The 57,056-nt window shown below is 60.8% G+C and carries 50 protein-coding genes and 3 pseudogenes (2 of these 53 only partly in view); 29 read left to right on the top strand and 24 right to left on the bottom strand.

The window, feature by feature from the left end:
* Together J2Y86_RS21175 and J2Y86_RS21170 are read right to left on the bottom strand one after the other, a co-directional pair.
* Window positions 1-967, bottom strand: the 5' portion of a protein-coding gene (locus J2Y86_RS21175) for an MFS transporter (RefSeq protein WP_253435886.1). It extends 251 nt beyond the left edge of the window; only the first 967 of its 1,218 coding nucleotides appear in the window; its start codon is at window positions 965-967; its stop codon lies off the left edge, out of view.
* Window positions 968-1,097: 130 nt separating this feature from the next.
* Window positions 1,098-1,991: a PA4780 family RIO1-like protein kinase gene (locus tag J2Y86_RS21170; RefSeq protein ID WP_253435883.1), complete on the bottom strand. Its 894-nt coding sequence runs from the start codon at window positions 1,989-1,991 to the stop codon at window positions 1,098-1,100.
* Window positions 1,992-2,437: 446 nt separating this feature from the next.
* On the opposite strand from J2Y86_RS21170, the pseudogene J2Y86_RS30525 reads away from it, so the two are divergent.
* A pseudogene (locus J2Y86_RS30525) lies at window positions 2,438-3,526 on the top strand (cache domain-containing protein); the annotation flags it as partial.
* Window positions 3,527-3,616: 90 nt separating this feature from the next.
* Window positions 3,617-4,384 carry a methyl-accepting chemotaxis protein gene (locus tag J2Y86_RS30520; RefSeq protein ID WP_390959830.1) on the top strand — a complete coding sequence of 256 codons (768 nt, stop codon included), beginning with the start codon at window positions 3,617-3,619 and terminating at the stop codon, window positions 4,382-4,384.
* Between the two features lie 102 nt (window positions 4,385-4,486).
* On the opposite strand, the gene J2Y86_RS21160 is transcribed toward J2Y86_RS30520, so the two are convergent.
* Together J2Y86_RS21160 and J2Y86_RS21155 are read right to left on the bottom strand one after the other, a co-directional pair.
* On the bottom strand, window positions 4,487-5,278 hold the full coding sequence (locus tag J2Y86_RS21160) for an AraC family transcriptional regulator (RefSeq protein WP_253435877.1): 792 nt from the start codon (window positions 5,276-5,278) through the stop codon (window positions 4,487-4,489).
* Between the two features lie 193 nt (window positions 5,279-5,471).
* On the bottom strand, window positions 5,472-6,749 hold the full coding sequence (locus J2Y86_RS21155; RefSeq protein WP_253435874.1) for an acetyl-CoA C-acetyltransferase: 1,278 nt from the start codon (window positions 6,747-6,749) through the stop codon (window positions 5,472-5,474).
* 251 nt (window positions 6,750-7,000) lie between these two features.
* Between J2Y86_RS21155 and J2Y86_RS21150 the strand changes: the two genes are divergently transcribed.
* From J2Y86_RS21150 to J2Y86_RS21140, 3 genes are all read left to right on the top strand, one after another.
* Window positions 7,001-8,353, top strand: a complete 1,353-nt coding sequence (locus tag J2Y86_RS21150; RefSeq protein WP_253435872.1) for a 3-oxoacyl-ACP reductase — start codon at window positions 7,001-7,003, stop codon at window positions 8,351-8,353.
* Window positions 8,354-8,355: 2 nt separating this feature from the next.
* Entirely contained in the window at window positions 8,356-9,210 is an 855-nt protein-coding gene (locus J2Y86_RS21145; protein WP_253435869.1) for a MaoC family dehydratase, read from the top strand.
* A gap of 246 nt (window positions 9,211-9,456) precedes the next feature.
* Window positions 9,457-11,445 carry a PAS domain-containing sensor histidine kinase gene (locus J2Y86_RS21140; RefSeq protein WP_253435866.1) on the top strand — a complete coding sequence of 663 codons (1,989 nt, stop codon included), beginning with the start codon at window positions 9,457-9,459 and terminating at the stop codon, window positions 11,443-11,445.
* Window positions 11,446-11,605: 160 nt separating this feature from the next.
* On the opposite strand, the gene J2Y86_RS21135 is transcribed toward J2Y86_RS21140, so the two are convergent.
* The 4 genes from J2Y86_RS21135 to J2Y86_RS21120 are packed head-to-tail and all read right to left on the bottom strand — an operon-like array spanning window position 11,606 to window position 13,896.
* Entirely contained in the window at window positions 11,606-12,163 is a 558-nt protein-coding gene (locus J2Y86_RS21135) for a DUF4136 domain-containing protein (RefSeq protein WP_253435863.1), read from the bottom strand.
* 54 nt (window positions 12,164-12,217) lie between these two features.
* Window positions 12,218-12,832: a DUF4136 domain-containing protein gene (locus J2Y86_RS21130; protein WP_253435860.1), complete on the bottom strand. Its 615-nt coding sequence runs from the start codon at window positions 12,830-12,832 to the stop codon at window positions 12,218-12,220.
* Between the two features lie 12 nt (window positions 12,833-12,844).
* Window positions 12,845-13,594: a methyltransferase domain-containing protein gene (locus J2Y86_RS21125; RefSeq protein WP_253435857.1), complete on the bottom strand. Its 750-nt coding sequence runs from the start codon at window positions 13,592-13,594 to the stop codon at window positions 12,845-12,847.
* The gene (locus J2Y86_RS21120; protein WP_253435852.1) at window positions 13,594-13,896 is read right to left on the bottom strand and encodes a MazG-like family protein; all 303 of its coding nucleotides are present in this window, start codon (window positions 13,894-13,896) and stop codon (window positions 13,594-13,596) included. Before J2Y86_RS21120 ends, J2Y86_RS21125 begins: the two co-directional genes overlap by 1 nt.
* Before the next feature lie 218 nt (window positions 13,897-14,114).
* On the opposite strand from J2Y86_RS21120, the gene J2Y86_RS21115 reads away from it, so the two are divergent.
* Together J2Y86_RS21115 and J2Y86_RS21110 are read left to right on the top strand one after the other, a co-directional pair.
* Window positions 14,115-14,408, top strand: coding sequence for a hypothetical protein (locus J2Y86_RS21115; protein ID WP_253435850.1), 294 nt, complete (start codon window positions 14,115-14,117; stop codon window positions 14,406-14,408).
* Between the two features lie 175 nt (window positions 14,409-14,583).
* A complete protein-coding gene (locus J2Y86_RS21110; RefSeq protein ID WP_253435847.1) occupies window positions 14,584-15,933 on the top strand; it encodes an MATE family efflux transporter in 1,350 nt (449 codons plus the stop codon).
* Here J2Y86_RS21110 and J2Y86_RS21105 read toward each other — a convergent pair.
* The 10 genes and pseudogenes from J2Y86_RS21105 to J2Y86_RS21060 all read right to left on the bottom strand — a co-directional run bounded on the left by J2Y86_RS21105 (window position 15,927) and on the right by J2Y86_RS21060 (window position 25,665).
* Window positions 15,927-16,712, bottom strand: a complete 786-nt coding sequence (locus tag J2Y86_RS21105; protein WP_253435843.1) for a DUF4123 domain-containing protein — start codon at window positions 16,710-16,712, stop codon at window positions 15,927-15,929. The two genes, J2Y86_RS21110 and J2Y86_RS21105, sit on opposite strands and share 7 nt — an antisense overlap.
* A pseudogene (locus J2Y86_RS21100) lies at window positions 16,709-18,025 on the bottom strand (type VI secretion system Vgr family protein). The gene J2Y86_RS21105 and the pseudogene J2Y86_RS21100 overlap by 4 nt, the downstream one beginning before the upstream one ends.
* 233 nt (window positions 18,026-18,258) lie before the next feature.
* Complete coding sequence (speA, locus tag J2Y86_RS21095; RefSeq protein WP_253435840.1) at window positions 18,259-20,172, bottom strand: arginine decarboxylase; 1,914 nt, start codon at window positions 20,170-20,172, stop codon at window positions 18,259-18,261.
* A gap of 218 nt (window positions 20,173-20,390) precedes the next feature.
* Window positions 20,391-20,762 (bottom strand): translation initiation factor Sui1, encoded by a 372-nt coding sequence (locus tag J2Y86_RS21090; protein WP_007947660.1) that lies wholly within the window; start codon window positions 20,760-20,762, stop codon window positions 20,391-20,393.
* Between the two features lie 276 nt (window positions 20,763-21,038).
* On the bottom strand, window positions 21,039-21,596 hold the full coding sequence (locus J2Y86_RS21085; protein ID WP_253435837.1) for an NUDIX hydrolase: 558 nt from the start codon (window positions 21,594-21,596) through the stop codon (window positions 21,039-21,041).
* A gap of 3 nt (window positions 21,597-21,599) precedes the next feature.
* On the bottom strand, window positions 21,600-22,667 hold the full coding sequence (locus tag J2Y86_RS21080) for a DUF2333 family protein (protein ID WP_253435833.1): 1,068 nt from the start codon (window positions 22,665-22,667) through the stop codon (window positions 21,600-21,602).
* A 154-nt stretch (window positions 22,668-22,821) separates the two neighbouring features.
* Window positions 22,822-23,298, bottom strand: coding sequence for a hypothetical protein (locus J2Y86_RS21075; RefSeq protein WP_253435830.1), 477 nt, complete (start codon window positions 23,296-23,298; stop codon window positions 22,822-22,824).
* On the bottom strand, window positions 23,295-23,801 hold the full coding sequence (locus J2Y86_RS21070; protein WP_253435826.1) for an Hcp family type VI secretion system effector: 507 nt from the start codon (window positions 23,799-23,801) through the stop codon (window positions 23,295-23,297). Before J2Y86_RS21070 ends, J2Y86_RS21075 begins: the two co-directional genes overlap by 4 nt.
* On the bottom strand, window positions 23,780-24,517 hold the full coding sequence (locus J2Y86_RS21065; protein ID WP_253435823.1) for a hypothetical protein: 738 nt from the start codon (window positions 24,515-24,517) through the stop codon (window positions 23,780-23,782). The genes J2Y86_RS21070 and J2Y86_RS21065 overlap by 22 nt, the downstream gene beginning before the upstream one ends.
* Window positions 24,514-25,665, bottom strand: coding sequence for a DUF2515 family protein (locus J2Y86_RS21060; RefSeq protein ID WP_253435820.1), 1,152 nt, complete (start codon window positions 25,663-25,665; stop codon window positions 24,514-24,516). The genes J2Y86_RS21065 and J2Y86_RS21060 overlap by 4 nt, the downstream gene beginning before the upstream one ends.
* Window positions 25,666-25,991: 326 nt before the next feature.
* Here J2Y86_RS21060 and gcbA point away from each other — a divergent pair, with 326 nt between their 5' ends.
* The 14 genes from gcbA to J2Y86_RS20990 all read left to right on the top strand — a co-directional run bounded on the left by gcbA (window position 25,992) and on the right by J2Y86_RS20990 (window position 44,700).
* Entirely contained in the window at window positions 25,992-27,662 is a 1,671-nt protein-coding gene (gcbA, locus tag J2Y86_RS21055; RefSeq protein WP_253435816.1) for a diguanylate cyclase GcbA, read from the top strand.
* A 1,448-nt stretch (window positions 27,663-29,110) separates the two neighbouring features.
* Window positions 29,111-29,659: a methyl-accepting chemotaxis protein gene (locus tag J2Y86_RS30515; RefSeq protein WP_437180692.1), complete on the top strand. Its 549-nt coding sequence runs from the start codon at window positions 29,111-29,113 to the stop codon at window positions 29,657-29,659.
* A gap of 169 nt (window positions 29,660-29,828) precedes the next feature.
* On the top strand, window positions 29,829-31,568 hold the full coding sequence (locus J2Y86_RS21045; RefSeq protein WP_253435810.1) for a protein-disulfide reductase DsbD: 1,740 nt from the start codon (window positions 29,829-29,831) through the stop codon (window positions 31,566-31,568).
* A 131-nt stretch (window positions 31,569-31,699) separates the two neighbouring features.
* On the top strand, window positions 31,700-32,152 hold the full coding sequence (gene aroQ, locus J2Y86_RS21040) for a type II 3-dehydroquinate dehydratase (RefSeq protein WP_253435807.1): 453 nt from the start codon (window positions 31,700-31,702) through the stop codon (window positions 32,150-32,152).
* A gap of 48 nt (window positions 32,153-32,200) precedes the next feature.
* Window positions 32,201-32,665 (top strand): acetyl-CoA carboxylase biotin carboxyl carrier protein, encoded by a 465-nt coding sequence (gene accB, locus J2Y86_RS21035; protein ID WP_253435803.1) that lies wholly within the window; start codon window positions 32,201-32,203, stop codon window positions 32,663-32,665.
* A 17-nt stretch (window positions 32,666-32,682) separates the two neighbouring features.
* Window positions 32,683-34,041 (top strand): acetyl-CoA carboxylase biotin carboxylase subunit, encoded by a 1,359-nt coding sequence (accC, locus tag J2Y86_RS21030; protein WP_017336341.1) that lies wholly within the window; start codon window positions 32,683-32,685, stop codon window positions 34,039-34,041.
* 326 nt (window positions 34,042-34,367) lie between these two features.
* Window positions 34,368-35,246, top strand: a complete 879-nt coding sequence (prmA, locus tag J2Y86_RS21025) for a 50S ribosomal protein L11 methyltransferase (RefSeq protein ID WP_253435800.1) — start codon at window positions 34,368-34,370, stop codon at window positions 35,244-35,246.
* 30 nt (window positions 35,247-35,276) lie between these two features.
* Window positions 35,277-36,506 (top strand): DUF3426 domain-containing protein, encoded by a 1,230-nt coding sequence (locus J2Y86_RS21020; protein WP_253435797.1) that lies wholly within the window; start codon window positions 35,277-35,279, stop codon window positions 36,504-36,506.
* 185 nt (window positions 36,507-36,691) lie between these two features.
* Complete coding sequence (gene dusB, locus J2Y86_RS21015) at window positions 36,692-37,702, top strand: tRNA dihydrouridine synthase DusB (RefSeq protein WP_017336338.1); 1,011 nt, start codon at window positions 36,692-36,694, stop codon at window positions 37,700-37,702.
* Window positions 37,699-38,019, top strand: coding sequence for a DNA-binding transcriptional regulator Fis (gene fis, locus J2Y86_RS21010; protein ID WP_007945216.1), 321 nt, complete (start codon window positions 37,699-37,701; stop codon window positions 38,017-38,019). Before dusB ends, fis begins: the two co-directional genes overlap by 4 nt.
* 81 nt (window positions 38,020-38,100) lie before the next feature.
* On the top strand, window positions 38,101-39,708 hold the full coding sequence (gene purH / locus J2Y86_RS21005; protein WP_253435794.1) for a bifunctional phosphoribosylaminoimidazolecarboxamide formyltransferase/IMP cyclohydrolase: 1,608 nt from the start codon (window positions 38,101-38,103) through the stop codon (window positions 39,706-39,708).
* 155 nt (window positions 39,709-39,863) lie between these two features.
* Complete coding sequence (gene purD, locus J2Y86_RS21000; protein WP_253435791.1) at window positions 39,864-41,159, top strand: phosphoribosylamine--glycine ligase; 1,296 nt, start codon at window positions 39,864-39,866, stop codon at window positions 41,157-41,159.
* Between the two features lie 99 nt (window positions 41,160-41,258).
* Complete coding sequence (locus J2Y86_RS20995; protein WP_253435787.1) at window positions 41,259-44,039, top strand: hybrid sensor histidine kinase/response regulator; 2,781 nt, start codon at window positions 41,259-41,261, stop codon at window positions 44,037-44,039.
* Window positions 44,040-44,103: 64 nt separating this feature from the next.
* Window positions 44,104-44,700, top strand: coding sequence for a MarC family protein (locus J2Y86_RS20990; protein WP_017336334.1), 597 nt, complete (start codon window positions 44,104-44,106; stop codon window positions 44,698-44,700).
* A 50-nt stretch (window positions 44,701-44,750) separates the two neighbouring features.
* Here the strand turns inward: J2Y86_RS20990 and J2Y86_RS20985 are convergent, their stop codons facing one another.
* The 6 genes from J2Y86_RS20985 to J2Y86_RS20960 all read right to left on the bottom strand — a co-directional run bounded on the left by J2Y86_RS20985 (window position 44,751) and on the right by J2Y86_RS20960 (window position 51,106).
* Window positions 44,751-45,533: a hypothetical protein gene (locus tag J2Y86_RS20985; RefSeq protein WP_253435784.1), complete on the bottom strand. Its 783-nt coding sequence runs from the start codon at window positions 45,531-45,533 to the stop codon at window positions 44,751-44,753.
* A 315-nt stretch (window positions 45,534-45,848) separates the two neighbouring features.
* On the bottom strand, window positions 45,849-47,552 hold the full coding sequence (cobJ, locus tag J2Y86_RS20980; protein ID WP_253435781.1) for a precorrin-3B C(17)-methyltransferase: 1,704 nt from the start codon (window positions 47,550-47,552) through the stop codon (window positions 45,849-45,851).
* Window positions 47,552-48,283, bottom strand: a complete 732-nt coding sequence (locus tag J2Y86_RS20975; RefSeq protein ID WP_017336332.1) for a precorrin-2 C(20)-methyltransferase — start codon at window positions 48,281-48,283, stop codon at window positions 47,552-47,554. Before J2Y86_RS20975 ends, cobJ begins: the two co-directional genes overlap by 1 nt.
* Window positions 48,283-48,909, bottom strand: coding sequence for a precorrin-8X methylmutase (locus tag J2Y86_RS20970; protein ID WP_253435778.1), 627 nt, complete (start codon window positions 48,907-48,909; stop codon window positions 48,283-48,285). The genes J2Y86_RS20975 and J2Y86_RS20970 overlap by 1 nt, the downstream gene beginning before the upstream one ends.
* A complete protein-coding gene (gene cobG, locus J2Y86_RS20965) occupies window positions 48,902-50,224 on the bottom strand; it encodes a precorrin-3B synthase (RefSeq protein WP_253435776.1) in 1,323 nt (440 codons plus the stop codon). Before cobG ends, J2Y86_RS20970 begins: the two co-directional genes overlap by 8 nt.
* A gap of 129 nt (window positions 50,225-50,353) precedes the next feature.
* Window positions 50,354-51,106 (bottom strand): hypothetical protein, encoded by a 753-nt coding sequence (locus tag J2Y86_RS20960; RefSeq protein WP_253435773.1) that lies wholly within the window; start codon window positions 51,104-51,106, stop codon window positions 50,354-50,356.
* Window positions 51,107-51,273: 167 nt separating this feature from the next.
* Between J2Y86_RS20960 and cbiE the strand changes: the two genes are divergently transcribed.
* The 8 genes and pseudogenes from cbiE to J2Y86_RS20920 all read left to right on the top strand — a co-directional run.
* Complete coding sequence (gene cbiE / locus J2Y86_RS20955) at window positions 51,274-52,485, top strand: precorrin-6y C5,15-methyltransferase (decarboxylating) subunit CbiE (protein ID WP_253435769.1); 1,212 nt, start codon at window positions 51,274-51,276, stop codon at window positions 52,483-52,485.
* Window positions 52,478-53,575, top strand: a complete 1,098-nt coding sequence (locus tag J2Y86_RS20950) for a cobalt-precorrin-5B (C(1))-methyltransferase (protein WP_253435766.1) — start codon at window positions 52,478-52,480, stop codon at window positions 53,573-53,575. The genes cbiE and J2Y86_RS20950 overlap by 8 nt, the downstream gene beginning before the upstream one ends.
* On the top strand, window positions 53,572-54,300 hold the full coding sequence (locus J2Y86_RS20945; RefSeq protein ID WP_253435763.1) for a cobalt-precorrin-6A reductase: 729 nt from the start codon (window positions 53,572-53,574) through the stop codon (window positions 54,298-54,300). Before J2Y86_RS20950 ends, J2Y86_RS20945 begins: the two co-directional genes overlap by 4 nt.
* 126 nt (window positions 54,301-54,426) lie before the next feature.
* A pseudogene (locus J2Y86_RS20940) lies at window positions 54,427-54,716 on the top strand (addiction module antidote protein).
* Between the two features lie 100 nt (window positions 54,717-54,816).
* Window positions 54,817-55,215, top strand: a complete 399-nt coding sequence (locus tag J2Y86_RS20935) for a DUF2946 domain-containing protein (protein WP_253435759.1) — start codon at window positions 54,817-54,819, stop codon at window positions 55,213-55,215.
* Window positions 55,216-55,263: 48 nt separating this feature from the next.
* A complete protein-coding gene (locus J2Y86_RS20930; protein ID WP_253435756.1) occupies window positions 55,264-55,743 on the top strand; it encodes a copper chaperone PCu(A)C in 480 nt (159 codons plus the stop codon).
* 21 nt (window positions 55,744-55,764) lie between these two features.
* Entirely contained in the window at window positions 55,765-56,223 is a 459-nt protein-coding gene (locus J2Y86_RS20925) for a DUF2946 domain-containing protein (protein WP_253435752.1), read from the top strand.
* Window positions 56,224-56,488: 265 nt separating this feature from the next.
* Window positions 56,489-57,056, top strand: partial view of a TonB-dependent copper receptor gene (locus J2Y86_RS20920; RefSeq protein WP_253435749.1) — the 5' end (the start) only. Its footprint extends 1,550 nt past the window's final position; 568 of the gene's 2,118 nt are visible here — the first part of the coding sequence; it begins with the start codon at window positions 56,489-56,491; its stop codon lies beyond the right edge, outside the window.

The raw sequence follows: 57,056 nt of genomic DNA, 5'->3' as shown, positions 1-57,056 counted from the left end.
CTTCAGAGAAGCCGTCGCCCAGCCCTGCCGGCAATGAGAACAGCAGCAAACCGTAGAGGGTCTGCTGCTGGAACATCAGGATGAAGCCGCAGGACATCAACAGCACGCCGAAGAAAAACCGGCGCTCCAGGTTGACGTTGTCCGAGCCTTTCAGGCGGCTGGCGATCCGCGCGCCGATGAGCTTTCCGCAGGCCCAGACAGCCAGCATCAGGCCCAGTGTGGTGCTGGCGGATTCGGGTGTCAGCAGTTTTGAAATGATCGGCATACCTACGTTGTGGGCGGCGCTGCCCAGGGTATCGGCCATCGCGACCGCGAGCATCGCCGCCACCACCGGCGTCGTGCGCAGCCCCTGGCGCAGGGCTGACCAGTCGCCTCGTTCGTGATCGGGCTCGGAGCCCGGAGACGGTCCGGTGAACCGCAGCGGCAGGATGAACAACGCGGCCAGCAGATAGGTGACCACGTTCAGCGCGAAGACCGTTTCAAAGCCAAACGCTGCCACCAACAACCCCGCGACCAGACTTCCGCCGACCATGGCTGCCGACGATGCCGAGGTGATCCAGGCGTTGGTCTTGAGCAGTTGATCGCCCTCGATCAAGTGCGGCAGCTGACTGTTGAGACCGATGGCGAACATTGAGTTGCCCAAGCCAAGACCGAAGGCAATGACCGGCAGCAGCAACGCTTGTTCGGTAACCGGCAACACCAGCAGCAGGCCCAGCAATCCGGCGCGCAGCAAGTCGAAGGCAATCAGCGGCAGGCGCCCGGCCCAGCGACGATAGAAACGGGTGCCGATCAGGCTGGCAAAAATCCCTCCGCCCACACGGCTGGCGAGGAAGATGCCGACACTCATGGCGCTGTTGCTGAGCAGGTAGACGTAGGTGGCCAGGGCGACCATGTTGAGGAACGCGCCGAAGTCCGAGATCAGACGGGCGGCGATGATCAGCTGGGCGTTGCGGGTGGAGGTGTTCACATTCAATCCTTGAGTGTGGGGTGTATGGGCGTTTTGGATTGTCTGGTCTGACGCTATCGCGGGCAAGTCGGTCTCAACCTGATCCTCATCTACAAAAAACCCGGCCGAAGCCGGGTTTTTCGTCAACCGATCACTGCATCCAGGGCGGAGGCGGTTCTTCGGATTTGTTCGGTGGCGCGTCATCTGCCGCGCGGACCGCTTGCTTGCGCTCTTCATCCAGGCGTGCAGCCTCGATTTCGCGCATGATCCCGCCAACGTCGGCCAACTCTTCCGGCTCATCGAACTCGCCGGTCAAGACACTGGCCGGGTGCAAGGTGCCGGCTTCATACAACGCCCACATTTCCTTGGCGTATTTGGTCTTTTTCAACTCCGGGGCAAACCGCCCGAAGTAGGACGCCATGTTGCCCACGTCACGCTCCAGCATGCTGAACGCGTGGTTGTTGCCCGCCGCGTCTACCGCTTGAGGCAAGTCGATGATGACCGGGCCGGTCGGGGTCAACAGTACGTTGAACTCGGACAGGTCACCGTGCACCAGACCGGTACACAACATCAGCACGATTTGCGAAATCAGGAACGCGTGGTATTCGCGCGCCTGGTCCGGCTCCAGCACCACGTCGTTCAGACGCGGCGCGGCGTCGCCGTACTCGTCGGCCACCAGTTCCATCAACAGCACGCCTTCAAGGAAGTCGTAAGGCTGAGGAACCCGGACACCGGCGCCGGCCAGGCGAAACAACGCCGCCACTTCGGCGTTTTGCCAGGCATCTTCGGTTTCTTTCTTGCCGAACTTCGAGCCTTTGGCCATCGCCCGGGCCTGACGGCTGTTGCGCACCTTGCGGCCTTCCTGATACTCGGCCGCCTGACGGAAACTGCGTTTATTCGCCTCCTTGTAGACTTTCGCGCAACGTAACTGGTTGCCGCAGCGCACCACATAAACAGCTGCTTCTTTACCACTCATGAGTGGGCGCAGCACCTCGTCGACCAGACCGTCCTCGATCAGGGGTTCAATGCGTTTTGGAGTCTTCATCAGCTTTTATTGTGGGTCCTTTATTACCAAACACGCGAAAGTCATTCGTTATACGGCAATCCACTCGTTCGGGGGAGGGGTTGCCGACCTATGAACGTTGCGGATGCACACAATGTGCCGAAAAAAACCCGGCAAACCCACCGATGTTCATCGACCGCCAAGGATCATAGCCGAGCTGGCAGCACTTGTTGGAGAAGGGATGCGAGGGGATTTGCGACAGAATCCGACATACCGCTCCCTATCCGTCGCAGGATTTTTTCCAACAGCCCTAAATTTCCTCCTCCCGCAGCCGAAGTCATCAGTAACAAAGTGAATTGTCCGACGATCGTTCCGATAGAAAACGATGGCGCACCCAAGGGATCGGGTTCAACGAATACGTTTACGGCTGCCAATAATTCCGCGAGTCATCTGCACTGCGTGGGCCTACAAGAAAATCTGGAGCGCGGATGAACATCAAACAGAAGTTGACGTGGGCGTTTGCAATCATCGCCTGCTTGCCCGTGGTGCTGGTCGCCACCCTCGTGGTGCTGAACCTGCGCAGTGATGCCAAGGACGAATTCGTCGACAACAGCGGTCGTGAAATCCGTCAGGTCAGCAATGCCATGCAATTGTTCTTCGACGGCATCAGCCAGAACGTCGAATACCTGGCCAGGCAACCGTTGATCACGAACTCCGACGACAGCCTCAAGACCTACATGAGTGCCAACGCCGCCAGCATTCCCCAGGGCGAGGCGGACAAGAAAGTCTTCGGCTTCCTGCAGGACCTGGGCAACGCCCATCCGTCCTACGCCTACGCCATCCTCGGCACGGCGGCCGGCGGCTACGTGTCGTGGCCGGACGATGCCAAGCTGGCCAACTACGATCCGCGCCAGCGTCCGTGGTACAAGGCGGCCCAGGCCAAGCCGGGCAAGCCGTTCCGTACCGAGGCCTATTACTGGGCCGAAAACGATACGTCCTACGTCAGCACCGTGCGCACCATCGACAACAAGCTGGGCACCAACGGTGGCGTGGTCAGCATCGACGTGTCGCTCAAGCAGCTCACCGAGCTGGTCAAGCAGATCAAGCTCGGCGAAACCGGCTACCTGATGCTGCTGGAAAACTCCGGCACCGTACTGGTCGACCCGAAACAACCGGAACACAACTTCAAGGCCCTGGGCAGCCTCGGCGAGGGTTATGCGCAACTGGCCAAGGCCGGTAAAGGCCTGGTCGAAGTCGAACTCAATGGCGAGCGCTACATGGCCAACGTCTGGCCGTCCGAGCAACTGGGCTGGACCTTCATCGGCCTGATCAAGCAAAGCGACGTGATGAGCACCGCGACCCAACTGACCTGGTTGATCGCAATCATCGCCGCCGTGCTGGCAGTGGTCTTCGCCATCGTCGGCGCCAGTTTCGCCAGCGTCATCGTGCGTCCGATCCGCAGCGTGGCCGATGGCCTGGAAGGCATTGCCCAGGGTGAAGGCGACCTGACCAAAAACCTGCAAATCCGTGGCAGCGACGAAACGGCGCAACTGGCCAACTGGTTCAACCAGTTCCTGGCGGCGATTCGCAACCTGATCCAAAGCATCGGCGGCGCCGCGACCAAAATCCTCGCCACTTCCAAGAGCTCGACCCAGGTTTCCAGCGACATGGCCGAAGCCGCCGGGCGTCAGCGTGAAGCCGTGGACATGGTCTCCACCGCGTTCCACGAAATGGTCGCCACCGCCAACGAAGTCGCGCGCTCCTGCAGCCAGGCCGCCGAGTCGGCCGACAGTGGCCAGCGTCAGGCGCGAGAAGGTCAGCAGCAGATTGATGCGGCGGTGACCAGCGTCGATCGACTGAGCCAGGAAATCGAACAGTCGGCCCAGTCGATGCAACAACTGGAACGCGACAGCAATGACATTCAATCGATTCTCGGGACGATCCGTTCAATCGCCGAACAGACCAACCTGCTGGCACTGAACGCGGCCATCGAGGCGGCACGGGCCGGTGAACAAGGTCGCGGTTTTGCGGTGGTGGCGGACGAAGTGCGGGCGCTGGCCAAACGCACGGCCGATTCCACGGCGGAAATCGACGGCCTGCTCGGCAACCTCGCCAAGCGCACCAGCCAGGTGACTCAGCAGATGCATGCGAGCCTGGAAGTGTCCCAGCAGTCGGTGACCCGCATCGGTGAGGCGCGCAGCAGTTTCGGGCAGATTCGTGAATCGGTGGACGTGATCCGCGACATGAACACCCAGATCGCCACGGCGGCGGAACAACAGCACCAGGTGGCGGAAGACATCAACCGGCACATCAGCCAGATTCATGGCGATGCGCAGTTGGTGGCAGAACTGGCGAACTCGGCGCGACTGGATTCCCAGAGCCTGGCCGGGTTGTCGAATGAGCTGGACGGGTTGGTTCGTCGGTTCAGAACCTGATCCGAAATCCCGGTGGCCGCTTCGCGGCCATTCGCGGGCAAGCCTCGCTCCTACAGATTTGCGATAGACCTGTAGGAGCGAGGCTTGCCCGCGAAGGCGTCATCACTGCCGAAACAATTCTCCGGGCGTAAACCCGAACAACCCCTTGAACGCCGCAATAAACGCCGACGTAGAGTCATACCCACAAGACAACGCCGCATTCGTCACACTGTCCCCCTCCTCCAGCAAACTCAACGACGACAGCAGTCGCATCCGCTGACGCCAGCCGCGAAAACTCAAGCCGGTTTCACGCTGGAACAGGCGCATCAGGGTTTTCTCCGACGTGCCCAGTCGCACCGCCCATTCCTGCAGCGTCACACTGCGCTCCGGGTTTTCGATCAGCTCGTTGCACAGGCCCAGCAAACGTTCATGGCGCGGCAACGGCAGCGAGAAACCGACTTCGGGCAGATTCGCCAACTGGTCCAGCAACACACTCACCAGCCGCGCTTCCGGACTGTCGCCCTGTGGATATTCCACGGGCAGCAGGCAAAAGCTCTTGATCAGCTCACGCGCCAGCGGCGTCACCTCCAGCACCCGACACCGGTCGTCCGCCCATGGGCAATCCTCACGACGCACATAGAGACTGCGCATCTCGGCGCGCATCGAGGTCACGACCTGATGTTCGAAATCCGCAGGAATCCAGATCCCCCACTGCGGCGGCGCAAAGAAACTGCCTTCGGCGGTGTGCACGCCAAGAACGCCGCTGATCGCGTAGGAAAATTGCACCCAGTCGTGGCGATGAGACGGCGTCCACGAACCGGCGTTGAGGCTTTCCGCCCGCGCATACAATGGACGCGGCAGCACGGTCAGCGCGGGGATTGTCCGTTCGAGGGATTGTTGTCCGTTAGTCGGCATTGATGAGCCTTGTGTCGCAAGTTGGCTTCTGGGGCGACGTTAGGGCATGTCACAGATCTATTCAATATCGCTAAATCTGTGGGAGCGGGCTTGCCCGCGATAGCGGTGCATCAGGCAACAAAGATGTTGAATGTGCCGCCCCCATCGCGGGCAAGCCCGCTCCCACAGGTTCCCGGTTCCACCCACGGAAATATCAGCGTTCGATAATCGCTGTCACACCCTGCCCGCCCGCCGCACAAATCGAGATCAGCCCCCGCCCCTTGCCGGCCGCATCGAGCAGCTTGGCCAGGCTCGCCACAATACGCCCGCCAGTAGCCGCAAACGGATGCCCCGCCGCCAGTGAACTGCCTTTGACGTTGAGCCGGCTGCGGTCGATGGAGCCCAGTGGCGCGTCGAGGCCGAGGCGGGTTTTGCAGTATTCCGGGTCCTCCCAGGCCTTCAAGGTGCAGAGCACTTGTGCGGCGAACGCTTCGTGGATTTCGTAGTAATCGAAGTCCTGCAACGTCAGGCCATTGCGCGCCAGCAGACGGGGCACCGCATATGCCGGCGCCATCAACAACCCTTCGGCACCGTTGACGAAATCCACCGCCGCCGCCTCGCCATCGCGTAAATACGCAAGGATCGGCAACCCGCGTTCCTTCGCCCATTCTTCACTGCCCAACAGCACCAGCGACGCGCCGTCGGTGAGCGGCGTCGAATTGCCTGCGGTCAGGGTGCCTTTGGCGCTTTTCTCGAAGGCGGGTTTGAGCGTCGCGAGTTTTTCCAGGGTCAGGTCCGGGCGCAGATTGTTGTCACGGGTCAGGCCGAGGAATGGCGTCATCAGGTCGTTGTGCCAGCCTTCGGTATACGACGCCGCCATTTTCTGATGACTCTCCAGCGCCAGTTGGTCCTGATCCGCGCGCGGGATGTTCCAGGTCTGCGCCATCAACTCGCAATGTTCGCCCATCGACAGGCCGGTGCGCGGCTCGCCGTTGCGGGGAAATTCCGGGATGAGGTGACCGGGGCGAAGTTGCAAGAACGTTTTCAGTTTATCGGCGGTGGTCTTGGCGCGATTGGCTTGCAGCAGGATTTTGCGCAGGCCTTCGTTGATGCCGATCGGCGCGTCGGAGGTAGTGTCGACGCCGCCAGCGATGCCGCACTCGATCTGGCCCAGGGCAATTTTATTGGCCACCAGCAACGCGGCTTCCAGACCGGTGCCGCAGGCCTGCTGAATGTCATACGCCGGGGTGGTCGGCGACAGCCGCGAGCCGAGCACGCATTCGCGGGTCAGGTTGAAGTCCCGGGAATGCTTGAGCACCGCGCCCGCCGCCACTTCGCCCATGCGCAAACCGTGCAGGTTGAAACGCTCGATCAGGCCTTCGAGCGCGGCGGTGAGCATCGCCTGGTTACTCGCCGTGGCGTACGGCCCGTTGGAGCGGGCGAAGGGAATCCGGTTACCGCCGATAATCGCGACGCGGCGCAGTTGAGTCATAAAAAGCTCCTGATGAACAATTTAAAGAACAATGCGATTCCCTGTGGGAGCGGGCTTGCCCGCAAAGAGGCCGGAAAATCCAACATCAATGTTGACTGTGCCGACGCTTTCGCGGGCAAGCCCGCTCCCACAGGGTCTGCGTGTTCCTGAAAACCTCCGCAATGTCCAAGCGTAGGCCTTATCTCGCGAATCGAACGACTGATTGCCATTCGTGGTCCACACTTTGAACCCCAGCTGCTGGAGCGCGTTCCATGTCTGACCGCTATATCGACTTCGCCAATTCGTCCATCGGCCATCGTCTGGTCGGGGCCCTGGGTCTGCCGTTGCCGGTGCGGCTGGAGCGCTGGCAAGCGGGCCGGCTGCGTCCGGTTGAAGGCGCGCTGCTGATCGGCGGCGGGCCGCTGGCGGAAAAAGTCAGCGCCTTCGCCAATCGCCTGACCGATGCGATCTACAGCTATGGCAGCGAACCTTCGATCGCCACCGCATGGATTCCCGGTCACGGCCCCAAACTGAAAGCCGTGGTGTTCGACGCCAGCGACCTGGTGCAAACCGATCAGCTCAAACAGCTGCGCGAGTTCTTTCAGCCACTGATAAAAAACCTCGATCACTGTGCGCACCTGGTGATTCTCGGGCGCGCGCCGCAGACCTTGAGCGATCCGGTCGCCGCCAGCGCCCAACGAGCCATTGAAGGGTTCAGCCGTTCGCTGGCCAAGGAACTGCGCAGCGGCGGCACGTTGCAGCTGATCCATGTCGGCGAAGGTGCCGAGGATCAGCTGGAAGGTCCGCTGCGATTTTTCCTTTCGCCAAAAAGCGCCTTCGTGTCCGGGCAAGTGATCCGCCTGGACGCCTGTGACACCCCAGTAACCGACTGGACCCGTCCGCTGGCAGGGCGCAAGGCGCTGGTCACCGGCGCGGCGCGCGGCATCGGTGCATCGATCGCCGAAACCCTGGCCCGGGACGGCGCCGAGGTGATCCTGCTCGATGTGGCACCGGCCAAAACCGATCTTGAAGCCCTTGCCGCGCGCCTCGGTGGGCGCAGCATTACCCTGGATATTTGCGCGGAAGATGCCGCCGCGCAGTTGATCGAACAGCTGCCTGACGGAATCGACATCGTCGTGCACAACGCCGGCATCACGCGGGATAAAACCCTGGCCAACATGACCCCGGAATTCTGGGACGCGGTTCTCGCAGTCAATCTCAATGCTCCGCAAGTGCTGACCAAGGCGCTGCTCGACAGCGGCACCTTGCAGGACAACGGCCGGGTGATTCTGCTGGCGTCCATCAGCGGCATCGCCGGCAATCGCGGGCAAACCAATTACGCGGCGAGCAAGGCCGGATTGATCGGCCTCGCCCAGGCCTGGGCTCCCTTGCTCAATGAGCGCGGCATCAGCATCAACGCGGTGGCGCCGGGATTCATCGAGACGCAAATGACGGCGCACCTGCCGTTCGGCCTGCGGGAAGCGGGCCGGCGCATGAGCTCGCTGGGTCAGGGTGGCTTGCCGCAGGACGTCGCCGAAGCGGTGGCCTGGCTGGCACAACCGGGCACTGGCGCGTTCACCGGGCAAGCGCTGCGGGTCTGTGGACAAAGTGTTTTGGGGGCTTAGTGATGATCACCGATTGGCACACACTCAACCGCGAACCGAGCCTGCCAGGGTTGTATGTGCGGGCCGCGACGCGCCGCAAGATCACCGGCACCACGTTGCCCGATTCGGGATTGCGTTGCTGGGTCGATGTCGATCCGAAACGTTTGGCAGCCTACCGTGAGGTCTGCGGGTTTGCCGACAACGGTTTGTTGCCGCCGACTTATCCACACATCCTGGCGTTTGCGTTGCAGATGCAATTACTCACGGTCAAAGACTTTCCGTTTCCCCTGCTGGGGCTGATTCACCTGAGCAACCGCATTCGCGTCTTCAGGCCCATGGGCGGGGTGAATCGCGTGCGGGTCAGCGTGCAGGTGCAGAACCTGCAGCCCCACGCCAAGGGTGCGACGTTCGATCTGGTGACGACCCTCGACGATCAGTTGGGGCCGCTGTGGGAAGCGGAAAGCCAGATGCTGTGTCGTGGCGTGAAGCTCGAGGGCGAGCCGGTGGAGGAAGTACTGGCTTCGACGATGGCACTGACTGAAGTCACCCGCTGGAAAGCGCCGGCAGACATTGGCCGGCAGTACGCCAAGGTTTCCGGCGACTACAACCCGATCCACCTCAGTGCCGCGAGCGCCAAGCTGTTTGGCTTCCCGACTGCCATTGCCCATGGGTTGTGGAACAAGGCGCGGACACTCGCGGCGCTAAGCGATCATTTACCCGCCGCCAACGTCGAGATTGCCGTGCAGTTTCGCAAGCCGGTGCGGTTGCCCGGAGAGGTAACGTTGCTCGCCAGTGCGGCGGGTTCCAGTGGCGATTTTCAGCTGGTGGGCGCCGGGGATCTGGAGCATATGGTTGGGCATTGGCGGCCGGTTGCCTGACCCTCGTCAGCGAGATCCGTAGGACAAAGCCCTGCATCCGGTAAAAAACGTCCGTTTTTGCTGAATGATTCTATGCTGACATTACATAGTGATAGTCAGGGTAGACGCACTCATGAAAACGAACCTCCCCCGCAAGCGAAAAAGTGCCGTGGCCTCCACGAAGCGGAGCCGCCAACTGGCCTGGATTCCCGCCGTTCTGAATTCCGATGTCGCCACCGACACACCTCCCCGTTCGAGCGTGCAATTTTGAGTTCCGGGGACAAGTTGTTCGGGCGCCTGCTCAACCGCCATCCTCCACCGCCACCGGAACCCTCCAGCGCCAGGAGCGTGCCGGGTGTCGGCCTGCAGATGCGCCTGGACGCCGAAGGACGGGTGATTCATCTGACCGGCCCTCTGCGCCATGGGCTGGCCCAGCAGCAACCCGCCGCGCAGGCGCCGCTTCTGGTCGATTTCCTCATGCCGCATAGCTGCCTCGCCATCGCAGGCACGCCGGCCGACTGGCAAGGACAAAGTCTGGATCTGGATTTCTGCAGCCTCAGCGGGCAACCCCTGCACTTGCGTGGCTGGGTGCAGCCTTTGGCCGATACCTGGCTGTTGCAGTTGCTGGACATCGGCGACTTGTTGCACGAACGCCGGCAAGCGCGCAAACGCGAACACTGCCAATTGCTCGCAACGCAGATCGGCGAACAGTTGCGCCTGTGCAGCCTGTCGCGCCTGCCCGAAGTACTGGTGGAGCAACTGCAACAGTTGGCGCAGCAATTTCAGATCCCGTGTCTGGCCGTGACGTTGCTGGATGATCAGGAAGAGGGCTGGCAGATCCACCAACATTACGCGGCCTCCGATGCCCCCCAACTGTGGCAAAACGGTCAGCGCCTGGGCACCGGGCTCGACAGTTTGAACGGCTCCGCCCCTCAGCATTTGACCCACGGCGAGCATCCGCGCCTGCACAGCATCTTTGGTAATACCGAAGGGTTTGCAGTGCCCTATCACGATGCGCAAGGCGTGGTCGCGTGGTTGCTCTGTGGTTTTTACCCGGTGCAGCAACGTGCACCCGACGTCGGTGAGCGCGATTGGCTGCTGCTCGCCGCCGCGTTCGCCGGGCCGCTGCTGGAGCGCTTGCGCGAGCATCAGCACCATCTGCAACTCGAGCAACTGGAATCATTGCAAGCCCTGCTCGGCACCGGTTGGCTGGAAATTTTCAGCGACAGTGCCGAGGTGCAGTTGGCGTCGTCGCTGGCCAACGCCCTGAACCTGACCAGCCCACGCATACCCCTGCACGACTGGCTTGAGCAATTCCACCCCGCCGACCGCGAGGCGCTGCGCAGTCGCCTGCAAGACTTGCAGGATGACGGCACGCCTTTATCGCTCTGCATGCGCCTGCATCATCCCGAAACGCCGACCTGGTATCGCCTGCAAGGCCAAGCCATGGGCGTTGGCAAAGACCGGCGGCTGGTGGGTTTCATGCTCGACATCAGCGACATCAAAAACCAGCAACAGGGCGCCGCAGCAGCCCAGAGCGCGAAAATGGCCACCCTCGGCGAAATGGCCACGGGCCTGGCACATGAAATCAACCAGCCGCTGAACGTGATGCACATAGCCATCGTCAGTGTGCTCCAGCGCTTGAGCAACGGAGAGGTGCAGGTCGACGACCTGACCGACAAACTCAACCGCATCGATGCCCAGGTCCAGCGTGCGGCGCGGGTGGTGGATCACATGCGGGTGTTCGGCCGCCGCTCGGAGATCGAGCTGCATCCGTTCAATCCGGTTGACGCCATCGAGGGCACGCTGTCGCTGCTGACCGAAGGCATGCAGGGCAAAGGCGTCGAGCTCAGGGTCAGCGAAACCGGGTTCGAGGTGCAGGTGCGTGGTTGCGTCGATCAACTGGAACAGGTGCTGATCAACCTGATGGTCAACGCCCGTGACGCAGTGCTGAGCAAACGCGAAGCGGATCCGGATTTCAAGCCGTGGATCTCGGTGCACACCGAGCGTGACGAACACTTTGTGCGACTGTGTGTCGAGGACAACGGTGGCGGTATCGACCCGCAATTGCTGGAGCGCATCTTCGAACCGTTTTTCACCACCAAACCGGTGGGCGTGGGCACCGGGCTGGGGTTGTCGGTGAGCTACGGCATCGTCGAGAACATGGGCGGAACACTGCGCGCGAGCAACTCGGCCGAGGGCGCGCGGTTCTGTATCGAGTTGCCGATTGTCGTGGAGGCCGGGATCACTCGATAGGCTTGGCCGCCAGCTCAGACAACAAAATCCCCTGTAGGAGCGCATTTGTGGCGAGGGGATTTATCCCCGTTGGACTGCGAAGCAGGCCCAGGTTTTTTGGGGCGGCTGCGCCACCCAACGGGGATAAATCCCCTCGCCACAAAAGGCGCTCCCCCGGTGTTTATTTGGGTGGGTAATTGGCGAGGATGCGCCCGACCGTTTCGCGTATCGCCGTGCTGCGATCCGACGGGTTCGGTGAGCGGCTGAGGATTTGCTCGTCACTGCCGCGCCACACCAGTTTGCCGTCCTTGCCGTCGAGCATGTCGATCTGGATGATCGCCACTTTGTAACTGATGTTGCGGGTTTCGTTGTACATCGGCCCGCCCCAGTAGCCATTCCACGGGTTACCCCAACCGCCGCCGTAGTTGGTGGTCACTTGTTGCTGACGGTCTTCGACGATCATGTAGGTTTGCACCAACACATTGCCCTTGCTGCCCGCAGCGGCCGGACGCAAGCCACGTTGATCCAGCTGATCGGACACCGATTGGCGGATGCGCTGTTCGGTCAGGTCGCTCTTTATCCGTGGGTCATCGGGGCGATATTGCAGGGCGGGGTCTTTCCAGCTCCAGCTGCGATAGGCGGCGAAGTCGCGGCTGGCGTCGAAGTCATGATTGACCTGGTTGGCGGCGCAGGCTGTCAGGAGCGCGGCCACTGCCAGTAAAGCGAGACGGCGGAACATGATGATTCTCCGGTTGAAGACATGAACCTGCGGAACGCTTCCTGATTGCAGAAGCTAACTGGGAGGATACGCCGACATGGCTTTTTCCACAGCCTCCCGAATCGCATCGGCGCGCGCACTTTGGGTGCCCTTGTTGCTGGTTTCGGCGCTCGAACTCCACACGGGTTGACCGGTTTGAGCATCGAACAGGTCCACCCGCACCACGACCACCTGTTCCGAATACGTCCGGACGATCGGCACCGTGTTGTACACGCCATAACCGCTGCCGTAACGGTTGTACCCGCCATAGCCACCGCCGTAATAACCGTAGTCGTCCTGAACCTGACGCAAACGGGTTTCCAGATGCAGATTGGCGCTGACGAACAGGTCCGCCGGGCGATTGTCATGCAGCGGCCGCAAACCGCGCTGATCAAGGGCATTGCTCACGGCCTCGGCGACTTGCGCCGAGTCGGCCCAGGCCGACCCCGCAGGCAGACTGCCGTTGAGCCAGGCCCAGCTGCGGTAGCGACCGTAATCACGCGGCGGCGTCGGGTAGGCGCTGCGATCGAAGGTGTTGGCCGCTTCAGGCGGCGCCGGCGGCAACGGTTTGGAACTTGCCACATACGGATTGCTGCCCTGACAGGCTGCCAACCCGAGACAGATCACCAGTAACCCTGAACGACGTTTCATTTCGCGCTCCGATCAGACCGGCCGACAGATCCAGTGCAGGTAGCGCCCAAGCCCGGCAAAACTTGGGTGACGCCGGTGGGCCAGCTCCATTTCCAGCAAGTCCACCAATTCGGCGCGGGCCTGGAATTCCACCGGCATGTAGTCGTGAAAAACACGTACCCCGCTCTGGGTTTCGACCTGCCACAGGCCTTCAAGTTGCGCCGCCAGTTCACGCGGATCAAGCGGCTGTTGCGGGGTCAGGCTCTGCTTTTCGCCCGCCATGTCGTTCTTGCGCATCTTGCGGAAGTGACCCTTGAGCAGGTTGCGGTAGATCAGCGCATCGCGGTTGTAGAAGGCCAGGGATAACCAGCCATCCTGCTTGGTCAGCTGATGCAGCACCGGCAGGATCGCATGGGGTTCCGCCAGCCATTCCAGCACGGCGTGGCACAGCACCAGATCGTAGGGTTCGGTGAGCTGGCCGAGCAGATCCTGCCACGGTGCCTGAATGAAAGTGGCCGTCTGGCCGGCCTCGGCGAAGCGTTGACGGGCACCTTCAAGCATTGGCTCGGCAGGTTCGGCCAGCGTCACGTCATGACCGCGCTGGGCCAGCCACAATGACATGTGGCCCAGGCCCGCGCCGATGTCGAGGACACGCAACGGACGGTCCGGCAGGGTTTCGGCCAGGTCGGCCTGAAGCACCGCCAGGCGGATCGCGCCTTTGGCGCCACCGTAGATCTTTTCGGCAAAACGGGTCGCCAGTTGATCGAAATGACGGTCGCTCATCAGCTGAACCTCCGTTCACTGTCGGCGAGTTTGCTGCACACCACTTCATTCATGTCCAGCCCCAACTCGCTGCACAGCAGCAGTAGATAGAGCACGATGTCGCCGATTTCCTGCCCGGCATGGGCCAGTTTGTCCGCCGGAAGCTGACGCGACTGGTCTTCGGTCAGCCACTGGAAGATCTCCACCAGCTCGGACATTTCCACGCTCGCGGCCATGGCCAGGTTTTTCGGGCTGTGAAATTGCCGCCAGTCATTGCGGTCTCGGATGGCGTGCAGGCGTTCGGTCAGTTCAACAAGGTTCATCGGGCTCTCCTGAAGGGGTATAGCTTCGGGGGGATGGTCGGAGATGGCAAGGGCGTTAGCCGCTGTCAGGCTGAACTTGCTCGAGATGGCGATGTAAAAAATGCGATATTAATAGTGGAAGTACTACCGTTTTCGCGAGCAAGCTCGGCTCCTACAAGGAACTCGCCACCGCGTTCAATGGCCCAAGGCTCAATCACTTACATCAGGACGTTAACGACATGCAGGTAGAAAGTTTTTTCGAATGGCTCGGCCAGGCAATCGGTTCAGTCATCCGCTTTATCGTTGACGCCCTCAGCGGCCTGTTCAACCTGTTGAGCCACGCCGGCAGCAATTTTGTCGAAGGCTTGTCCCGCGCGCTGGGCATGGACACGTCGATCATAAGCATCATTGCGTTGATCCTGGGGCTGATGCTGCTGTGGTCGGCGATCCGGGCGTTCATGAATGCGTCGATCATCATGGGGATCATCTGGCTGCTGCTGGGGCTGTGGTTGCTGAGCTGGATCATCCACTGACACCACCAATCCCTGTGGGAGCGGGCTTGCCCGCGAAGGCGGTAGCACATCCAGCATCAATGTGTCAGACAGACCGTCTTCGCGAGCAAGTCGAATCGTCGCACCGCCGCTCCCACAATGGGGCCGCGCAGGCCTCGAATGAATCGCTACAATGCCGGCTCTCCAAGGAGCCTGCATGTCCAACCTGATTGCCGACTGGCGCGACCGCCCGACCCATCGCCGGGTCTGGGCGCTCGCCGCGCCCATGATCCTCTCGAACATTTCCGTGCCGCTGGTGGCGCTGGTCGACAGCACGGTCATCGGCCACTTGCCACACGCCCATCAACTGGGCGCCGTCGCGGTCGGGGCCAGCCTGTATACCTTTCTCGCCTGGGCCATGGGCTTTCTGCGCATGGGCTCCACCGGTTTTGCCGCCCAGGCCGCCGGGCGCGGGGATGGCGCGGCACTGCGGCAGATATTGTTACAGGGGCTGTTGCTGGCCATGGGGCTGGCCATTGCCTTGGGCGCGCTGGGCATCCCGTTGAGCGGCGTCGCGCTGCACTTCATGCAACCCTCGGCAGAACTGGATCAACTGACCCGCGATTTTTTCCACACGCGGCTGTTCGGCCTGCCGGCCGCGCTGGCCAGTTATGCGCTGGTCGGCTGGTTCCTCGGCACTCAAAACGCCCGGGCGCCACTGGCGATTCTACTGAGCACCAATCTGGTCAACATTGCGCTGAACCTGTGGTTTGTCCTCGGTCTGGAATGGGGCGTGGTCGGCGCAGCCCGGGCCTCGGTGATCGCCGAATGGACCGGCGCGCTGATCGGCCTGCTGATGACCCGCAAAGCCCTGCGCGCCTATCCCGGCCACATCGCCTGGGCCGCACTGGCGCTGTGGCAGAGTTGGCGACCGTTGCTGGCCGTCAATCGCGACATCTTCATCCGCAGCCTGTTGCTGCAATCGGTGTTTTTCCTGATCACCGTACAGGGCGCACGCCTGGGCGACGCCACCGTCGCGGCCAACGCCTTGTTGCTCAACGGGCTGCTGCTGACCGCCCATGCACTCGACGGCCTGGCCCACGCGGTGGAGGCGTTGTGCGGACATGCGATTGGCGCTCGCGACCGTGATGCCCTGCGCCGCTCACTGGTCGTTGCCTGTGGCTGGTCATTGTTGGCGAGCCTTGGATTTGCCGTGCTGTTTCTGTTCGCCGGGCACTTGTTCATCGAAATGCAGACCGACATTCAGAGCGTGCGCGATACGGCGTTCATCTACCTGCCCTACCTCGCCGCCCTGCCCTTGATCGCGGTCTGGAGCTACTTGCTCGACGGGTTGTTCATCGGCGCCACCCGCGCCCGTGAAATGCGCAACGGCATGCTGTTGACCGTGATTCTGTTGCTGCCGTTTGGCTGGGCGTTGCAAGGCTTGGGCAACCACGGACTGTGGATAACTTTCCTGTTGTTCATGGTACTGCGCAGTCTGACCCTCGGCGCAATCGCCTGGGCGCTGCGCCGTAACGATGGCTGGTTCGCGGGCCGGGCTCATTGAGGCGGGTTGTTCTGCCAGCGTTTGCGCAGGCTGTCCAGACGCTCCTGCTGCGTGAGCCCCGACAACGGCGGCACCAGCGAGGCCCGGGGATTCTGCAAGCGAAGCCATAACCAGCCGTCGAGTACCGACCGCTCGCTGAAGCCCAGCACCAGCCCCTCCTGCACATGAGCCCATAAGCGGTGGTAATCGGTTCCAGTGGATTGGCTCCAGTGCCAGGCATGCTGCTCCAGCAGGCAGGTTTGCAGTTTTTCCCGCTGACGAACGCTGAGGCTTTCTTCGATCGCCAACGGGCTGACGACGAGTTCCGGATTGAGCAACTGCTGCCAGCCCTGACTGCCGATGGCGCGGTCGGCCCAAGTCCCGCCGAACCAGTGCAATTGACTGATGGGGCCGAGCCAGCGACTCAGTTCCAAGGCATCGCAGGCATCGAAAAAGTAACTGGCCGTGTTGGGGTTGTAGTAACTCAACAAGGCCCGGTGATGCAGTCCGAAGGTGACCGTGAGCATGCGCCGCAAATGCTCCAGCAACTGCGACGAAGACGCCTCGCTGACCACCAGCAAACCACGCCAGACCTCTGTCTGGCTGTAGCACGATTCCGCCAGCGCCGGGCAGGTCCGAAGGTCGATCAGGACCGGGCCGTCCTGGCGCAACGCATGCAATTCCGTGTCCTCGAACAACCGGAACCATCGGGCCTGCGCGAATGCCTGTTGCAGCAATGCCCTCGCCTGCGGCGCACTGGGTACGTCCAGCAACAGCCATTGCGGGGTAGCGCCGATCATGCCGCACCGCTCTGGTCAAACCCCGTCACCACCCGACAGGTGCAAAGCGCCTGCGCGCAGTGGCTGAAACTGCCACCGCCGGGCAACAGGCACAACAGCACCAAAGGCTCGCCCGAACGCACGAGTTCCAGCAACCCTTCCTCGGGCGAGCTGTTTTCTGTCAGCGCGGCAACCTTGGCCTCTTCAACGGTCGACGACGAGGGCAGAAACCCGCAAATCAACGGCTGATCCGGATCGCCCTCGATGAAGCTCACTACGACCTCAGTGCCCTCGCTCAGCGGTGAGACGCTCGGATCTTCCAGCTCAGCAGCCAACGGTAGCCAACAATGACTGGGGCTCGCGCCTTCGCCCTGAAAGAGCCAGTCGAACTGCACGGGCACCGGTCGGGAGGGATCCGGCCGAAGCTCATCGACATCGACCACCCAGGCGCGTTGCAGGCTGTGCATTCGCGGTTTCGCCATGCATGGGGACGGGACGAAGGAGGCCTCCCCATGAATCGCCCGAATCTGGTTGCTGTAGGGAACCAGCGGATCCTGGCTGCCGTGATGCTAGACATGGGTCAGCAGCCACAGCTGATTCCAGTCGGCGACCGGGTGACCGGACAACGCCATGACCTGACCGCTGCGCAACGTCGGCAGGTCTGTATGACCTTCGGCACCAGGCGCAGTGCGCTGCGCCGCCTGCAGCTGAAACTGACGCACCGCCGGTTGCTCGCCATCGACCTGGAACCGCGCGTTCGCGCCGAGACGGAAATGGCCGCGCCCCTCACCAAAGACCACGCAGTGCCCTTGCGCATGGTGCTCGAAGTGATAATGCAGGCGCTCCTGGGCGCACAGGCGCTGGAGGAACTGCAAATCCGATTCTCGATACTGCGTGCAGAAATCACGGGGCGGGTAATCGCCACTCAGTTCGAACCGTCGATCCTTGCCCGTGATGCCATGTTCCTTGAGCACCTGGCTGAGAATTTCGGGCACCGAAACGTCGCTGAAAATTCGTCGGCTGAAACGTTGGGAAAGGCAAGACAACCTGGGCCCCAGACGCACATGGCAAAGTCTGACCGTCGGGCCATGGTCACGCTGGACGAGTTCGTGCAACAGGCCATGCATCAGGCTGCCCTCGGGTCCGAAATGTAAAACGGCCGGGCGGTACAACAAACTCGCAAGGTCGAGCGTCGGGTCAGCAATCAACAGGTCCACGTCGAACACGAATGGCTCGCTGATCGCTTCTCTTCCGGTAAAGGCCAGGACTTCAAAAGGGTCGGGCAGACCGGCTACGTCCAGACGAAATGAAGGCTCGTTGACTGGATCGAACATCGGCGATTCTCTACAGGAGGGGCGGCCGGGGATTCTCGCCGAGAGCCAAGGCTGAGTAGAGTGCCGAAGTACAACTTAGGAAATGGCCTACGCGAAAAGAAGACCAAATGACTTTGATAGCCAGGAGTGTGGGCAATTTCGCGGAGAAATAGAGAACCGCCGCACCAGGTCATCTGAAATTTCCGCAGGGCGCGGAACATTTTCAGACAACCTGATGAGCGCGGCGACTTACCTCAAGAAGACAGGTAAGACGAACGGGTCAGGCCCAGGCGCAATGCGTCGAGGAACTGGGTCCGTTCGGCGGCAGTGATGCGCGCACTGGCGCACTTGTCGCGGTAGTGGGTCATCAGCTCTTCCGGCGACAAATGCACGTAACGCAGCATGTCTTCGATGGTGTCGTGGGTTTCGATACCCGCGTGGTACACGCTGCCGTCGGCATTCTGATAGATGTTCACCGAGTCGGTGTCACCGAACAGGTTGTGCATGTCGCCCAGAATTTCCTGGTAGGCGCCGACCAGGAAGATCCCCAGCAGGTAGTCTTCCCCTTCGTTCAACGCGTGCACCGGCAAGCTGGTTTCGATGCTCTGCTCGTCGACGTATTGCTTGATCTTGCCGTCGGAGTCGCAGGTCAGATCCTGCAGGACGGCGCGACGCAGCGGTTCTTCGTCGAGACGGTGCAACGGCAGGATCGGCAGCACCTGGCCGATGGCCCAGGTGTCCGGCAGGCTCTGGAACACCGAGAAGTTGCAGATGTACTTGTCGGCCAGCTTGTCGTTGAGTTCGTCGAGCACCTGGCGGTGGGAACGCTGACGCGCCTTCAACGAGTTGTGCAGACGACGGCACACGGCGAAGTAGCATTGCTCGGCCAGGGCTTTTTGCGCCAGGGTCAGCTTGCCATCGGCGTATTGAGTCGCCACGTCGCTCATGTAGTGTGTGGCGCGCCAGTAAGTCTCGGTGACCATTTCGATGTCGGTCGGGCCTAGCAGGTCAACCAGCCACTGCACGGTTTCCGGCAGCTCTTCCTTGTTATCGATCTTCGGCACGTCGTCGTTGTGTTTCTCGACGTCGGTGACCTGCACCACCAGCATGGCGTGGTGAGCGGTCAGGGAACGGCCGCTTTCGGAGAAAATGTTCGGGTGCGGCAGGCTCTGCGCGTCGCAGAACTCCTTGAGCATCCCGACCACGACACCGGCGTAATCGTCCATGTCGTAGTTGATCGAGCTGGCGTTGCGCGAGTGCGTGCCGTCGTAGTCGACGCCCAGACCGCCACCGACGTCGATGTGATCCACCGGCAGGCCGAGGTTGCGCAGTTCGCCGTAGTAACGAATCGCTTCCTTGAAGCCGTGCTGGTAGTCCGCCAGGTTGGCGATCTGCGAACCCATGTGGAAGTGCAGCAGGCGAATGCCCTGGTCCAGGCCCGCCGCGCGGAAACGCTCGACCACCGACAGCAGTTGCGCCGCCGACAGACCGAACTTGGATTTCTCACCGCCGGTGTCTGCCCACTTGCTCGAGGCCAGGGACGACAGACGCACGCGCAGGCCGACCTGAGGCTTGACCTTCAGCGAGGCGGCTTCTTCGATCACCAGCTCCACTTCGGATTCTTTCTCGATCACGATGAACACGTTGTGGCCCAGCTTCTGGCCCATCAGCGCCAGGCGGATGAACTCGCGGTCCTTGTAACCGTTGCAGACGATGGTGCCGCCCTTCGGCGCCAGCGCCAGTACCGCCAGCAACTCAGGCTTGGAACCGGCTTCCAGGCCGATCGACACGTTCTGCGTGGCGATGATGTTTTCGATCACCGCTTCTTGCTGGTTGACCTTGATCGGGTACAGCGCGGTGTACTTGCTCTGGTATTCCAGGCGCTCGATGTTGGCGTCGAACGCACCGGTCAGCTGACGCACGCGGTCTTGAAGAATGTCCGGAAAACGTACCAGCAACGGCAAGGACAGGCCGCTTTTGCGCAGCTGGTCGACTTGTTCGAACAGGTCGATAGGCGAACTGGCCGGACCGTTCGGACGAACCTCGACGCGACCGGCGTCATTGATCGCGAAATACCCGGCCCCCCAATGGCGAATCCCGTAAACACTGCGGCTGTCCGCAACTGTCCATTGGCTGCCATCGTCTTTGCGTGTGCGTCGTACGGACATTGAAGTCCCCTATAAAGAAGTCATAGAGCGTCGCCTGGGTTCAGGCCGGCGCAGTCTAAAGGATGAAAATGACGGTTCGTCAACGAGGGGATAGACCTCGCTGACCGCAGTGAGTTTAGAAACCGGTCAGAACAGGCTCTGTGAAAACCATGTAGGCGATGCCGGACCAGACAGCAATCAGGACCGGATCAAGCCGAGGGTGGTTTTCACAGAGGCTGCTAGCCGCCGGACTTCTTTGCCTTGAAACCGAGTTTGATCAGCTCGCCCAACAGCAGCTCGACATGATCGCCCTGGATTTCAATGATTCCGTCTTTCAACGCTCCACCGGTGCCACAGCGTTTCTTCAACGTAGTGGCCAGGTCCTTGAGCGCGTCTTCGGCCAACGGCACGCCGGTGATGGTGGTCACCGTCTTGCCGCCACGGCCCTTGCTTTCGCGACGCACGCGAGCGATGCCGTCGCCGGCCGGGATAACGGTCTGTTTGCAGATGCAGGCGTCCACCGGTTTACTGCATTCCGGGCAATGACGACCTGCGTCGGTGGAAAATACCAGGCCACCAAGGGCGGCGAAGGATGCGGCTTTTTTGGCCACCGGCAATCCTCTTGGGAGGACAAAGACTGGTCGCGGCACTTGGGCAAGTGCCATCGACCGCGAAGCCCCACTCAGGCAGGGGCAGCGCTACTGAAACGGTACAACATTCATTTCACTGCAGGAGCGAAGCTTGCTCGCGATGGACGTCAACGATAACGCGCGGCGTCAGGCAGCACGCGTCGCCCATGCGTCCTTCGTGAGCAAGCTTCGCTCCTACAAAAGGTCGCGCAGTGTAACGGCAAAAACGCCGATTGCTAAGAGCCAATCAGCGCCAATTTATGCCTCTTTTGCGACGTCTTCCCCGCGAGCCCGGAGATAGCGCTTCAATGCGGCCAAAGAGTCCGGGCAATAAGGCTTTTGCTGGATTTCCTGCATGACCTGTTCGATGGGAATAAAGCGCGCTTCGAGCACTTCCTCCGGCTGCAGGATCAACGGGCCGTCCCACACTGCCGAAAATGCCGAACACCAGAGCCGATTACCGGTGTCTTCGAAGAAAAAATGGTCATGGGCGGTCAGTTCCACGCTGCTCACGCCCAGTTCCTCTTCCAGCTCACGGGCAGCCGACTCGGCATAGGTTTCGGTGGCCAGCACCATCCCGCCTGCCGCCACGTCCCAGTAACCGGGATAAATCGCCTTGCTCAAGGTGCGCCGATGCACACAGAGTTCACCGGCGGAATTGAACAGCATGATGTACGTGCCGCGGCCGATCAGCCCGCGCTCGCGCAGGTCGGAGCGGACCAGTGCGCCGAGCAGGTTGTCCTGCTCGTCGACCCAGGCGATCTGTTCGGCATCCGAGGCCGCGCGATGGGCGGCCTCTTTGGCGCTATCGACCATGACTCAGCCCTGATTGAGCAGTTGACGGAGATCGATCACCGCCGCGTTGGCCCGGGAAATGTAGTTGGCCATGACCAGCGAGTGGTTGGCCAGCACCCCGAAGCCGCTGCCGTTGAGGATCATCGGGCTCCAGACCGGTTCTTGCGAGGCTTCCAGCTCACGAATGATCTGGCGCACGCTGACGGTCGCGTTCTTCTTCGCCAGCACATCGGCGAAGTCGACTTCGATGGCGCGCAACAGGTGGGACAGCGCCCAGGCCTGACCGCGAGCCTCGTAGAACACGTTGTCGATTTGCATCCACGGGGTTTCGACGATTTCCTCGTCCACCTGTGGCACCTGACCCGGCGCCACCACTTCGGTTTTCAGCGCAGTGTTCAGTTTGACCCGGCCAACGCTGGCCGACAGGCGTTGCGACAGCGAACCCAAGCGGGTGCCCACATCGCCCAGCCAGTTGTTCAGGTTGTCGGCGCGGGCGTAGAACAGCGCGTTTTTCTGCGTAGGATCGGACAGGCGCGCCTGATAGCGGCTCAGGGAATTGATGCCTTCCAGGTACTCGGACTCACTGGACGGCAGCACCCAGCTTTTATTGTCGAAGTTGAAACGCGGCTCGGCTTTCGCCAGATCGGAGTCTTCTGCCGATTGCGATTGCGAACGTGCGAAGTCTTTACGCAAGGCACGCGTCAGGTCGCGGACCTGGACCAGCACGCCATATTCCCAGCTCGGCGTGTTATCCATCCACAGGCCCGGCGGGAAGCGGTCGTTGGAGATGTAGCCGCCCGGTTTGGTCAGCAAAGTGTCGGCAACAGTCTTGAGGGTTTCGACCGTGGTGTAGCCGATGACCATCTGCTTGCCTTCTTTCTCGGCAGCCACCTGGGCATTCTGTTGAACCGGGAACAGCGCCGGCTCCTGACTCCAGTACCAGCCAAGCGCAATGGCCACAATCAGGTAGAGGCCGATCAACGTGGCCAGCGCCCGACTGAACAACAGGCCACCGATGTAACTGCGGGTGGCCGATTTCGGTTCAGCGGCACGTTCAGGCGCGCTGCCCGCGCGGTTCTTCCAGTCCAGCATGGCGATATCCTTTCAATCACTTGAGTTCATCGGTTTCGACCACAACCATACAACAACGTGCCTTTGCCCGGCACCCGTCGTCGGGTTATCCGGGTAAATTACCGTCAGGTAGCTGTGAAAACCGTGCCCATGAACCCGAGCCGCCCTGCCCGCGTTAAACGCCAGTGACCTTCATTGATATTTGCTGAACCCCAGCCGATAGAAAAAGGTGCGCGATGCCCTCGCCGTCGGTTCTGCGCGGCGCCGTATCCCCATCCACCGTCGCGAGATAGTGATGCAGCGCCAGCGGCTCTCCGGTCACGCTGTCTACGAGGCGAAAGACCCTTGGCGATCTCGACGGCTGAACGGGCGGATTTTGCATCAGCTCCATTATCTTTGGATCAAAGGCCCGCTCCGGCATTACCCAGTCAGCGTAATCGGCTTCAGGCCTGACCAACCACCACTCTCCCCGCTCGATCTGGTCAAGCACCTCGCTGTCGGTATCGATCAACAGCCCCATGCGCAACTCGTCCAGTCCATCGATAGGCTGTCGATCCAGCAGCGCCTGGCGCACAAGTTCCAGCGCTTGCGCAGTGGGCCAGGCATGTTGGCGCTCCTGTTCGGACAGGCCGAATTCGTTGACCAGCCTCATCCCTGCACCTCGGTGTTCCACTCATCGGAACCCATGGTTCGGCTGATTTCATGCCGCCAGTAAATTCGCCGGTAACTGAAATGGATCTTCTCCAGTTGAGTGAGGTGAGCGGTGCCGGGGTCCTGGCAATGGGGCATGAGCACTTCAGCGCCGATGATCAGCGCGTCTTCCAGCTCCATTGTGTAGAAATGCTCCTGGGTGCCTTGAGCCGACGTGCGATACCACTTGATACGGCATTGGCTAAGCAATTCGCCGGAACACAACGCGATGTTGATCAGCGGCGAGGCTTTGTCGATAGCCTTGGTGATGATCAGGGGTTTGTGCATCCGACGCCCGGCGCCCGAGCCTTTGGGGACGAAGATGCCGTGGCTCAGGGCCTGGATCATGATCTGGTCTTCGCGGCCCAGTTGGTAGGAGTTACCCACCGATGCTTCCGTGAAAGCGCCAGCGCTGATCAGGCCTTGTCGTTCGCCGTGGAGGGTCATGAAGGCGGGAGTGGGCATGGCGGGGCTCCTTTGGTTTTTTTGGGAAACAAGGGGGTGAGCGGGATGGATTGATCCAGTTCAATCAGAGCTTCTTCGTCTCCATCTTCTGCGAAAGGCGTCCACGGCTTGCTGATCGACAGTGTGATGAGATACCGCTCTTCATCGGGTCGTCGGTCGTATTTGAAACGGTGGACGTACATCAAGACTTGATATTTTTTGCCAGCCTTCCAGTAAACCGTGCCTCCTTTATTAACGTCTCGCAACTGTGCTCGCCATTCCGGCGTGTCGGCAAAGGGTGGATAACGTGTCCTACCGGCCACCCTCCATCCGCCCCCGCGCCACTGGTTTTGTAAATCCAGCGCAACCTTCAGGGCATCATCGAGCAGTAGTGGCTCGATCTGCGGGGACATGCGGATACCGGAAATGACATTGTCGTCAAAATTGACAGTGAAAAAGCGCGCCGCCGGCGTGGTGAATCCGAACTGTGGATCAACAAATCGCAATCGTGCGTCGGTCATGGGAATGCCGTACCAGATGCGGTCGCGGATCTCCGGACTAAAGGGAGCTGAAGAGTTTCTGCGCAGATCTTCATACCTCCCCCCAATTTCCACGACGATTTCGGGTTCATCCCAGAGAGGTTGCGTCAGGCGATGTATGACGGCCCACGTCAGGCCAGCCAGGACAAGAAGGTAGGTGCCGCAGCGCCAGCCGAACCTACGTGGGCGCAGAGTCATCGGCTGCCACCGCTTGCTGCGATCTCGCTGATCGACTGCTCCAATGCATAACGGTCGTGGTCACCGAGCATCTGATCAAAACGCGCGGCGGCCTGGAGCACGAATGCCATTCGCTGCTTGATGTCGGACAAGTCCGCCAGCGGATTGTCGCCAAAATCGATGGTTCGCCCATCCTCGACACGCTGGCATTGGCTGGTAAGGGTCAACTCAATCGCCTGGGCAACGCCTGAAGGAAACCGCGTCACATAGGATGCGTGGTTGGCACGCAGCAAAGCCACCAATTGACGGTCCTGGTAAATCGTCGGCTGGAGGATATTGATCTGTTCATGCCTCGCCAAATGCTTAACACTTGCGGCGATGTCTCCGTCCTCTATCGCCTCAAAGCCCAGCAAAATCTCGTAGTAACCCACTCCGAACTGCAGTCTTTCCTCCCCCACTGGCCACAGCACCGGGAACTTCGGATGCCCGTAAATGCTCTTCCGGGCCTCCAGGCACTTCTTCAACTCCTTCAACCCACGCTTCGCATAAAACTCATGCAACGGAAAAACATCGAGAAACAGCGTGGTATTCCCCAGCGCCATCATGTCGTGCCCATGTCGGAACTGCTGTTGCACCAGCGACAAGTCGTCCCCCGGTGCACGAAAATCCACAGAGGGCACCGGATTTCGTGCATCCGCTTCTTTATAGTCACGCAGCTCATCCGCCTGCCCGGACATCTTGTCTGGCGTCAGCAGCCCGAACTCGCTGCGGCTATCGCGCACACGTTGACGCGCCTCCTGCTCATCGCGAATGAGATCGATACTGTCCGCCGCATGCAGCAACCCGCAGCCAACCTGCTTGGAGGCAAATGCCGCCAGCCCGGCCCACTGAAACCTTGAATCGTGCAGCCACAGGCGAGCGTAGGCAGCGTTGATCACGCGGTTGCGCTCTACCGGGTCGGCAATCAGTACACCACCGGGTGCGACAATCTCTTCCGCCTCGCGCTGGTAGTGTCGCCACAGGCAGGCGCAAGTAAGAATTGGCACGTCGGTAATGAGTGTCTTGCTGCCATAAAGCCGCTCCTCTTTGCATTCACATTCAGCGACGGGTGTGCTGTTGTGGTTGAGGCGCTGCTGATCGCTGGGTTGGTTTTTGAAACACTGGGTCATGATTCGTGGATGGCATCTAAGGGTTTCCCTGACACCCTACACGCCGAAAATCCGGCTCGAATCCAGCAATCTAAAAACCAGAACTCCCTGACAAATAACACTCGCCGAGCCGACGGACGCTTCGCACAAAAATACGAAAAACGCCCTGAGACACCCACCCCACGGGCCTTTCTGAATAACCCACAGGCATTTTCAGACCAGCCAGTCAGAAACTGAATGACGTCTGCATGCAGATTATTGACGTACGACACTCATGCAAACGAAAAGAGGTGCTAGCATAGAGCCACCAGTCGATCTCAGCATGCACCCTAACTAGTAGTCAGGATATGACCGAGCCAGAAGACCCCAGCCGTGAGCGCCTCAAGCACCACTTTGCCCAGCGGGTAATTCATCAGGCACGTCAAATTCTTGAGATCTGGCAGCGCCTGCAACGCAGTGAGTGGTCCGTCACCGACTTATCGGAACTGAGCGAGGCCAACCTGCGCCTGCTGCGTTTCGCCGAGCGTTTCGAACAACCGGAACACATCCAGCTGGCGCGTCACATCGGCCAGTCGCTGGAAGCTGTCGACGCCAATCGCGGACGCCTGAGCAGCGGCCTGATCACCGACCTCAATCGCTTGATGCAGCGCCTGTCACGCACCGGCCTGCGCCACGGCGATCAACTCGAACAGACCTTCCTGCCGCCGCTGCGCAAGCCGATCTATGTGATGTTGCAGGATCACGAGCGTGCCGAGCGCCTGGCCAAGCAGCTGGAGTTTTTCGGGCTCAGCGCCCAATCCCTCGACAGCGTGTCGGCATTTCGCTCGTCGATGGTCGAACGGCTGCCCGCTGCGATCGTCATGGACGTGGACTTCAGCGGTCCCGGCATCGGCCTGAAACTGGCCGCCGAAGCCCAGGTTGGCCTGGATGAACCGTTGCCGCTGCTGTTTTTCAGCCTGCTCGAAACCGATACCCCGACCCGTCTCGCGGCGGTGCGCGCCGGCGGTCAGGAATTTCTGACCGGCACCCTCGAAGCGTCGAGCCTGCTGGAGAAAATCGAAGTCCTGACCTGCGTTGCGCAATACGAACCTTATAAAGTGCTGATCATCGACGACTCCCGCGCCCAGGCCTTGCACACCGAGCGCCTGCTCAACAGCGCCGGGATCGTCACGCGAACCCTGATCGAGCCGATCCAGGCCATGGCCGAACTGGCAGACTTCCAGCCCGACCTGATCATCCTCGACATGTACATGCCGAGCTGCACCGGCACAGAACTGGCCAAGGTGATTCGCCACAACGACCGCTACGTCAGCGTGCCGATCATTTACCTGTCCGCCGAGGACGATCTGGACAAGCAGCTCGACGCCATGAGCGAGGGCGGCGACGACTTCCTGACCAAGCCGATCAAACCGCGTCACCTGATCACCACCGTGCGCAACCGTGCGGCGCGTGCACGCAATCTCAAAGCGCGGATGGTCCGCGACAGCCTCACCGGGCTGTACAACCACACGCACATTCTGCAATTGCTCGAAGACTGTTCGTTCCGCGCCCGTCGCGAGAGCAAGCCATTGAGTTTTGCGATGCTCGACATCGATCATTTCAAACGGGTCAACGACAGTCACGGCCACCCGATGGGCGACCGCGTGATCAAGAGCCTGGCGCTGTTTCTCAAGCAACGCCTGCGCAAGACGGACTTCATCGGCCGTTACGGCGGTGAAGAGTTCGCCATCGTCATGCCGGACACCGATATCGAAGCGGCCTACAACGTCCTCGATGAAATCCGTCAGCGTTTTGCGGAGATTCATTACCCCGCCCAGCCGCAGGATCTCTGGTGCACCTTCAGCGCCGGGGTGGTCGAGCTGTGCGAAGACTCCGACGGCCTGATGATGGCCAGCCAGGCAGACGAGGCGCTGTACCGTGCCAAGCACGCCGGGCGCAACCGCGTGCAAGCGGCACGGGCATCACAGCAAAGTGCCACTTTTTCATCGGAATCCACCCATTCAGTCATAACCCTGTAACAGAAACGCAATAACTTCAGGCACTTACCATTCTGCCGTTGGTAGTCCCGATGCGCCTGAAGCTGCTGACCAATCTCAACACCCTCCTTTTAGTCGCCGTGTGCGTGGCCCTCGGCGCCACGCTCTGGTGGTCGCAAAAAGCCCTGGAACGCCCGTATTTGTTGATGGAGCGCTACCTGGGCTTGTCTCAGCAATTTCAAAATGAAGTGGCGCGCAACGTTGAGGATTACCTCGCCAGCGGTGACGCCTTGCGCCTGAGCAGCGCCAGCCAGGCCATCGACGCGCTGCAGAAGGAACTGGGTGAACTGCCGCCGACACTGGCCGACACCTTGCGCCCCAGCCTGAAAAACCTGGATGAGTTCAGCAAAACCGACCTGCTGGCCGCCGGCAAACTCGCGGGCGACCCGCAAGCGCTGCTGTTGCAAGCCGAACGCGAGCTCGGTGCCAGCCTCGATCAGCTCAGCCAGTACGCCAGCGGCAATGCGACGTATCTGGCACCGCTGCTCACTGCCTCCCAACACCTGGGCAAACTGTCGCTGGCCCGGGACAAACTGGTCAGCAGCGGTCGCAGTGAACTGGCGGCGGATGTTGAACGTGAAGTCACCAACATCCGCGCTCAAGCTGAACTTCTGAATGCCCTGCCGCTACTCGGCGTAGCCAGTAAAAGTGAATCGGGTACCGACGATTTCGCCGCGATGATGGGCCTGGAGAACACCGAAAAAGCCGTGGCCGAAGATGCTGGCGTCGGGCTCAAGCGTGAATTGAATAGTCTGCTGACCCGCTACCCCGCCGAGCTTGCACGCACCCGCGAGCAAATTCAGAAACGCACCGACCTCAGCACCGCCACGCACCTGAAAATCGCCGACGTGCAACAGGCCATCGCCGGGCTGGAACCGGTAGTTCGTGCCCAGCACGGGCAAATCCAGAGCGAAGTACGGCTGATGCAAGGCGTGATGATCGGCCTGATCCTGCTGATCGCGTTGCTCATCGACACCCTGCAACGACGCCTCGCCCGGACGCTGACCAACCTCGCGCCGGCGCTTTCGACCTGGGCCGAGGGCGACTTCAGCCGGGACATTGAATTGGGCAAGACCAATCGCGAGCTGCATGACATTCAAGCCTCGCTCAACCGCTTGCGCGCTTACCTCGTCGATCTGGTCGGGACCATTCGCCTCAATGCCGAACAGGTCGCCGGCAGCAGTCGCACCCTGGCCGAATTGAGCAATGACCTGCACAGCGGCGCCGAGCATCAGGCGGGTGACACGGCGCTTATCCGTGATTCTCTCGGTGAGCTGGAAGCGACCATTCAACAAGTGGCCGGTGATGCCAGCCAGGCCGCCGACGCCAGCCGTCATGCCGGGCTGGCGGTGGAACATGGGCAAAAAGTCATCGGTTTGAGCCTCACTGGCCTGCATGCGCTGGTCGGTGAAGTGCAAGGCAATGCCCAGATGATCGAACACCTGGCTTCGGAATCGGCCACCATCGGCGGCGTGCTGACGGTGATTCGCTCGATTGCCGACCAGACCAACCTGCTGGCGCTGAACGCGGCCATCGAAGCGGCCCGGGCCGGGGAAATGGGTCGCGGTTTTGCCGTCGTGGCGGAAGAGGTTCGCTCACTGGCACAACGCACCGCGGGCGCCACGGCCGAAATTCAGACCTTGATCGCGGGGTTGCAAGCAGCGGCGCAGCAATCGGTGGAAGGCATGCGCGCGCAGGTTGAGCATGCTGAAGCAACGGCCAACCAGGCCCAGGCCGCTGACGGTGCGCTGGACAAGATCGTCGGGGCGATCCAGACCATTTCCGACACCGCCGTGCGCATTGCCGATGTCACTGCCCAGCAGAGCGGCGCTGTCAGCGAGATCCGTGATCACAGTGAGAGGATTCACCAATTGGGTGGGGATAACTTGCTGCGTATCGGTGAAGGCCGTGAGCAAGGGGAGCATTTGTTGGTGCTGGGCGGAAGACTGCATACAGCCGTTCAAGCCTTCCGCGTCTGACTACATTCCCTGTAGGAGCGAGGCTTGCCCGCGAACCATACGACGCGGTCTTTCAGGCAAACCGCGTTATCGTTCTTCGCGGGCAAGCCTCGCTCCTACAGAATGGGTTACGAGGCAACACGCGCCGCCGTCCGCTATCATGCCCCCAACTCTGATACGCGAGATTGTCATGCGCCGTTTGCTTTGCCTGCTGCTTTTAGTACTCGCCCTGCCGGCCAACGCCGCCGGGTTGCTGGAGAGTCGGGCCAGCGCCACGCTGGGCTCGATCAACAACAGCGCCGACTTCCTGCCGGTGCGCGAGGCCTTTCAGCTGAGCCTCGTAGAGAGCACGCCACAATCGATCAAACTGCGCTTTGTCGCCACCGAGGGTTACTACCTCTACCGCCATCGCTTTCAGTTTCGCGCCGATCCCGCCGATGTCGCGCTCGGCACGGCGCAGTTGCCCAAGGGCGAACAAAAGCACGATGAATACTTTGGCGATGTCGAGGTTTACCACGGGATTCTCGATGTAGAACTGCCACGCACCGATCAACGCGCCTTTACCCTGGCCGTGACGTATCAGGGCTGTGCCGACAAAGGCCTGTGCTACCCGCCTGAAACCGAACGCCTGAGTATCGATGGCAGCAGCGGTGCTGCCACGAGCTGGAGCTGGCGGGAGCTGGCGCTGTTCTTCCTCGCCGGCCTGGGTCTGACGTTCACCCCTTGCGTGCTGCCCATGTTGCCGATCCTCTCCGGCGTGGTGTTGCGCGGCCAGGTCGGTGGCTGGCGCGGCTTCAATCTGTCCCTCGCCTATGTATTGCCAATGGCCCTCTGTTTCGCCCTGCTTGGCGCGTTGATGGGGCTGTTCGGCGCACAGCTCAATCTTCAGGCGCGACTGCAATCGGCATGGGTGCTGGTGCCGTTCGCGATGTTTTTTGCCGTGTTTGCCCTGGCGATGTTCGGCGTCTTCGAACTCAAGTTACCGCAGGCGATCAGCAGTCGACTGGACCGCATCGCGGGTCGCACCGAAGGCGGCTCGTTGTGGGGTGCGGCGGTGCTCGGCGTGGTTTCCAGTCTGTTGGTTTCGCCCTGCGTCTCGGCACCGCTGGCCGGCGCGCTGCTGTACATCAGCGCCAGCGGCGACGCGCTGGGCGGCGGGCTGAAGCTGTTCATGCTCGGCCTCGGCATGGGCGCCCCGCTATTGTTGGTGGCCACCGGTGGCGCAGCCTGGCTGCCGAAAAGCGGGCCGTGGCTGGTCTACGTGAAAAACGCGATTGGCGTTTTGCTGCTGGGGCTGGCGATCGGTCTGCTCAGTCGGGTGTTGCCGGGGCAGATCACCTTGCTGCTGATCGGCTTGCTGTCCGGTGGCGTCGGTTTGTTCATGGGTGCGCTGGAGTTCGTCTACAAACCGCCGCGAAAACGTGTCGGCCAATTGCTCGGCATGTTCTTGCTGTTTTATGCGCTGGCGTGTTGGTACGGCGCCTTCAGTGGCCAGACTGATCCGCTCAATCCTATCGGCCAGCCGCGTATCGTCAGCGGCAACGGGCAGCCGCAAAACACCAGCGACTGGCAAACCGTCACCACCCCGGCCGAACTGGATCGCGTCCTCGCCGAGGCCAGATCGTCCAGCACCCCACTGCTGCTCGACTGGTACGCCGACTGGTGCATCAGCTGCAAAGTCATCGAGCACGAAGTGCTCAACGACACCCAAGTCGTCGAACGCCTCAAGGGCTATCGACTGATCCGCTTCGACATCACCGACAGCAACGCGGAACAACGTGCGCTGCTCGACCGCTACAAACTGTTCGGCCCACCGGCGCTGATGTTTTTTGGCAAGGACGGTGTCGAACGCGCCGATGTGCGAGTGATCGGCGAGATCAACGCGACGGACTTCGCCGAACGTGTTGCCAAAGCAAATGACCGGATTTAATCACCCGGTCACATATTTCGCGCAAACATCGGCCATCGTGCTGGCTATTGCATAGAACTGGACAGTCACAAAGGCTTTGCGGCATAGTCGCCGGGTTCTGACAAATGCACGCGGATAACAAGGAACAGCAGATGGCAACGCTATTGGTTCTGCACGGCCCCAACCTGAACATGCTCGGCACCCGTGAACCGGGCACCTACGGCGCTACGACACTGGCGCAGATCAACCAGGACCTGGAACGCCGCGCGCGCGAAGCCGGCCATCATTTGCTGCACCTGCAAAGCAACGCCGAGTACGAATTGATCGACCGCATCCACGCTGCCCGCAGCGAAGGTGTGGACTTCATTCTGATCAACCCAGCAGCTTTTACGCACACAAGTGTCGCATTACGTGACGCGCTGCTGGCGGTGAGCATCCCATTCATCGAAGTGCATTTGTCTAACGTGCACAAACGCGAACCTTTCCGCCATCACTCTTACTTCTCCGACGTAGCGGTGGGAGTGATCTGCGGCCTTGGCGCCAGCGGTTATCGACTGGCCCTGGAGGCCGCACTAGAGCAGCTTGAAAGACAGGCAACGACTTGAACAACAAGCGTTAAACGCCCCTGACCGACCCTTGGGAGTTGATGATTCATGGATATCCGTAAAGTTAAGAAACTGATCGAATTGCTGGAAGAGTCCGGCATCGACGAGCTCGAGATCAAGGAAGGCGAAGAGTCCGTACGCATCAGCCGCCATAGCAAGACTCCGGCTCAGCAGTACTACGCACCGGCTCCAATGCACGCTCCGGCTCCAGCGCCTGCCGCTGCTGCTCCGGTTGCCGCCGCTGCCGCTCCTGCTGCTCCGGCCGCACCTGTCCTGAACGGCACCGTTGCCCGTTCGCCGATGGTCGGCACCTTCTATCGCAAGTCTTCCCCAAGCTCGCCATCCTTCGTTGAAGTTGGCCAGACCGTGAAGAAAGGCGACACCCTGTGCATCGTCGAAGCCATGAAGATGATGAACCACATCGAAGCTGAAACCAGCGGTGTGATCGAATCCATCCTCGTCGAAGACGGCCAGCCGGTTGAGTACGACCAACCGCTGTTCACCATCGTTTGAACCGCGGAGAAACTTTGATGACTGCGAAGTTGGAAAAAGTTCTGATCGCCAACCGCGGTGAGATCGCACTGCGGATTCTGCGTGCCTGCAAAGAGATGGGCATCAAGACCGTCGCCGTTTACTCCAAGGCCGACAAAGAGCTGATGCACCTGGGCCTGGCAGACGAATCCGTCTGCATCGGTCCGGCCTCGGCCGCCCACTCTTACCTGCACATCCCGGCAATCATCGCTGCGGCTGAAGTGACCGGCGCTACCGCCATTCACCCTGGCTACGGTTTCCTTGCGGAAAACGCTGATTTCGCTGAACAGGTCGAGAACTCCGGCTTCGCCTTCATTGGCCCGAAAGCCGACACCATTCGCCTGATGGGCGACAAGGTTTCGGCCAAGCACGCCATGATCGCGGCTGGCGTTCCAACTGTTCCGGGTTCCGACGGCCCGCTGCCGGAAGACGAAGAAACCGCTCTGCGCATCGGTCGCGAAGTCGGTTATCCGGTGATCATCAAAGCCGCTGGCGGCGGCGGTGGTCGCGGCATGCGCGTTGTGCATAAAGAAGAAGACCTGATCTCCTCGGCGAAACTGACCCGCTCCGAAGCAGGCGCGGCGTTCGGCAACCCGATGGTCTACCTGGAAAAATTCCTGACCAACCCACGTCACGTGGAAGTTCAGGTACTTTCCGACGGTCAGGGCCACGCCATCCATCTGGGCGACCGCGATTGCTCGCTGCAACGTCGTCACCAGAAGGTTCTCGAAGAAGCGCCGGCACCGGGCATCGACGAGAAAGCACGCGCTGAAGTCCTCGCTCGCTGCGTCAAGGCGTGCATCGACATCAACTACCGTGGCGCGGGCACTTTCGAGTTCCTGTACGAGAACGGCGCGTTCTATTTCATCGAAATGAACACCCGCGTTCAGGTTGAGCACCCGGTTTCGGAAATGGTCACCGGCATCGACATCGTCAAGGAGATGCTCAGCATCGCCGCTGGCAACAAGCTGTCGTACACCCAGGAAGACGTCGTCATCCGCGGTCACGCACTGGAATGCCGGATCAACGCCGAAGACCCGAAAACCTTCATGCCGAGCCCGGGCACGGTCAAGCATTTCCACGCTCCGGGCGGCAACGGCGTTCGCGTCGATTCGCACCTGTACAGTGGCTATGCCGTTCCGCCGAACTACGATTCGTTGATCGGCAAGCTGATCACCTACGGCGCAACCCGTGACGAAGCGTTGGCGCGCATGCGCAACGCGCTGGACGAAATCGTTGTCGACGGGATCAAGACCAACATCCCGCTGCACCGCGATCTGGTCCGCGATGAAGGCTTCTGCAAAGGTGGGATCAACATCCACTACCTGGAACACAAGCTGGCTGGCGACAAGCACTAAGCTTTAGCCCGATCAACAAAGCCGCCTTCGGGCGGCTTTGTTGTTTCTGGAGATTGCCAAACACAACTCCCTTGTGGCGAGGGGGCTTGCCCCCGTTGGACTGCGAAGCGGTCCCAAAACAGTCGATCCGGATTTTCCTGATGCTGCGCGGCTGAATGGTTTTGCGTCTGCTGCGCAGCCGAACGGGGGCAAACCCCCTCGCCACAGGTGATTTGTTCACCCCTGATCCATGCCTACCCGGTCGTCTTCTGCGCCGCGCTCGCGTAAACTTGCGCGCTTCTCGCAGCCCGCTAGGCTGCAATCAATATTTTTCAAAGGTGCCCGCCATGCCTTGGCTGCAAGTCCGTCTCGCCATCAGCCCAGAACAAGCCGAAACCTACGAAGACGCTTTCCTTGAAGTGGGCGCCGTATCGGTGACGTTCATGGACGCCGAAGATCAGCCGATCTTCGAACCTGAGCTCAACACCACCCCGTTGTGGTCGCACACGCACCTGCTGGCCCTATTCGAAGGTGGCACCGAAGCCGCCACCGTGCTGGCCCACCTTGAGTTGCTGACCGGCAGCCCGCTGCCCGAGCATCACAGCGAAGTCATCGAAGACCAGGACTGGGAACGCACCTGGATGGACGATTTCCAGCCAATGCGCTTCGGCCAGCGCCTGTGGATCGTTCCAAGCTGGCACGCTGCCCCTGAACCCGACGCCGTGAACATTCTGCTGGATCCGGGCCTCGCCTTTGGCACCGGCACCCACCCGACCACCGCGCTGTGCCTGGAATGGCTCGACGGTCAGGATCTGAAAGACTGCAACGTGCTGGACTTCGGTTGCGGCTCGGGGATCCTGGCGATAGCCGCCCTGTTGCTCGGCGCCAAGGAAGCTGTAGGCACCGACATCGACGTACAAGCGCTGGAAGCTTCCCGCGACAACGCCGGGCGCAACAACATCGCCGAAGCGCTGTTCCCGCTGTACCTGCCGGAGGACCTGCCGCAGGTTCAGGCCGACGTGCTGGTGGCCAACATCCTTGCCGGCCCGCTGGTGTCGCTGGCACCGCAATTGTCCAGCCTGGTCAAGCCGGGTGGTCGCCTGGCACTGTCCGGCATTCTTGCCGAACAAGGCGAAGAGGTTGCCAACGCCTACGCGCAGGATTTCGATCTGGACCCGATCGCCAATCGCGATGGCTGGGTGCGCATCACTGGCCGTCGGCGCTAGAATGAGCGCCTGCATAATCCGGATCGCCGCATGACCGACAGCTTCGTCACTCAGTGCCCGCATTGCCAAACCAGCTTCCGCGTCAGCCATGCTCAATTGAGCGTGGCCCGTGGGGTGGTTCGTTGCGGCTCGTGCCTGCAGGTGTTCAACGCCGCCAAGCAACTGCTTGAGCAGGCAGGCAAGGAAGTGATCCCCCCGGTTGCTCCGGCCATCGTTGAGACAGCCGCGCCAGAACCACGGGCCATCAGCCAGAAACAGTGGTCAGCCGCTGAACTCGACCTGGACAGCCTGGACCTGGACGAAGAACTCGCCCGGCTCGAGCAACGGGAAATCCAGCCGACCACCGAGTTCGGTCGTCACCGCGAAGACAGCCTGAGTGCCCGCCGGGATACCGTCGAGCACGACGAAGAACCCTGGTCCGACAGCCTGTTCAGCGAATCGGCTGCCGATCGCGCTGAAGCGGCTGAAGCCACGATCACGCCAGAACCGATCATCGAGCCGAGCAGCCCCTCGCGCACCGAACCGTCGCTGTCCCTGGAACCGATGGAACTGGAAAACGAGTCTCTTCCGCCGCAACTGCGCCTGAATGATCCGCTCGACGCCCCGCTTCATCACGAACGCCTGTCAGCGACCGATGCGGCTGATGAAATCGACGACCTGCCTTCGATAGAGCCCCTGCGCAAGCGACGCGAACGCAGCGAGCCGGCCTTTCACGCCGAGGCCCTGCAAGACCTGACCGATGACCCGCTGCAACTCGACTGGCAGAAACGCCGGTCACCCTGGGGTCGACGTTTTCTCTGGTTGCTGCTGATCCTGCTCGGTGCCGGCGCACTCGTCGGCCAGTACATCGCCTATCACTTCGACGAACTGGCGCGCCAGGATCAGTACCGTCCGTGGTTCCAGCAGGTGTGCCCACAAATCGGATGCACCGTGCCATCCAAAGTCGACATCGCGAAAATCAAGAGCAGCAACCTGGTGGTGCGCAGCCATCCGGAGTTCAACGGCGCGCTGGTGGTCGACGCGATCATCTACAACCGTGCGCCCTTCTCCCAGCCGTTCCCGCTGCTGGAGTTGCGCTTTGCCGACCTCAACGGCCACCTGATCGCCAGCCGCCGCTTCAAGCCCGGCGAGTACCTCAACGGCGATCTCGAAGGCATGGCGGAAATGCCCCCGCAAACGCCGATCCACATCGCCCTGGACATTCTCGACCCAGGCGCAAAAGCCGTGAACTACAGCCTGAGCTTCCACTCACCCGAGTGAAACGGTTCAGTGTTACGGGTTTGGCGGCACATTTCTGACAGCGACCGCTCATACCAAACTGCTGGCGATAACAGAATAACTGTTCAGATTTTGTTCAATTCAGCCTTTATCCAGTCATCGAGAGCGGGTATCATGCCAACCCTTTTTCGAACTCTCATGATCCGGCCCCACAACAGGGAAGTCCTATGTCGGCGGTACGCATCGGTCCATACACATTGCACAACGGCTTGATTCTCGCCCCTATGGCGGGTGTCACCGATCAGCCCTTTCGTCAGCTGTGCAAGCGACTGGGCGCAGGACTTGTAGTTTCGGAAATGGTCACCAGCGACATGAGTTTGTGGAACACCCGCAAATCGCGCATGCGCATGATCCACGAAGGCGATCCTGAGCCACGCTCGGTACAGATCGCCGGTGGGGATGCACAGATGCTGGCGGATGCAGCCCGGGCCAACGTCGAACTGGGCGCACAGATTATTGATATCAACATGGGCTGTCCGGCGAAGAAGGTCTGCAACAAGGCCGCCGGTTCTGCACTGTTGAAGGACGAAGCACTGGTGACCGAGATCCTGCAGGCCGTGGTGGCTGCGGTTGATGTGCCGGTCACCCTGAAGATCCGTACCGGCTGGGACCGGGACAACAAGAACGGCCTGACGGTGGCGAAGATCGCCGAGCAGGCAGGCATCACGGCGCTGGCGGTTCACGGCCGCACCCGTGCCGATCTGTACACCGGTGAAGCCGAGTACGACACCATTGCCGCGATCAAGCAGGCGGTGTCGATTCCGGTCTTCGCCAATGGCGACATCGATTCACCGGAGAAGGCGCGATACGTGCTCGACGCGACCGGTGCCGATGGATTGCTGGTTGGACGGGCTGCCCAGGGGCGGCCATGGATTTTTCGCGAGATCGACCATTTCCTGCGTACCGGCGAGAAACTCCCGGCGCTGGAACTGATCGAGGTGGAACGCATTCTGCTAGAGCATCTGGCTGCGCTGCACGTCTTCTATGGGGATGTCATGGGCGTACGCATTGCTCGAAAGCATGTGGGCTGGTATCTCGCAACCTTGCCGGGCGCCAGGGAGTTCCGCGCCCACTTCAATCGTTTGGAAGATACGGAAGCACAATGCGCCAACGTTCAGGGCTTCTTCGCCGAACGTTACAAGAGCCTGACAGGGGACGGAGAAGAGGTGGCCGCATGACGATGATGACCGAGACTTTAGTGAGTGGAACAGCACCCGTGAGCGACAACGTGAATTTGAAACAGCACCTCAACACGCCGAGCGAAGAAGGTCAGACCCTTCGCGGCAGTGTCGAGAAGGCGCTGCACAATTATTTCGCCCACCTTGAGGGCGCTGCCGTCACGGATGTGTACAACCTGGTGCTCTCCGAAGTCGAGGCGCCCCTGCTCGAGTGCGTGATGAACTACGTCAAGGGCAACCAGACCAAGGCCAGCGAGCTGCTCGGACTGAACCGAGGCACCCTGCGCAAGAAACTCAAGCAGTACGATTTGCTGTAAGCATTCAATCAAACCAGAAAGGCGCCCGCGTAAAAACGGTCGCCTTTTTTGCTGACTCCTTTGCTTTTGATGGAAATTGAAATGACCGACCAGACTACCCGCCTGCCGATCCGCCGCGCCTTGATCAGCGTTTCCGACAAGACCGGGATCCTCGAATTCGCCAAAGAGCTTGAAGCCCTGGGCGTCGAGATCCTCTCCACCGGCGGAACGTTCAAGCTGCTGCGCGACAACGGTGTTGCCGCAGTGGAAGTCGCGGATTACACCGGTTTCGCAGAAATGATGGACGGTCGGGTGAAAACCCTGCACCCGAAAATCCACGGCGGGATCCTCGGTCGTCGCGGTATCGACGACGCCATCATGAACGAACACGGCATCAAGCCGATCGATCTGGTCGCGGTCAACCTGTACCCGTTCGAAGCCACCATCAACAAGCCAGGCTGCGACCTGCCGACCGCCATCGAGAACATCGACATCGGCGGCCCGACCATGGTCCGTTCGGCTGCAAAAAACCATAAAGACGTGGCCATCGTGGTGAATGCCAGCGACTACGCCAGCGTCCTCGAAGGCCTCAAGGCCGGCGGCCTGACCTACGCGCAGCGTTTCGACCTGATGCTCAAGGCCTTCGAACACACCGCGGCCTACGACGGCATGATCGCCAACTACATGGGCACCGTGAACCAGGCCGCTGACACCCTCAGCACCGAAGGTCGCAGCGAATTCCCGCGCACCTTCAACAGCCAGTTCGTCAAGGCTCAGGAAATGCGTTACGGCGAGAACCCGCACCAGAGCGCGGCGTTCTACGTGGAAGCCAAGCCTGCCGAAGTGGGCATTGCCACCGCGACCCAACTGCAAGGCAAAGAGCTGTCGTACAACAACGTGGCCGACACCGACGCCGCGCTGGAATGCGTGAAGAGCTTCGTCAAGCCGGCCTGCGTGATCGTCAAGCATGCTAACCCGTGCGGCGTTGCCGTGAGCCCGGACGCCGAAGGCGGTATCCGCCAGGCCTACGAACTGGCCTACGCCACCGACACCGAATCCGCATTCGGCGGCATCATCGCCTTCAACCGCGAACTGGATGCCGAGACTGCCAAGGCTATCGTCGAGCGTCAGTTCGTCGAAGTGATCATCGCCCCAAGCGTCAGCGAAGAAGCCCGCGCCATCGTCGCGGCAAAAGCCAACGTACGCCTGCTGGCCTGTGGCGAGTGGTCGGCTGACCGCGCCGCTGCGTGGGACTACAAACGCGTCAACGGTGGCCTGCTGGTGCAGAGCCGCGACATCGGCATGATCGGCGCCGATGACCTGAAAGTCGTGACCAAGCGTGCACCGACCGAACAGGAAATCAACGACCTGATCTTCGCCTGGAAAGTCGCCAAGTATGTGAAGTCCAACGCCATCGTCTACGCCAAGAACCGTCAGACCATCGGTGTCGGCGCTGGCCAGATGAGCCGCGTGAACTCCGCGCGTATCGCTGCGATCAAGGCTGAACATGCCGGCTTGCAGGTCGCCGGTTCGGTGATGGCTTCCGACGCATTCTTCCCGTTCCGCGACGGTCTGGACAATGCGGCCAAGGTCGGCATCACCGCGGTGATCCAGCCGGGCGGCTCGATGCGTGATGCAGAAGTGATTGCAGCGGCTGATGAAGCTGGCATCGCCATGGTCTTTACTGGCATGCGCCACTTCCGTCACTAAGCACGACGATCAACTGTGGGAGCGGGCTTGCCCGCGATGCAGGCACCTCGGTCTGTCAGGTAGTCCGAGGCGATGCTATCGCAGGCAAGCCAGCTCCCACAGAAAAGCATCTCAGCGGTGCTCCCACAGAATTAGCGTCATCCGAGGTTTTTGAAATGAATGTTTTGATCATTGGCAGCGGTGGCCGTGAACACGCCCTGGCCTGGAAAGTGGCTCAGGATCCGCGCGTGCAGAAGGTATTCGTGGCTCCCGGCAACGCCGGCACCGCCATTGAAGCCAAGTGCGAGAACGTCGCTATCGATGTGCTCGCACTGGAACAACTCGCCGACTTCGCCGAGAAGAACGTTTCCCTGACCATCGTCGGCCCGGAAGTGCCACTGGTTGCCGGCGTCGTCGACCTGTTCCGCTCCCGTGGCCTCGATTGCTTCGGCCCGACCGCGGGCGCTGCCCAGCTGGAAGGCTCGAAAGCGTTCACCAAGGATTTCCTGGCGCGTCACAAGATCCCGACCGCCGACTACCAGAACTTCACCGAGATCGAGCCAGCCCTGGCTTATCTGCGTGAAAAAGGCGCACCGATCGTGATCAAGGCCGACGGCCTGGCCGCCGGTAAAGGCGTGATCGTCGCCATGACACTGGCCGAAGCCGAAGACGCCGTGCGCGACATGCTCGCAGGCAACGCGTTCGGCGACGCCGGTTCGCGCGTGGTCATCGAAGAATTCCTGGACGGCGAAGAAGCCAGCTTCATCGTCATGGTCGACGGCAAGAACGTATTGCCGATGGCCACCAGCCAGGACCACAAACGCGTCGGCGACGGCGATACCGGCCCGAACACCGGTGGCATGGGTGCTTACTCCCCGGCACCGGTCGTTACCAGCGAAGTGCACAAGCGCGTCATGGACCTGGTGATCTGGCCAACCGTGCGCGGCATGGCTGAAGAAGGCAACGTCTACACCGGTTTCCTCTATGCTGGCTTGATGATCGACAAGGCTGGTAACCCAAAAGTCATCGAATTCAACTGCCGTTTCGGCGACCCTGAGACCCAACCGGTTATGCTGCGCTTGCAGTCGAGCCTGGTGTTGCTGGTCGAAGCCGCTTTGGCCCAAGCGCTGGACAAGGTCGAAGCCCAGTGGGATCCACGCCCGAGCGTCGGCATCGTGCTGGCGGCAGGCGGCTATCCTGGCGACTACGCTAAAGGCGTCGCCATCAACGGCCTGGATGCAGCGGCCGCGCTGGAAGGCAAAGTCTTCCACGCCGGTACTGCGCTGAAGGATGATCAAGTGGTGACGGCCGGTGGTCGGGTGCTTTGCGCTACCGCCATGGGCGCCAGCGTCGATGCTGCCCAGCAGCAGGCTTACAAGCTGGCGGCCAAGATTGACTGGGAAGGCTGTTTTTATCGCAAGGACATTGGCTACCGCGCCATTGCCCGCGAGCGTGGCGAAAATCAGGAATAATCGATCCATTCGGTCGGGCAAGGGTTTCAGCCCCTTGCCGGACTATTCCGGCGCCGCGCATAGTTATATTCTGGCATCAACCTACGAAGGGATTTCGCCGTGCGCTGGCTCAGGATTGCCATAGGTTTCACTGTCACGTTGCTGACATTGCTCTGCATGCTCCCGGCCCAGGCGGCCGTGCAAGGCAGTGGTTGGGCGATATTGCTCGACGAACAGGGCGACCTGCAGCTGAGCGATATCCGTTCCGCTCGCTACACCAACCAATTCAGCCCCACCGAACTCGAACGCCTCACCGCGGCCGAGCCCGGCGGTGCGCTCTGGCTGCGCTTCAGGCTTTCACCTGGCAAGCACGAGCAATTACTGCGGGTGTTTGCACCCGACCTGTCGCACCTCAATCTGTATGTGCTGGACGGCGACAAGCTGATCGATCAGTTGAACACCGGCACCGAACAGCCTCAGGGTGAACGGCCATTACCCAACAGCGACTTCATGTTGCCGTTGCCGCAAAGCGACAAGACCCTCGATGTTTACCTGCGCCTGGTTTCCGAACACCAGATGCGGCCCTACATCACCCTGCAATCAGCAATCATGACCGCGGCCAATCAGAGCCAGACGTTGATCTATGGCCTGCTGTTCGGCTGCATCGGCATGCTGGTCCTGCACAACCTGATTCGATACGCCTACACCCGGTCGCGCAGCAGCCTGTGGCTGGCGGGTTGTGAAGCGTTGTTGATGCTCAGCCTGGCGCTGTTGCTGAACCTTGCGGGACCGTGGTTACCGGACTGGCACTCAGTGCAGACGCCGGGCGCCTACCTCGCCTTGCTGCTCACCGCACCGTGCGGGCTGATGCTTGCCTACCGTTTCTTCGCCCCGCTCGGCCCGCACCCGCTGAACAAACTGCTGCTCGGCGAAATCCTGCTCATCACCGTCTGCGGCCTGTTGCTGCTGTTCGTCAATACGCTGCCACTGAACATCATCACCTACACGCTGGTCGCCCTGGCGGGCCTGACGATGTTGTTCGTCAGTGCCTGGCATTGGCAGAAAGGCTATCGCCCGGCGCGGTTTTTCGTGGCCGCCATGGTGGTATTCAACGCCGGTACGCTGATCATCCTGCCGGCCCTGCTGGGGCTGACGCTGATTGAACCGCAAGGCCTGATCATCGCCCTGCTGGTATTCATCTGCATCAGCGGCCTGTTGATGAGCATTGCCCTGAGTGAACGGCAACGCAGCATCACCGAAGACCGCTTCAGTGTCAGCCGCGACCTCGCTGCCAGCAACGCGGAAATCAACGCCAAGGCCGAATTCCTGGCGAAGATCAGCCACGAAATCCGCACGCCGATGAATGGCGTGCTGGGCATGACCGAGCTGCTGCTGGGCACGCCTCTGTCGGTCAAGCAGCGCGACTACGTGCAAACCATCCACAGTGCCGGCAACGAACTGCTGACCCTGATCAACGAGATTCTCGACATCTCCAAACTCGAATCCGGGCAGATCGAGCTGGACGATGTACAGTTCGATCTCAATGCGCTGATCGAAGATTGCCTGAGCATCTTCCGCGCCAAGGCAGAACAGCAGAACGTCGAGCTGATCAGCTTTATCCAGCCGCAAGTACCGCGGGTCATCAGCGGTGACCCGACGCGCCTGCGCCAGACCTTGCTGAGCCTGCTGGAAAACGCCCTGAAGAAAACCGACGAAGGCGAGATCCTGATCGTCGTCGCCCTCGACGAGCGCAGCGCCAAACCACGCCTGCGCATTGCCGTGCAGGACAGCGGCGAGCCGATGGACGCCGAAGAACGCGACGCGCTGATGCACGCCGAACTGCACAGCAAGAACTTCCTCTCGGCCACCCGACTGGGCGGCAACCTCGGACTGGTGATTGCCCGCCAGTTGATTCGCTTGATGCAAGGCGAATTCGGCGTCAAGAGCGGCGCCAACCAGGGCAGTACCTTGTGGCTGACCCTGCCCCTCGACCCTGACCGCCTCGAACATCCGACCTCCGATCTCGATGGCCCGCTGCAGGGTGCACGTGTGCTGGTGGTGGACGACAACGACACCTGCCGCAAAGTGCTGGTGCAACAATGCAGCGCCTGGGGTCTGAATGTCAGCGCTGTTCCGTCCGGCAAGGAAGCATTGGCCCTGCTGCGTACCAAGGCTCACCTGCGCGATTACTTCGACGTGGTCCTGCTCGACCAGAACATGCCCGGCATGACCGGCATGCAACTGGCGGCCAAGATCAAGGAAGACCCGAGCCTCAACCACGACATCCTGCTGATCATGCTCACCGGCATCAGCAATGCGCCGAGCAAGATCATCGCGCGCAACTCCGGGATAAAGCGCATCCTCGCCAAACCGGTGGCCGGCTACACCCTCAAGACCACGCTGGCGGATGAACTGAACCAGCGCAACAAGGGCCTCGTCGCTTCGCCACACCTGCCCACAGGCCCGACCCTGCCGGTCAAGGTCCCCAGCGATTTCCGCATTCTGGTCGCCGAAGACAACAGCATTTCGACCAAGGTCATTCGCGGCATGCTGGGCAAACTCAACCTGCAACCGGACACCGCCAGCAATGGCGAAGAGGCCTTGCAGGCGATGAAGGCCCAGCGTTACGACCTGGTATTGATGGACTGCGAAATGCCGATTCTCGATGGTTTCTCGGCCACCCAGCAATTGCGCGCCTGGGAAGTGGGCAACCAGCGGGTTCGCACGCCTGTCGTAGCGTTGACCGCGCATATCCTCGCCGAGCATAAAGAGCGTGCGCGCCAGGCGGGCATGGACGGGCATATGGCCAAACCGGTCGAGCTGTCGCAGTTGCGCGAACTGATCGAGCATTGGGTCGCCCAGCGCGATCAGCAGAACCGCGCGACGGCTCAAACGTCCTGAGCCGACAGACCCGGCGACGCCTGATAGACTCCCCCACGACTTCCCTCGCCAGTGAGCTTGCCCCATGCTCCATGTGTTGTTCAGCGTTTACCTGAAGATGCTGGTGCTCTACAGCCCGTTCTTCGTGTTGTCCTGCTTCATCAGCCTGACCCGCGGTTATTCACGCAAGGAACAACGGCGGCTGGCGTGGAAAGTGGCGACGGCCACGCTGGTATCCAGCGTCTTGCTGTACCTGTTCGGCCGGGTCATTTTCAACGTGTTCGGCATCACCGTGGACGCGTTCCGCATCGGCGCCGGCAGCGTACTGTTCATCTCGGCGCTCGGCATGGCGCAAGGCAAGTCAGCGGTCCAGACCGACAACGTGCAGCAGGACGTCACCATCGTGCCGCTGACCATCCCTTTGACAGTCGGCCCCGGCACCATCGGTGCATTGCTGGTGATGGGTGTGAGCCAGCCGCACTGGGACGACAAACTCACCGCCATCCTCAGCATCGCCCTGGCCAGTTTCACGGTGGGTGTGGTGCTTTATCTGTCGAACCGCATCGAGCGAATTCTTGGTGACCAGGGCTTGCAGATTGTCAGCCGGTTGATGGGGTTGTTTGTGTGCGCGTTGGCGGCGCAGATCATTTTCACGGGAGTTAAAGGGTATCTCGTGCCTTAGTTGCGCAAGAGACTGGAAGCCAGAGGCCAATACCTCTGGCACACGCCCATTTAAACCGGCGAGTATTCCATAAAAATCGCTTCTCGAAGACCGTCGAGGAACTTGATGATTTTAGCCTCTTGCCTAAAGTCTTCCTCGTGAATGGCAAAGTGTGCCTTACCTTGATAGATCTCAAGGTTAGAGCTGTCCCATTCGACAAAAAGAACCTTAGTGGTTTGGGCCGATGCATTACAGTTCACCGTACCCACAATCATTGTGACTTCTTCGTCTTTATCTTGCTTGCAAACAGAAACACCAAAGTTGATGCCCTTCCCATCTGTCGCGTGATGTTCGAACAGTTTGACGGCCTCGGGTTGTTTCTTAAGCGCCTCGATGGTTTTGTCCGCTACGACCTTCATCGCATTCGCGGCAGTCCCGGCCACACCACCTAAGGCAGAATGGACGATATCCAGCGCTACATTATCCATCGTCAACTTCGCAGTGCTGCTCTTGTATTCAGTCATGGCACCGAAATACTCGGTCCAACCCATGGAAAACATCAGCTTTTTGAAGACTTCGTACCGAATGACCTTTTCTTTTTCACCCGGATGCAAGATCTTTGAAGTGATCGCGGCATAGGCATATGTGTTTTTTACAATACTCTTGTTACGCCTGCTCATCCCATCCAGAAAACCGACGATTGCATCGCCCATGATTGCGGCATTCAACTCATTCCGATCAATCGGCAGCGCCCTTGCCGAGCGAGCCTGAATCTTCGGGCCTGCTAGAGCCAGCTTTGCCTGGCATTGTTCAAAACACTGATCGAAATACGCATTTGCTTCCAAGTCATTCATCTTAAAATCCTTTTAATGTAAATAATGCGACAGCTCCAATTAGCTCTCAACTAAAACTTATCGCATCAAAAAAACAACTTCAACAACTAAAAGACCAAACCAAATACGCATGTGCAACAGTTTATTAACAACAATAGAAAAATTGAAAAGATGACTAGATACACACCCAAGTAAATAATTCTCTTACAGAATGGTGGTTACATAGAACACGTAAAAAACAGAAGCAATAACGCCGATTTGATTGAGTACGCATCCTATGGGGAACGTGTTCCCCATAGGATTCCGTGAAGCCCTCTTTATCAATAACGCATAATCTCAGGAGACGGGTTTCTCTCCATACCAGCGAGGGGTGTAGACCCAGTCACCGCCATCCTGCCGCTTGAATACGCAAGTAGTAGAGGATCCCACCAGGACCATGGTGCGCATATCTACCTGGTCCGGGGTCAATTGTCCGAGAGTTGTCACTCGCAACGTCTGACCCGGGCGGCCGATGTCACGTCCCAAAACGACTGGCGTTTCAGGCGTACGGTGCCGAGCGACGATTTCCAACGCTCGGCCCAGTTGCCAGGGACGGGAGCGTGAGATCGGGTTGTAGAACGCCAGGGCAAGGTCAGCCTGCGACGCCAGATCGAGGCGCTTCTCGATGATGTCCCAAGGCTTGAGGTTGTCCGACAGCGACAACACACAGAAGTCGTGGCCCAGTGGCGCTCCCGCCTGCGCCGCTGTCGCCAGCGACGCAGAGACACCCGGCAAAATCTCCAGATCGACGTTATGCCATGCAGCATCGGCAGACTCGTGCAGTGCTTCGAGCACCGCCGCCGCCATGGCAAAAACGCCCGGATCGCCCGACGAAATCACCACCACCGAACGCCCCTGCGCCGCCAGCTCGAACGCATGACGCGCGCGCTGCATCTCTTCGCGGTTGTCGGTGCAATGCAGCACTTGATCGGCGCGGAACGGGCCGGCCATGCGCACATAGGTTTCGTAGCCGAGCACATCGTTGGCGCGCGCCAACTCGGCCTTCACTGCCGGCACCATCAGTTCGGCAGCGCCGGGGCCAAGGCCGATCACCGCGAGGCGGCCGCGAGGACGGCCAATCGACAGAGGGTCCAATGGTTTCTCGGCAACCGCGATGGCAATGGCGTCGTCGCCAAAGATCGAAACAGGCTGGCCGACGGCGTTACGTGCCAGTTCGCTGACCGCACCCACATCGTCGGCAAAGCGCAGCGGCACGCCCAGTTCAAGGGCTGCTTCACGCAACGTCGGATTGGCCATTTCGCTGTCGGCGGCCAGCAGCAACGCCACGGATTGCACTGCGATTCTGGCCTGATGCAACGTGTCGCGAATCGCCCCCGGCAAGTTCGCCCCGCCGGCACTGACCGCCACCAGCACATTGCGCGGATAGATCAGCAGCTCATGGGTCGCCGGCATTCGCTCGGCATACCCCACATGAACGGCCAGCCGCGCGTGCGGATCTTCAGGCAACTGCGCCTGCGCCAACCACGGCGCTTCGCCTTCGATGCGCACTGTTTCACCGGCCAGCAAATCGGACACAAAGCGCTTGCCCAGTTCCAGGTCGCCGAGGGCATAACCGCTGGGTGGATTAAGCAGGCACGTGCCGAATCGCAACTCACCGCTGGTGGTGATTGCCGCCGCCACGTCCAGTGCAGCCGCGATTTCCCGCGCCAGCACGTTCACGCCGCCCAGGCCGCCCAGCAGCGGCACCACCGCGCTGCCGTCTTCGGCAACGGCCAGTACCGGCGGCTCGGCGCCTTTTTCCAGCAACAACGGCGCCAGTGTGCGGATCACGATACCGGCCGCGCACAGGGCAATGATCGGCGTGTCCTGCTGATAAAGTTCGCGCAGGGTTGCGCCGAACTCGTGATAGACGCGGTCCGCGCCTTCAACCCGTTCGGCCAGACCATGGATCAGGGCGCCGGGGAACAGCTGTTGAATGTTGCGCGCGGTCGCGAGGCTGCCATTGCCGAGGATGACAATCGCCGGAGCTGGACGAGTCATCAGCCTTGCCACCTTTCACCCGGAACGATGATCAGCGAGAAGTACGGTGAGGACATGGGCTCGACCTGATCCAGCGGCACGATTTTCTGATTGGCCATGGTCGCGCGTTCTACGTAAAGCGCGCGCTCCGCCAGACCGAGCTCTTCGAGCACCTGACGGACCTTGGGAAAATTACGCCCCAGCTTCATGATCACCGCCGCGTCGGCATCGGCCAGCCGGCGCTTGAGATCGTCGTGAGGCAATACGCCGGACAACACCGACAAGCTCTGATTGCGGTACACCAGCGGCGCGCCGAGTACCGAAGCGCCGCCGAGCATCGAGCAGACGCCAGGCACGACTTCGGCCTCATAACGTTCTGCCAGACGATCGTGCAGGTACATGTAGGAGCCGTAGAAGAACGGGTCACCTTCGCAGATCACCGCAACGTCACGTCCGGCATCGAGATGAGCGGCGAGTTCTTCGCCGGCCGCATCGTAGAAATCACTGATCACCTGCTCATAGGACAGCGGCGCCGGCAAGGCTTCGGTCGTCACTGGATACACCAGCGGCAGCAAGGTTTGGGCGTCCTGCAAATGCGCTTCGATGATGCCGAAGGCGTTGCCCTTTTTGCCCTTGGCGACGAAGTACGCCACCACCGGCGATTCACGCAGCAGGCGCAGGGCCTTGACGGTAATCAGTTCCGGATCACCGGGGCCGACGCCAAGGCCGATCAAACGTCCAGGTTGCTGCATCATTCGATCTCCGTGGCGAGGGCATTGACGGCGGCGGCGGCCATGGCGCTACCGCCCAGCCGGCCTTGCATGATGACAAACGGCACGCCACGGCTGTCCGCCGCGAGCGCTGCCTTGGATTCGGCGGCGCCGACGAAGCCCACCGGGAAGCCGAGAATCAGCGCCGGTTTCGGCGCGCCGGCATCGAGCATTTCCAGCAGGTAATACAAGGCGGTCGGCGCATTGCCGATCACCACGACGCTGCCCTCCAGGTGCGGACGCCACAGCTCCAGCGCGGCGGCGGAACGGGTATTGCCCAACTCGCGAGCCAGCTCCGGAACGCTTTCATCGCGCAGGGTACAGATCACTTCGTTGTTGGCCGGCAAGCGTGTGCGGGTCACGCCTTCAGACACCATCCGCGCATCACACAGAATCGGCGCACCGGCGGCCAGCGCATCGCGCCCGGCCTTGCCCGCGCCTTCAGAGAATTGCAGACCGTCAATCGCATCGACCATGCCGCAGGCGTGAATCACCCGCACTGCGAGTTTTTCCAGATCGGCCGGGATTCGTTCGAGGTTGGCCTCGGCGCGAATGATCGCGAAGGAGTTGCGATAGATCTCCTGACCGTCGCGGATGTAATCAAGCATCAAAGGGGCTCCGTGAGCGGGCGTCGAGCAAGGCTGCGACCGCTTCAATAGTAAGGTTGCATGCGTGCAGGGCGCCGAAACCCGGCTGCCCCGCTTCGCGAAAATAGAGGTCGTAATGACCGGGGCCGACAGCCAGTAAAGTGACTGGCGCGACATGCGCGGCGGCGCAGGAACGCGAGCAGCCGGACAAATGCACGTTCATTACCTGGCCATGACGCTGCAACAGCGCGGCCAGTTGCAGAGCGTCGCCCTTGGTGTCGGCCAGGCCTTTGCCGCAGCCACTGGAACCGGTGCAGGCGATCAATCGTGACAAGGGCTGATCGGCGTCGCACAGCAGGCCCAACCGATGCAGGCGTCGGATGACTTCATCGGCGTTTTCATGGCGAATGTTCGGCAACAGCAGGCTTTGCCACGGAGTGAACCGCAACGTCGCATCGCCATATTCCTGCGCCAGCTGAGCAACGCCCCGGAGCATCGCGCAATCGAGCCGCCCCAGCGGCGGTACGGCGCCGATATAGACAAACCCGGCTTGCGTCTGCAGATGGGCGCCAATGTGCAGCGCGTTTGAAGTCACTGAACGCTGCCAGTCTGCAACGGACTTGAACGGCACACGCTCGGCCAGCCGGGCGAGGAACCCGGAGGTCGTCATTTCGCTCAGCAACTGGCGCATTCGCGTTTGATCGGGCTGCGCCAGTTCCAGGAACAACTCAAGCACGGCGACCACAAGTCCATGCCCATCTTCCAGCGGCACCGAACCCGCCGGCCTGTCGGAGGGACACCCGGCCAAACCGAAAGCCAACCACCGCTCGCCTTCTCGCTCGACACCGGACAACCACAGATCATGGGGATGCTCGAGCATCGCCAAGCCTTCACCGCCATCAAGCTGCACGGCGAATTTGGCGCTGAGGTTGTGGAAGGGCTCGTGCTCTTGCAGGGTCGCGAGGATCTGCCGAGCCAGGTCACGGGTGTCGAACAGCATCTGCCGGTCGATGCCTGCGCTCGGGCTCAACATCAGATTGCGTACATCGTCGCCCGCCGCATTCGTAGGGCCGAGATCCGCGGCGAGCAGACTTTCAATCAGCGCAGCCTGCTCATGTGCAATGCCACGAATCTGCAGGTTGGCCCGGTTGGTCGCCTCGATCACCGAACTGCCGTAACGCTGTGCGCCATCGGCAATAGCGCGGGCCTGCGCAGCACTTACCACGCCACCGGCGAGTTTTATCCGGCAGATGCCTCCATCCCTGGCCTGGACGATACGCAGCAGCCCCGGACAAGCCGAGGGGCGTAAAGCGATGGGCGCAGAGTGTTTGTTCAAAGGGACGACCGGATCAAGAGTGGAAGCGCCTCCGGATGGAAGCGAGCGGTATTATGCCTGCTTTGCCGTACGGCATCCTAAGACCGCGTGTCGCAAACGCTTCCTCCCTCAATCAAGTCGCGGTCGCCCTCACAGATGCTCGGAGTAAAACTCGAATATCGCGTCAGCGACAATGTCGAGGCGGTCATTCAGCGTTGGGCGGACCTCTTCAAACCTCGCTCTGTTCAGAGTGAATGGAACCGCGCGATGCGTGAGCGTGACGTTGCTCTCCTTCCAGTCCCAGAACAGAAAATCCTCGCGCTGGACTCGCGCCCTCAACGAGTAATCATTCAAACCCAATGACAATCGCCCTTGGCTGTCATATTGAGCGGGTGCGATCGCAAACTCCTTGCCACGCAGGCTTCCTTTGGACAATGACCAAAGGGCAGATGTATTTGCCAAGAGTGCGCCAAACATATCGCTTGTCACTTTTGCCATTTGACTGTTAACACCAGAAATCACATTCAAATAAGCCTGACTTAGTTGCCCGGAAAATTGCCTGTAATATTCCTCGACGACTCTTTCCTTTTCGTACTCCCAGCCCATCGACCACAGTGTGATGGCAAACAGGGAAAACCAACCCTGCGGATCCGTTTGACGATCACGCTCCTGACTCGCAAACCACTGCGCATATCGCACGCTGGCATTGACGTCCCGTTTGTCCTGACGAGACATGCCCCTTGCCGTGCTGATCAGATTGCCGCCCAACAACGATCCGGCAGCCCCGGGCGAGTTCAGCGTGGCAATACTCTGAACAGCCTTTGTCTTCTTTACCGGAAAGTCACGTTCGAACGCTTCCGAATATGCCATCAAGCCCAGGCATCCTGCTTTCTTGAAATCCATAGTTAATTCCTTTTAAACCATTAAACAGTCATATAAGAAAGTTCAGGCTATACAACTTGCAAACCACCATCCAGCGCCTGAAACGACCAACTTAAAACATTCCATTACTCGCATTCACTGCCGACGCGTATCATGTGCCGCTTTATGCAGATGAACAGAGCACACACATGGCACGCTGGCTGACCGTGACAGGCATTGGTGAGGATGGCTTCAAAGGCCTGGGCAGGAATGCCCGGCATGCGTTGCTGGCCGCGTCGAAGATCTTCGGCAGCCAGCGACAACTGGACCTGCTCCCGGCGTGTATCCGTGGTGAACGCCGATTGTGGCCGAGTCCATTCTCCCTCGATGCGTTGCTGGCCCTGCGTGGCGAACCGGTCTGCGTACTCGCCAGCGGCGACCCGATGTTCTTCGGCGTCGGCGCCAGCCTCGCCCGGCAACTGCCCAGCGCTGAAATGCTGATCCTGCCGGCGCCCTCCTCCTGCTCGCTGGCCGCCGCGCGAATGGGCTGGCCATTGCAGGACGTGGTCACGCTGTCGATCGTCGCCCGCCCGATCGCGGCGCTCAACGCGCAATTGTTCAGCGGTGTTCGCCTGCTGGTGCTCAGCAACGATGGTCAAAGCCCGGCGGCGATGGCGGCGTTGTTGCGCGAGCGCGGATTCGGGCCGAGTCGTCTGACCGTGCTGGAACATCTGGGCGGTGAGGCCGAACGGCGCATCGACGGCGTCGCCAGCGACTGGGCCGAGCCCCTGATCGCCGATCTGAATCTGGTCGCCATCGAATGCATCGCCGAACCCGATGCGCCGCGCCTGTCGCGACTGGCCGGGCTTCCGGACTCGGCGTTCAGGCACGACGGCCAACTGACCAAACGCGATGTGCGCGCAATCACCCTCGCCCGCCTCGCCCCGGTGCCCGGTGAACTGCTGTGGGACGTCGGTGCCGGCAGCGGCTCGATCGGTATCGAATGGATGCGTGCCCACCCGAGTTGCCGGGCGCTGGCCATCGAAGCCGATGAAGGACGGCAATTGTTGATCGAGCAAAACCGCGACGCGCTTGGCGTACCCGGTCTGCAACTGATCCGCGGCAAGGCGCCGCAAGCCCTCGCCGGACTCGAGCGCCCGGATGCGATTTTCATTGGTGGCGGGGTCACCCGCGAGGGCGTGCTGGACACCTGCTGGGCACAGCTGAAACCCGGTGGTCGCCTGATCGCCAACGCCGTCACGCTGCAAAGTGAAATGTCCCTGATGGCCTGGCGCGAGCAGCACGGCGGCGAACTGACACGCATCCATATCGCCCAGGCGCAGCCGCTGGGCGACTTCGACACCTGGCGCCAGGCGCTGCCGATTACCTTGCTGGACGTGGTCAAACCTTTCGATGCGTGACGAAACCGCCGAACAACCCGCACCGCTGCGCAGCGGCCTCACGACGGGGAGTTGCGCCACCGCGACCAGCCTCGCGGCCGCTCGCTTGCTGCTCGGCGGCGAGCCCGCGGACGCCGTGGACATCGTCCTGCCCAAAGGCAAGCAGGTGCAGATGCGGCTGGAATTCTGTCGGCTCCTGGATGACGGCGCCGAGGCCGGCACGATCAAGGATGCCGGCGACGATCCGGACGTGACCCACGGTGCGCTGCTGTTTTCCCAAGTGCGATTGAACGCCGAACCGGGCATTCGTTTCAGTGCCGGCCGGGGTGTGGGAACAGTCACCCGGCCAGGACTGGTGCTGGCTGTCGGCGAACCGGCGATCAACCCGGTACCGCGCAAAATGATCACCGACCACCTGACCCTGCTCGCAGAGGAACACGGCTATCACGGCGGTTTCGAGGTCACGGTCAACGTCGAGGGCGGCGAGGCGCTGGCGTTGAAAACCATGAATCCACGGTTGGGCATTCTCGGTGGCTTGTCGATCCTGGGCACCAGCGGCATCGTCCGGCCGTTTTCCTGTGCGGCTTACATTGCCTCGATTCATCAGGGCATCGATGTAGCGAAAACCAATGGTTACCTGCACATCGCTGCGTGCACCGGCAACGCCAGCGAAGACACCATGCGCCGCGTCTACGACTTGCCTGAAATCGCCCTGATCGAGATGGGCGATTTCGTCGGCGCCGTCCTCAAGCACCTGCGCAAAGTGCCTGTGGATAAACTCAGCCTGTGCGGCGGCTTCGGCAAGATCAGCAAACTGGCTGCCGGGCACATGGATCTGCACAGTCGGCATTCGAGCATCGACCTGCCGCAACTGGCCGAATGGGCCGCGGCGATCGGCGCGGATCAAGCGCTGCAGCAGTCGATCCGCGAAGCCAACACCAGTCAGCAAGCACTGGCGATGGCCAGCGCCGCCGGCATCGCACTTGGCGATGCGGTGTGCGGGCACGCGCTGGCGTTTGCGCGCAGTGTGGTGCCGGCGCAGGTTCAGGTTGAAGTGTTTGCCATCGATCGCCAGGGCGGAATCGTCGGCCATGCGGGAGCTTTTCAATGAAGCGCATCTTGCTGCTCGGCGGCGTGACGGAAGCACTGGCGATCGCCCGTACGCTTGGGCCGGAGCACATTTACAGCCTGGCCGGCATCGGTCGAGTGCCGACCGATCTGAATTGCCAGGTCCGCGTCGGCGGCTATGGCGGTGCTGACGGCCTGGCGCAATTCATCCGCGATGAAGGGATTGATCTGCTGCTGGACGCGACTCATCCCTATGCCGCGCAAATCAGCCAGAACGCTGCGACTGCCGCGCAACTGGCCGGCATTCCCTGCTGGGCACTCAGGCGTCCGGCCTGGCAGCCGCAAGCCGGAGACGACTGGCGCGAAGTCAGCGACTGGGCCGGGTTGATCGACGCGCTGAAACCGTTCCGGCGCCCCCTGTTCACCCTCGGCCGTGAACCCTTGCAACACCTGCATGAAATCCCGCCGGAGCAATTCTGGACATTGCGTGCACTGGATGTTTATCCGGGCAACGAACGCTGCGAAGTGATAGGCGCACGTGGGCCATTTCTGATCGAGGATGAGCGTGAGCTGTTCAAGCGTCGCAAGATTGATGTGCTGATCAGCAAGAACAGCGGCAGCACCGCCACCGAGCCGAAACTGGACGTGGCGCGGGAGCGGGGGGTGCCGGTGCTGGTGTTGAAGCGGCCGGTGTTGGCGGGGGTGGATCGGGAGTTTGAGAGTGTGGACGACCTGCTGATTGCCTTATCTGTGTCGGACGTTTCCTGAAACCTGCAGAGCCTTGTGACTTTGCCCGCAACATTTCAGGAAGGAGCCGACTGTTCCTGTCATAGCTCCAATCCTATATTCCCATTCCCCCAGATGGCGCAAAACATCGGTAATGAGGAGTAGATCATGGCGGAACAATTCACCCGTTTCGATGCCGCCGAATTTCTCAAATCACCAGAGGAAATGGCCGCTTATCTGGATGCTTGCTTTGAAGAAGATGCCGGCGATGGAGTTCCGATACGCGCGGCACTCAACGATATCGCCAGAGCACAGGGCATGACACAGGTTGCACGTGATGCAGGCCTTGGTCATGAGAGCTTGTACAAAGCACTGAGCAGCACTGGCAATCCGGAATTCGCGACTATCATGAAGTTATGAAAGCCTTGGGTCTGCGTCTGCATGCCACTGCGATCTGAAATGCGCTGCGACACCAAACCGCACGCCGCGTTTTTACTTATCGGCACTGATCAGGCTAAATAGCCGCGCCTGATCGCCCACCCAACTGGATCTGTCCCCATGTCCCGACAACGGCTCGCAATTGCCTGGATCGCCTGCTTCGCAGTGCTGTTCAACATGCTCGCCATGCCGATGACCGGAGCGATGGCGCAGACGGCGCAGTCGCCGGCCGAACAGGTGTTGTGGGGCAGCTTCTGCTCGTCCACTGGCACGAAGATGGTGGCGATTTCCCTGGGGACGCTTGAACAGAAAGCACCGCAGAGCGACGATCATTCCAACATGCAGCATTGCTGGTGCTGTTCCGGTTCTGCGCCGCTGGTGGCATTGCCCGGGCATGTGCCGCAGTTGTACTTCGCGCGTTTCGATGCCCATCGAAGCCTGCCCGCAGACGCTCTCGACACCCCCACTCCACGCCAGCAATGGCCGAGTCTCAACCCCCGCGCTTCCCCTCTGGTGTGATTCCTTCTCGCAATTGACCTGCGTACTGAATCGTTCCGGAGAACTGCCATGTTGAACAAACTCATCGTTCTGGCTGCATTGTTGCTGCCTGCCTGCTTTGCCAATGCCCATGAATACAAGGCTGGCGCATTGGAGATCGCTCATCCGTGGTCGCAAGAGCTACCGCCTAACGCGCCGACGGTCGCCGCCTATTTCGTGATTCACAACAGCGGTAACACCGCCGACAAGCTGCTCAGCGTCGACTCGCCGATTGCAGGCATTGCCCAATTGCATGAGCACGTGATGCAGAACGACCTGATGAAAATGCAGGAAGTCCCGAGCGTCGGGATTCCAGCCGGTGGCGACGTCACGTTTGCACCGATGGCGTATCACGTCATGCTGCTGGAACTGAAAGACCGCAGCCTGCTGAGCGACGGCAAGCGCTTCCCGCTGACGATGCATTTCGAGAAATCCGGTGATGTGACCGTCGAGGTCACGGTGCAGAAAAAAGCGCCGGACGGCGTGCAAGTGCACGCGCACGCTCAGTAATCATCAGAGCTGAATACGTCCATGCGCCCGCTTAGCGCCAGGTCATCCGCCTCCCGCCGTCAGCCCTTGAGCCTGACCCGCGGCAGCTGGATCAGCCTGTTCGCCATGTTGATGATCTTCATCGGCCCGCTGATTTCTCAGTCGATGCCGATGGATCAGCGCGCCTCGGCTCTGATGGAAGCATCCATGAACATGTCGATGGACATGAGCATGGACATGCCGGCAATGGAGCACGGCGACCACGGTGCGCAAGCCGCCGCCGAGCACTGCCTGCCCACGACACCCCATCACGCCATCTGGGAAAAATGCGGCTATTGCAGCCTGCTGTTCAACTGCCCGGCGCTGACCGGCGGCCAGTCTTTCGTCGCATTCGACGCCCCCAAAACAAGCACCTTCAGCACTCCTGCCACACGCCTGGGCCACGCCCGGCAAACCTTCTTCCCTGGTGCCCGCACTCGCGCACCACCCATCGTCGCGTAAACACCTACCCGATCTCACACGGTCCGCTAGACAGCAGAAGCAACCTGTGGGAGCGAGCCTCTGTGGCGAGGGGACTTGTCCCCGTTGGGTCGCGAAGCGGCCCCAGTCTCTGAATACGAGCTGTATCTGACACACCGAGAATTCAGATTTTGGGACTGCTGCGCAGTCCAACGGGTACGAGTCCCCTCGCCACACAGGTTCACTCCTGCAAGGGATTGCGTCGGCTGCCGGCCGTGTCGTTTACGACTGTTCGATGGAAATTGTCATGTCCAGGTTTTCTGCTGTCACACGTTTGGGCGCTGCCCAGGCTTCTTTTGCCCTGAACGAAACGCGAGTTCGTTTCAGGCACGCCACTGCCGTTATTTGCGGCGCACTGCTGACCCCTATGGTGCTGGCCGACGAGCACGCCGGCCACCATGAAGAACTGAGCCCGACGGTGATCACCGCCATTGCGCCGAGTTCGCCGCTGACCATCGTCACCAACCCCAAGGACCCGCGCCAACCGGTGCCGGCCAGCGACGGTGGCGATTATCTGAAGACCATCCCCGGTTTCGCCTTGGTACGCAACGGCGGCACCAACGGTGATCCGGTGCTGCGCGGCATGTTCGGCTCACGACTGAACATCCTCACCAACGGCGGCCAGATGCTCGGTGCCTGCCCCGGCCGGATGGATGCCCCGACGTCGTACATTTCCCCGGAAACCTACGACAAACTCACCGTCATCAAAGGCCCGCAAACCGTGCTGTGGGGGCCGGGCGCATCGGCCGGCACCATCCTGTTCGATCGCGAACCGGAAAGCTTCGGCGAACTCGGCACCCGGGTGAATGCCAGCG

It is taken from the genome of Pseudomonas migulae (assembly GCF_024169315.1).
In the GTDB taxonomy this organism is placed as follows: domain Bacteria; phylum Pseudomonadota; class Gammaproteobacteria; order Pseudomonadales; family Pseudomonadaceae; genus Aquipseudomonas; species Aquipseudomonas migulae_B.
This window is presented reverse-complemented; position numbering and strand designations above follow the sequence as displayed.

Bases quoted from the DNA above. Each gene is read 5' to 3' on its own strand.
- fis (WP_007945216.1), top strand. From the start codon at position 37,699: ATGACGATGATGACCGAGACTTTAGTGAGTGGAACAGCACCCGTGAGC.
- aroQ (WP_253435807.1), top strand. From the start codon at position 31,700: ATGGCAACGCTATTGGTTCTGCACGGCCCCAACCTGAACATGCTCGGC.
- J2Y86_RS20960 (WP_253435773.1), bottom strand. From the start codon at position 51,106: ATGGATTTCAAGAAAGCAGGATGCCTGGGCTTGATGGCATATTCGGAA.
- J2Y86_RS21170 (WP_253435883.1), bottom strand. From the start codon at position 1,991: ATGAAGACTCCAAAACGCATTGAACCCCTGATCGAGGACGGTCTGGTC.
- J2Y86_RS21110 (WP_253435847.1), top strand. From the start codon at position 14,584: ATGTCCAACCTGATTGCCGACTGGCGCGACCGCCCGACCCATCGCCGG.
- cbiE (WP_253435769.1), top strand. From the start codon at position 51,274: ATGGCACGCTGGCTGACCGTGACAGGCATTGGTGAGGATGGCTTCAAA.
- J2Y86_RS21150 (WP_253435872.1), top strand. From the start codon at position 7,001: ATGTCTGACCGCTATATCGACTTCGCCAATTCGTCCATCGGCCATCGT.
- J2Y86_RS21120 (WP_253435852.1), bottom strand. From the start codon at position 13,896: ATGAACCTTGTTGAACTGACCGAACGCCTGCACGCCATCCGAGACCGC.
- J2Y86_RS20990 (WP_017336334.1), top strand. From the start codon at position 44,104: ATGCTCCATGTGTTGTTCAGCGTTTACCTGAAGATGCTGGTGCTCTAC.
- gcbA (WP_253435816.1), top strand. From the start codon at position 25,992: ATGACCGAGCCAGAAGACCCCAGCCGTGAGCGCCTCAAGCACCACTTT.
- J2Y86_RS20950 (WP_253435766.1), top strand. From the start codon at position 52,478: ATGCGTGACGAAACCGCCGAACAACCCGCACCGCTGCGCAGCGGCCTC.
- cobJ (WP_253435781.1), bottom strand. From the start codon at position 47,552: ATGACTCGTCCAGCTCCGGCGATTGTCATCCTCGGCAATGGCAGCCTC.
- J2Y86_RS20945 (WP_253435763.1), top strand. From the start codon at position 53,572: ATGAAGCGCATCTTGCTGCTCGGCGGCGTGACGGAAGCACTGGCGATC.
- J2Y86_RS21125 (WP_253435857.1), bottom strand. From the start codon at position 13,594: ATGAGCGACCGTCATTTCGATCAACTGGCGACCCGTTTTGCCGAAAAG.
- J2Y86_RS20985 (WP_253435784.1), bottom strand. From the start codon at position 45,533: ATGAATGACTTGGAAGCAAATGCGTATTTCGATCAGTGTTTTGAACAA.
- J2Y86_RS21070 (WP_253435826.1), bottom strand. From the start codon at position 23,801: ATGCCCACTCCCGCCTTCATGACCCTCCACGGCGAACGACAAGGCCTG.
- J2Y86_RS21135 (WP_253435863.1), bottom strand. From the start codon at position 12,163: ATGTTCCGCCGTCTCGCTTTACTGGCAGTGGCCGCGCTCCTGACAGCC.
- J2Y86_RS20930 (WP_253435756.1), top strand. From the start codon at position 55,264: ATGTTGAACAAACTCATCGTTCTGGCTGCATTGTTGCTGCCTGCCTGC.
- J2Y86_RS20970 (WP_253435778.1), bottom strand. From the start codon at position 48,909: ATGCTTGATTACATCCGCGACGGTCAGGAGATCTATCGCAACTCCTTC.
- purD (WP_253435791.1), top strand. From the start codon at position 39,864: ATGAATGTTTTGATCATTGGCAGCGGTGGCCGTGAACACGCCCTGGCC.
- accC (WP_017336341.1), top strand. From the start codon at position 32,683: ATGACTGCGAAGTTGGAAAAAGTTCTGATCGCCAACCGCGGTGAGATC.
- J2Y86_RS20975 (WP_017336332.1), bottom strand. From the start codon at position 48,283: ATGCAGCAACCTGGACGTTTGATCGGCCTTGGCGTCGGCCCCGGTGAT.
- J2Y86_RS21060 (WP_253435820.1), bottom strand. From the start codon at position 25,665: ATGACCCAGTGTTTCAAAAACCAACCCAGCGATCAGCAGCGCCTCAAC.
- speA (WP_253435840.1), bottom strand. From the start codon at position 20,172: ATGTCCGTACGACGCACACGCAAAGACGATGGCAGCCAATGGACAGTT.
- J2Y86_RS30515 (WP_437180692.1), top strand. From the start codon at position 29,111: ATGATCGAACACCTGGCTTCGGAATCGGCCACCATCGGCGGCGTGCTG.
- J2Y86_RS21115 (WP_253435850.1), top strand. From the start codon at position 14,115: ATGCAGGTAGAAAGTTTTTTCGAATGGCTCGGCCAGGCAATCGGTTCA.
- J2Y86_RS21075 (WP_253435830.1), bottom strand. From the start codon at position 23,298: ATGAGGCTGGTCAACGAATTCGGCCTGTCCGAACAGGAGCGCCAACAT.
- J2Y86_RS21145 (WP_253435869.1), top strand. From the start codon at position 8,356: ATGATCACCGATTGGCACACACTCAACCGCGAACCGAGCCTGCCAGGG.
- J2Y86_RS21020 (WP_253435797.1), top strand. From the start codon at position 35,277: ATGACCGACAGCTTCGTCACTCAGTGCCCGCATTGCCAAACCAGCTTC.
- J2Y86_RS21160 (WP_253435877.1), bottom strand. From the start codon at position 5,278: ATGCCGACTAACGGACAACAATCCCTCGAACGGACAATCCCCGCGCTG.
- J2Y86_RS30520 (WP_390959830.1), top strand. From the start codon at position 3,617: ATGGCCGAAGCCGCCGGGCGTCAGCGTGAAGCCGTGGACATGGTCTCC.
- J2Y86_RS21080 (WP_253435833.1), bottom strand. From the start codon at position 22,667: ATGCTGGACTGGAAGAACCGCGCGGGCAGCGCGCCTGAACGTGCCGCT.
- J2Y86_RS21105 (WP_253435843.1), bottom strand. From the start codon at position 16,712: ATGATCGGCGCTACCCCGCAATGGCTGTTGCTGGACGTACCCAGTGCG.
- J2Y86_RS20935 (WP_253435759.1), top strand. From the start codon at position 54,817: ATGTCCCGACAACGGCTCGCAATTGCCTGGATCGCCTGCTTCGCAGTG.
- J2Y86_RS21065 (WP_253435823.1), bottom strand. From the start codon at position 24,517: ATGACTCTGCGCCCACGTAGGTTCGGCTGGCGCTGCGGCACCTACCTT.
- purH (WP_253435794.1), top strand. From the start codon at position 38,101: ATGACCGACCAGACTACCCGCCTGCCGATCCGCCGCGCCTTGATCAGC.
- accB (WP_253435803.1), top strand. From the start codon at position 32,201: ATGGATATCCGTAAAGTTAAGAAACTGATCGAATTGCTGGAAGAGTCC.
- J2Y86_RS20925 (WP_253435752.1), top strand. From the start codon at position 55,765: ATGCGCCCGCTTAGCGCCAGGTCATCCGCCTCCCGCCGTCAGCCCTTG.
- prmA (WP_253435800.1), top strand. From the start codon at position 34,368: ATGCCTTGGCTGCAAGTCCGTCTCGCCATCAGCCCAGAACAAGCCGAA.
- J2Y86_RS21045 (WP_253435810.1), top strand. From the start codon at position 29,829: ATGCGCCGTTTGCTTTGCCTGCTGCTTTTAGTACTCGCCCTGCCGGCC.
- J2Y86_RS21155 (WP_253435874.1), bottom strand. From the start codon at position 6,749: ATGACTCAACTGCGCCGCGTCGCGATTATCGGCGGTAACCGGATTCCC.
- J2Y86_RS21085 (WP_253435837.1), bottom strand. From the start codon at position 21,596: ATGGTCGATAGCGCCAAAGAGGCCGCCCATCGCGCGGCCTCGGATGCC.
- dusB (WP_017336338.1), top strand. From the start codon at position 36,692: ATGTCGGCGGTACGCATCGGTCCATACACATTGCACAACGGCTTGATT.
- J2Y86_RS21130 (WP_253435860.1), bottom strand. From the start codon at position 12,832: ATGAAACGTCGTTCAGGGTTACTGGTGATCTGTCTCGGGTTGGCAGCC.